The organism is Bradyrhizobium sp. (genome assembly GCF_035701725.1).
Taxonomy (GTDB): Bacteria; Pseudomonadota; Alphaproteobacteria; order Rhizobiales; family Xanthobacteraceae; genus Bradyrhizobium.
The window spans coordinates 1-48155 of record NZ_DASSRP010000413.1; the positions used below are offsets into that span (position 1 = coordinate 1).

Consider the following 48155-nt stretch of genomic DNA (forward strand, 5'->3'; position numbering starts at 1 on the left):
CGAGCCCGCCGTGCTCTCGATCACGCAGATTCACGCCGGCTCCGCCTATAACGTGATCCCTGGCGAGGCCAAGCTCGCCGGCACCGTGCGCGCCTTCTCCGACGACGTGCGGCGACTGATCCGCGAGCGGATGCGCAGCCTCTGCGCCGGCATCGCGGCCGCGTTCGATGTCGAGATCACGGTCGACATCCGCGACATTTTCAGCGTGCTGGTCAACCAGGAAGAGCACAGCAAGGTGGTGGCGGACGTCGCCCGCACGGTGGTCGAACCCGCCAAGGTCGTGACGCGCTCGCGGCCGAAGATGGGAAGCGAGGATTTCGCGGACATGTTGCAGGCGGTTCCCGGCGCCTATTTCTGGCTCGGCCATGACGGCTCGGTGCCGGTGCATAATCCCGGCTATACGCTCGACGACAAGATCCTGCCGATCGGTGCCAGCGTTTTTGCCCGCATCGTCGAAACGCGCCTCCCGGTTAACGGTTAGTTTTTGAAGGAGCGGCCATGAGCGAGGAAGAGGCTCCCGAAGCCGTAACGGCCCTGCACGACTTGAGCGCCGTCGACATGATCGCCGGCTTTCGCGCGCGGCAATTCACGCCGAGCGAGGTGCTCGAGGAGGTGCTGGCGCATGTCGCGCAGTGGGAACCTCATCTCAAGGCGCTCTATGCCTTCGATCCGGACGGCGCGCGCGAAGCGGCCAAGGCTTCGACCGAGCGCTGGCAAAAGGGTGAATCAAACAAACCCCTCGACGGCGTTCCCGTCACCATCAAGGACAATATCGCGACCAAAGGCACACCCGTCCCGCTCGGCACCGTCGCGACCAAACGCGTTCCAGCCGAGGCCGACGCCCCGCCGGCAGCGCGCCTGCGCGAAGCCGGCGCCATCATCTTTTCCAAGACCACGATGCCCGATTACGGCATGCTGTCCTCGGGTCTTTCCAGTTTCCACCCCCTCACCCGCAATCCATGGGATCTGAAGCAAAATCCGGGCGGATCGAGCGCGGGCGCCGGCGCCGCCGGTGCCGCAGGTTACGGCCCGCTGCATCTCGGTACAGATATCGGCGGCTCGGTGCGCCTGCCCGCCTGCTGGTGCGGCCTCGTCGGGCTGAAACCCAGTCTCGGACGCGTGCCGATCGACCCGCCCTATGTCGGCCGCGTCGCAGGTCCGATGACGCGCACGGTCGATGACGCCGCGCTGATGATGAGCGTGCTGGCAAAGCCCGACCGCCGCGACGGCATGAGCTTGCCGCCCAATGACATCCACTGGAAGACGCTCGACAAGCCCGCGCGCAAATTGCGCATCGGTCTTATGCTCGATCCCGGCACCGGCCAGGCGCTCGAAAGTGACGTGCGCGTCGTCGCGGTCAAGGCCGCGAAGGCTTTTGAGAGCACCGGCGCGCAAGTTCATGAGGTCAAGGGCATCCTGACGCGCCAGATGCTCGATGGTCTCGACAATTTCTGGCGCGCGCGGCTTTGGGACGACCTTTCCAGGCTGGACGCCTCCGAACGCGGCAAGATATTGCCTTACATCCTCAAATGGGCGGAAGCGGGTGCAAAGCTATCGGGGGTCGACGTCATCCGGGGGTTCAACACGACGATGGCGATGCGCGCGGCCGCTGCGACGCTGTTCGCCGACATCGATTATCTGATCTCGCCGGTGTCGCCTGTGGTGAAATTTGCCGCGGAACTGGCGTCGCCCTTGAACGATCCGGCGCGCCCGTTCGAACACATCGCCTATACCGTACCGTGGAACATGGCGGAAAATCCCGCCATCTCGATCAATGGCGGCTATGACGCAGCCGGCTTTCCGATCGGCGTGCAGATCGTCGGCCGCCGCTTCGATGATCTCGGCGTGCTCGCGATGGCCAAAGCCTTCGAGAGCCTGCGCGGCCCGCAGCGGCCGTGGCCGAGTGCGCCCAAGAATTAGCCGCTGTCATTCCGGGGCGCGTCGAAGACGCGAGCCCGCAATCCATCACTCCGAGCGTTCGTTGCGGCCGAACGGATTTCCGGGTCTGGCGCTTGCGCGCCATCCCGGAATGACGGCAATTATTTCCGCCGCTTCAACGCCTCGCGGATCAGCGGCAGACGGTCGTTGCCGAAATACATGTCGGTCTTGTCGAGAAAGATCGTCGGCGAGCCGAAGCCGCCGCGCGCCATCACCTCATCCGTATTGGCCTTCAGTTGATCCTTGATGGCCTGCTGAGCGATGCCGTCGAAAAATGCTTTGGCGTCGATGCCGCAACGCTGACAGACCTCGCTCAGCACCGCGTCCTGCGAGATGTCCTGGTCCTCGCCCCAGTAGATCTGGAACACGGTGCGGGCAAACGGCAACATGTCCTTGCCGAGCCACAGACAGCCGCGCATCGCCTTGACGCTGTTCACCGGAAATACTTTTGGCCGCATCAGGATGGTGAGGCCGGCGAGCCGCGCCCAGTCCGCCATGTCCTTCTTGTCGTAGGCGACCTTCGCCGGCACCGGATTGTCGCGCCTTGCGTAAACGCTCGGATTGACGGCGTTGAAGACGCCGCCGACCAGGATCGGCCGCCACGAGATTTCCTCGTCGAACTCGCGCGCCAAGGGCTGGATATTGTGAAAGGCGAGATAGGTCCACGGGCTCGAACAGTCGAAGAAGAACTCGATCATGGGGGGTCCTTTTGGTGTTCGTCATTCCGGGATGCGCCGAAAGGCGCAGACCCGGAATCCATTCACCAGCACGATCAGCGGCCAGATGGATTCCGGGTTCGCCGCTTCGCGCCGCCCCGGAATGACACTTACTTCTTGGCAGTCATCTCCCTGGCGCGCTGGCCGAACATGTTCTTGCGCGCCTCCTCATCGAACGGCTCTTTGACGAATTTGCCGATCGCAAGCCCCGCCTGCACCTGCGGCCGCCCCCGCACCATAGCGTACCAGCGTTTGACGTTGGGATAATCGTCGAGCGTGAAGCCTTGCGCCTTGTGGGTCATGGTCCAGGGAAAACAGGCGATGTCGGCGATGCTGTACTCATCACCCGCAACATAGGCGCCGGTCTTGCCGAGCTGCACATCCAGCACGTGATAAAGCCGCGCCGCCTCATCGCGGTAACGCTGGATCGCGTAAGGAATGTTCTCCGGCGCATAGAGCGCGAAATGTCCGTGCTGGCCGAGCATCGGCCCGAGCCCGCCCATCTGCCACATCACCCACTGGATCACCACCGAGCGCGCGCGCAATTCGCTGGGCAGCAAGCGCCTGGCCTTGTCGGCAAGATAGATCAGGATCGCGCCGGTCTCGAACACTGAAAACGGGCCCCCGCCGTCCGCCGGTTCGCGGTCGACGATTGCGGGAATCCGGTTGTTCGGTGAGATCGCCAGAAACTCCGGCTTGAACTGGTCGCCGGCGCGAATGTTGACCGGAAAGACGTTGTAGGGGATGCCGAGTTCTTCCAGCATGATCGAGATTTTCCAGCCGTTCGGCGTCGGCGCGTAATAGAGGTCGATCATGAGGAATTCCCAACATTCCTGATCCGGCCGCCACCCTGAGAGACGTCGATGGCCGGGTCAAGCCCGGCCATGACGACTTTCGTTGTCCTGTACCTCGGCGTCAGGACATGGCATTGAGAGGCGCAACAAATCCAATATGCCAGAGGATACGCTCAACATGCTGTTTCCAACCACGATCGCCGGCTCCCTGCCCAAGCCCGAGTGGCTGGCCGAGCCGAACAAGCTGTGGGCGCCGTGGAAGTCGCAAGGCGACGAACTCGCCCGAGCCAAGCGCGATGCAACGGTGCTTGCGATCAAGCTTCAGGAAGACGCCGGCATCGACATCGTGACCGAGGGCGAGCAGGCACGTCAGCATTTCGTGCACGGCTTTCTGGAAAAGGTCGAGGGCATCGATTTCGCCCACAAGGTCGAGATGGGAATCCGCAAGGACCGCTACAAGGCGATGGTGCCGCAAGTGGTGGCGCCGCTGCGGCTGAAGGGCCGCGTCCATGCCGACGAGGCCCGCATCGCCCGCGCCCATACCACACATCAGGTCAAGTTCACGATGCCGGGCCCGATGACCATCATCGACACCATCGCCGATCAATATTACGGCGACCGCGTCAAGATGGCGTTCGCCTTTGCCGAACTGCTCAACGAGGAAGCCAAGGCGTTGCAAGCCGACGGCATCGATCTGATCCAGTTCGATGAGCCGGCCTTCAACGTCTACATGGACGAGGTCAACGACTGGGGCATCAAGGCGCTGGAGCGCGCCGCCGACGGCCTGACCTGCGCCACCGCCGTGCACATCTGCTACGGCTATGGTATCAAGGCCAATACCGATTGGAAGGACACGCTCGGCAGCGAGTGGCGGCAATACGAGGATATCTTCCCGACGATTGCAAAGAGCCCGATCCAGCAGGTCGCGATCGAGTGCCGAAATTCGAAGGTACCGCTCGAGCTGCTCGGCCTTCTGAAGGGCAAGAAGGTCCAGGCCGGCGTGATCGACGTAGCGAGCGACACGGTCGAGACCGCAGAGGACGTCGTGAAAGTGATCGAGGCCGTCTCCAAGCATGTCGCCAAGAGCGACATCATCCCGACCACCAATTGCGGCATGGCGCCGATGCGGCGCGATATTGCCGAAGCCAAGCTGGTGGCGCTTGGCACCGGCGCCAAGCTGGCGCGGCAAAGGTTGGGATAATCAGACAACTGTCATTCCGGGGCGCACCGCGAGGTGCGAGCCCGGAATCCATCATGCCGCAGCCCGAGGGAAAAAATGGATTCCGGGTCTGCGCTTCGCGCATCCCGGAATGACGCTAGCCAACTAGTTTCTCGACACTCCGATGCAGCACCGGCCGATAGCCTGTCGCAAAGGCGCGGACGACCGACGGCGGCGTCAGCAGCTTTGCGTCGGCGATGCTTCCCTTCACGGCGCGATAGCCGGAGGGGGTCCATAACAGCGGCTTGCCGCTCGCAATCAGAAAACTCTCGTCACCCGCCTGCACCATGGTGCCGTCGGGCAGCTTGTCGATGGACTCCCGCAACCGATGCAGCTTCTTCCCGCTCGCGAACCGCTCGCGATGCAGCACCGCGTCGATCTCGGGCGCGAGCACTGCACCGGTCCGGTTGCCCTTCTCCCAGGCGGCACGAAAGCGGTTGGCGTCATCGCGGCGGCAATAGAAACAGGGCCGGTGCCCCGCCGCGAAGGCGGTCGCCTCATCGAGAAAGAACAGCTCGGTCCAGCTCCGGCGTTGCATCACCTTGCGGCGGCGGCCGCGGAATTCCAGCACACAGGTGAGCCAGGCGTCGGTCGACCAGCGCTTCTTCAAAAGCGTCCTGGTCGCCGGATCATGGATAATGCCGCGGTTGCCGACGAACATGCCGCGCGCCGGAATCGCGACGATGTCGCCGGTCGGCTTGACGCGGTTTTGCAAGGGCATTCGCTTGCTCGCCTTCGGCTCGCGCGAGCGAATGACGAATGGCGAGTAGCGAATGGTGCAGCGTTGCTCGCTGCTCCCTATTCGCCACTCGCTACCCGCTATTCGCTACTTTCACAACGCGCCGTCGCGGATCGGCGGCTGGAACGATAGCGCCGTATCCCACGGAAAGAAGATCCAGGTGTCCTGCGACACTTCGGTGATGAAGGTATCGACCAGCGGACGTCCCTTCGGCTTGGCGTAGACCGTGGCGAAATGCGCATCCGGCAGCATCTGGCGCACCAGCGCTGCGGTCTTGCCGGTATCGACGAGGTCGTCGACGATCAGAAGTCCCTTGCCGGTGCCGGAACCAAGTTTGGCCGTATCGGCGGAAACGTGCTTCAGCACCTTCAGCTCGCCTTGCGTCGTGTGGGAGTAGCTCGCGATACAGACCGTATCGATGACGCGCACGCCGAGCTCACGCGCCACGATCGCCGCCGGCACGAGGCCGCCGCGGGTGATCGCAATCACCGCATGAAACGGGCCGACCTCGTTGAGCCGCCACGTCAGCGCCCGGCAATCCCTGTGAAACTGATCCCATGACACCGGAAAGGCCTTGCCCGCCCGCTCCTGTGCACTCAGTTCCGGATGTTCCGCCATTCTTGTCTCCTTAGCCCCTCAAATCTCTTGCGCTTTAGCGGCTCACGTTCAGCCCGGCCAGCATTTCCTTCACCGCGCTCATCGCAGCCGCGAGCTTCTCCGGATCGCGCGAGCGCACCACCAGATTGGTGTTGGGCTTCTTGTCCTCGTCGGTGAAGGGATAGCTGCCGATGATGGTGTCCGGGTGGGCTTGTGCGATCGCGCGCAAGGGTCCGCCGATGTCGCCTTCGCGCGCATTGGCGCGAACACTCTCCGACAGCATCCGCACGCCCGATTTGAGCTTCGGCGCCACGATGTCCATCATCGCCTGCATGATCGTGGGCACCCCGGCCATCACGATCACATTGCCGATCTTGAAGCCAGGCGCGAGGATTGTCGCGCTCTGGATCAGTTCGGCGCCGTCCGGAATCCGCGCCATGCGCAGCCGCGCTTCATTCAGATCCGCCTCGCCCCAGCGCTCGCGAAACCGCGCCACGACTTCCGGATGATGATCGATACCGACCCCGAAGGCTTTCGCCACGCTGTCGGCGGTGATGTCGTCGTGGGTCGGCCCGATGCCGCCGGTGGTAAAGACGTAGGTGTAGCGATGCCGCAGCGCATCCAGCGCGGCGATGATCTCGGCCTCTTCGTCCGCGACGACACGCACTTCCTTGAGGTCGATGCCGATATTGGTGAGGTATTCGGCGATGAAACCGATGTTCTTGTCCTTGGTCCGGCCGGACAGGATCTCGTCGCCGATCACAAGAATTCCGGCGGTGACGATCTCACTCATAATCTCTCCTTCCAGCGCGCGTCTGGGCCGAAATCCCGTGCTTGGCCAACGCCTTGATCTCTGACGGAATTTTGCCACCGAAATGGGCAGTCGCCAGCCGTTTTTTCGTGCATATCCCAGCTATCCAAAGCAAATGGCCAGAACCAATGCATATCGCGCTGGCCCAAGCCTTGCTACCATCCTGTGAAGTCATGCACTGTAGCCTGACTGGTGGAGAGGCTTGGGGAGCGGTCCGCGATTCATGGCAGTTGCGTTCGACGAAATGAACGGCTTGGGCGAAGCCATTCGTCCCGCCTATCAGGAACTCTCCCGCTGGCTGAAAGAGACGCCGCCGGACGCTCTCGAATATCGCCGCCAAGAGGCCGAGCTGCTGTTTCGCCGGATCGGCATCACCTTTGCGGTCTATGGCGATGCGGAAGCCCAGGAACGCCTGATTCCCTTCGACGTCATCCCCAGGATCATGTCCGCCAAGGAATGGACCGTCCTTGAAAAGGGACTGAAGCAGCGCGTCAAGGCGCTCAACATGTTCCTGCGCGACGTCTATCACGGCCGCGACATCCTGCGCGCCAACATCGTCCCCGAAGACCTGATCTTCCAGAACCCGGTGTTCCGCCCGGAGATGAACGGCCAGGACGTGCCGCACGACATCTACGTCCACGTCGCCGGCATCGACATCATCCGCACCGACGCCGACAACTTCATCGTGCTGGAAGATAACGCGCGCACGCCGTCGGGCGTGTCCTACATGCTGGAAAACCGCGAAATCATGATGCGGCTGTTTCCGGACCTGTTCGCCCGCCACCGCATCGCGCCGGTCGAACGCTACCCGGATGAATTGCTGTCGGCATTGCGCTCGGTGGCGCCGTTCAGCGCTTCGGCCGAGCCGACGGTCGCCCTGATGACGCCCGGCGTGTACAATTCCGCCTATTACGAGCATTCCTTCCTCGCCGACAAGCTCGGCATCGAGCTGGTCGAAGGCCGCGACCTCATCGTCAAGGACGATGTGGTGTTCATGCGCACCACCGAAGGGCTCAAACGCGTCGACGTCATCTACCGCCGCCTCGACGACGACTTCCTCGATCCCCTCACCTTCCGCCCCGACTCAGCGCTCGGCGTGCCCGGCCTGATGTCGGCCTATGCCGCCGGCAACATCACGCTGGCGAACGCGGTCGGCACCGGCATCTCCGATGACAAGGCGATCTACTCCTACATGCCGGACATCGTGAAATTCTATCTCAGCGAAGAGCCGATCCTGAAGAACGTGCAGACCTGGCGCTGCCGCGAGCCGAAAGATCTCGCTTACGTGCTCGACAACCTGGATCAGCTCGTGGTCAAGGAAGTTCACGGCTCCGGCGGCTACGGCATGCTGATTGGACCTGCCGCGACCAAGGCGACGATCGAGGCGTTCCGCGACAAGCTCAAGCGCGAGCCGGAAGGTTTCATTGCGCAGCCGACGCTGGCGCTGTCGACCTGTCCGACCTGCACCGCGTCGGGTCTGGCGCCCCGTCACGTCGATCTGCGTCCTTTCGTGCTGACGGGCAGCCAGCGCACCACCATCGTGCCGGGCGGATTGACACGGGTGGCGCTGAAGGAAGGCTCGCTGGTGGTCAATTCGAGCCAGGGCGGCGGCACCAAGGATACGTGGATATTGGACGAATAGCCTATGCTGTCGCGTACTGCCGAAAATCTCTATTGGCTTGCCCGCTACGTCGAACGGGCCGAATACATTGCGCGCACGATCGACGCCACGCTGCGCGTCACCGCGCTGCCGGCTGCCTATATCGGCAAGACCAACGAGTGGGAATCGGCGCTGCTCACCGCCGGCGTCAGCCAGAACTTCTATACCGTCCACAAGGAAGCCAACGAACAGAACGTCGTCGACTACCTGTCGTTCGATGCCAACAACCCCTCCTCGATCAGGAACTGCATCGAGGCGGCCCGGCTCAATTCACGCTCGGTGCGCACCGCGCTGACCAGCGAAATGTGGGACACCATCAATTCGGCCTGGATCGAATTGCAGGAAGTCTGGGTCAAGGGCACCAAGACCCGCGAGGAACTGGCGCGCTTCCTGCGCTTCGTGCAGGAGACCTCGCTGCGTTTCGACGGCTCCGCCTACCGCACCATGCTGCGCAACGATGCCTACTGGTTCTCGCGGCTCGGCGTCCATCTGGAGCGCGCCGACAACACCGCGCGCATTCTCGACGTGAAATACCATGTGCTGCTGCCCGAGGAAGAACACGTCGGCGGCCCGCTCGACTACTATCAATGGACCTCGATCCTGCGCTCGGTGTCGGCGCTGACCGCCTATCACTGGGTCTATCGCGAGACGCTGAAACCCTGGCTGATCGCGGATCTCTTGATCCTCAACGACTCCCTGCCGCGATCGCTTGCGAGCTGTTACGGCAATCTGGTGCGCAATCTCGACCAGATCGGGGTCGCCTATGGCCGCCAGGGCGCCTCCCAGCGCCACGCGCGCGGCGTCCGCAATCGCCTGGAACACAGCAACATGGACGACATCTTCCAGCATGGTGTCCATGAATTCATTCAGGAATTCATCGCCGACAACTCAAGGCTTGGTGAAATCATCACCAAACAGTATTTGATCTGACGCTAGCGCTTCTCCCTCCCCCTGCAAGGGGGAGGGTCGGGTGGGGGTCCATGATCGCACCGGACGCCCCCCTCCCGATGCTCCGCATCGACCTCCCCCTTTCAGGGGGAGGCGAAAGAGAGACCTCCAACTGCTGATCGATCACTCATGCGCCTGCGCATCGCCCATTCCACGACCTATCGCTACGAACCGCCGGCGACCGGCATCACGCAAATCCTGCGGATGACGCCCGGCAGCCATGACGGTCAATATGTCGCCGAGTGGCAGATCGACGTTTCCACCGACTCGCGCCTGCACATGCGTCAGGACGCCTTCGGCAACACCATCCACGTGCTGACCGAGGCCGCGCTCTCCGATCTCACCATCACGGTGGAAGGTCTGGTCGAAACCCATGACACCGGCGGCGTGCTGCGCGGGACCGACGAACGCTTTCCGCCCAGCCTGTTCCTGCGCGCCACGCCGCTGACGGAGGTCAATCCGGCGATGGAGGCCTTTTCGCGCGAACTGCGATCGGAGTCGGAAAAGGACGTACTCGGTTTCCTGCACGCGCTGATGCTGCAGATCAACGACCACATGACGTTCGATGAAGACCCGACCAATAGCGGCACGTCGGCCGCCGAAGCCTTCGGCCTCAAGCGCGGCGTCTGCCAGGACTATGCGCACATCTTCATCGCCTGCGCGCGCTCGGTCGGCGTGCCCGCGCGCTTCGTCTCCGGGCACTTTCTCCGCTCCGACGGTCTGGTCCATCAGCCGGCCGGACATGCCTGGGCCGAGGCCTTCGTGCCCAATCTCGGCTGGGTCGCCTTCGATCCGGCCAATGCGATTTGCACCACCGATGCCCACGTCCGCGTCGCGATCGGGCTCGATTATCTCGGCGCGGCGCCGGTGCGCGGCACCCGCTACGGCGGCGGCACCGAGACGCTGACGGTCGCCGTCAAAGTCGATCAGGCTGGCCGGCACGGCCAGTGGCAATGGCAGTCATAACAAGAAGCAAGCATCCGGGGGGAACAATGAAGCTCGTATTTGCTGGAGCATTGGTGGTGATGGGCCTGGCGGCGGCCGCTGCGTTCGCGCAGTCGGCACCTCCCGCGGCCGCGCCGGCAGACGCGGCAGCTCTTCCGGGCTGGGCCTATCCGGCCAATCCGGCGCTGCCCGAATTCGACGCCAAGGAAGAAAAGACGCTTCCCGGCAGCAGCCGGAAATATACCCAAGCTCAGGTCGAGAACGATTTCGCGCCGCCGGACTGGTTTCCCGAAGATCACCCGCCGATGCCATCGGTCGTCGCAAACGGGCGCACGCCGGCCGTGAAGGCGTGCTCCAAATGCCACGTCACCACCGGCGGCGGTCACCCGGAATCCTCCGACCTCGCCGGCCTGCCCGAAGCCTACATCGTCAGGCAGATGGCCGACTTCAAGGATGGGCACCGCAAGGGCGCGCGCGCGGGCTCGATGTTCCCGATCGCCAAAGCGGTGAGCGACGAAGAAGTGCGCGAGGCCGCAAAGTACTATGCCGCCCTGCCCCGCCTCGCCTGGAACAAGGTGGTCGAAACCGACACCGTGCCGAAGACAGAACTGCGCGTCGGCGGCATGCGGTTCGCCATCGACGGCACCGAGCCGATCGGCAATCGCATCATCGAATTGCCGCAGGCGCCCGAGCGCGCCCACCTGCGCGACTCCCGTTTCGGCTTCGTCGCCAACGTGCCCGTCGGCAGCCTGAAGCGCGGCGAAGCGCTGGTGAAAGGCAGTGCCGGCCAGACGCAACCCTGTGCCACCTGCCACGGTCCCGACCTCAAGGGCCTTGGCGAGGTGCCGCACCTCACCGGCCGTTCGCCGATGTACGTGTTTCGCCAGCTCAACGACATCAAGATCGGCAGTCGCGCCGGCGCCAATGCCGAACTGATGCGCCCCGTGGTCGCCAATCTCAGCGAAAGCGACATGCTGGCGATATCGGCCTATCTGGCGAGCCTGTCACCATAGGCCTCGCGCGCGGTCCCTCAGCCGCCCCCCTCCCCCGACGAACGAACCATGCGGCCGGCGTTGCGCGGCAGGTGCCGCGTGGTACAACGTATGCCAAGGGCTGGGGTGGTAAAACAAAAAGGGGGCAAGGATGACTACGGTCAACGGGGTATCGTCGGCACAATCGGTGACGGCGACGCGGTGGGTTCAGCTCGTGCTCGGACTGATCGCGATGATGTCGATCTCGAGCCCGCAATATGGCTGGACGTTCTTCACCAAGTCCCTGCAAGAAAGTCTCGGCGTTCAGCTTTCGACGCTTCAAGTCACCTTCACGATCCTGATCGTGTTGCAGACCTTCCTGTCGCCGCTGCAGGGCTTTTTGATCGACAAGTTCGGCGCGCGGCTTCTGATCGCGAGCGGATGCCTGCTCTCGGGCCTGGGCTGGATCGCCGCCAGCTACGCAACAAGCATTGTCGGTCTTTATCTCACCTACGGACTGTTCTGCGGCATCGGCACCGGCATCGTCTATGTCGGCGTCGTCGGCCTGATGGTTCGCTGGTTTCCCGATCGACGCGGCTTTGCCACCGGCGTTGTCGCGGCGGGTTACGGCTTTGGTGCGCTTTTGACCAACAACTCCATCTACAACATGATCGCCGAGCGCGGCTATCAGCATACGCTGGTGGTGTTCGGCATCATTCTGGGTCTGGTCGGCGCAGCGGCCGCGCTTGCGCTCCGTCTGCCGACCACAGATGACGTGCTGCCGCAGCCGACGGTGGAAGTGTCGCGCGTCGGCACGCCGCCGGATCAGATGCTGCGGACCCCCGTGTTCTGGCTGATGTTCGTCATGATGACGATGATGTCGACCGGCGGTTTGATGATCATTTCGCAATTTTCGGCGTTCTCGCGCGATTTCGGCGTTGCCGCAGTTACCGTGTTCGGAATGGCCGCGCTGCCGCTCGCGGCCAACATCGATCGTATCACCAACGGGCTGACCCGCCCGTTCTTCGGCTGGGTCTCGGATCGGATCGGCCGCGAGAACACCATGGCGATCGCCTTCCTGCTGGAAGCCGCATCCGTCACGCTGATGGTGTTGTTCCGCGACAACGCGCTGGTCTTCGTGCTGCTCTCCGGCGTCGTGTTCTTCGGCTGGGGCGAAATCTTCTCGCTGTTTCCCTCAACCCTGACCGACACGTTCGGCGCAAAGCATGCCACCACGAATTATGGCCTGCTCTACATCGCGCAAGGCATCGGCTCGATCCTCGGGGGCCCGCTGGCGGCGCTATTGCGGGAACAGACCGGAAGCTGGCTGCCGGTGTTCGCCATCATCATCGCGCTGGACGCATTGACCGGCATCCTGGCGCTCGCCGTGCTCAAACCAATGCGGCACGCTTACGCCGCCAGATAAAGTGCGCCGCTCGGGCGCAGTCTGTTCGCTTGCTTACGAGAAATGTGAACGGTGCCTGCCCCGCTCGGGCGGGCATCAATATTCACAACCGCGATAGTCCGAAGCCTCGCAGGCCTCCATCACCGCACGGGCTCTTGCAAGCTCCGTCGCGCTCATGGATTGCGACATCGCGCGCAAATCCGCGTTCGCCCGCCGATCGCCGCGCGCGGCGGCGCGGGTGAACCAGACAAAGGCGCGCGCGGGGCTGCGCCTGACGCCCTGGCCACGCCGATACATCTGGCCAAGCAGGCGCTGCGCCTCCGCATTGCCTTCCCTCGCCATGGCGCGGAACACCTGGAGCGCCGGAACATAATCGCCGCGGTTATAGGCGGCCATGCCGTCTTCCCAGGGACCGGCGAGCGCTGCGCCCGCGGCCCAGATCTGCGCGGCGAAAATCATGCCGACGATTGCCTTTTGCCGTCCCATGGCCGCCCCCGTTTGACGCCCATCGTGGTCGAGACCTGGCCTGTTTGCAATTGAAGCATGGTCGCAGCCCAAGACCCGCAACCGCTTCGATTGGGGTTGGACGCGTGCGCGAAATTGGATAGTTTCGCGCCGCGATACGTTCAGGAAGTGCGAGGCGAAATGACCTATTGCTGCGGAATTTTGGTACGGGACGGGCTGGTCATGATCGCCGACACCCGCACCAATGCCGGGCTCGACAACGTCTCGACCTTCCGCAAGCTGCATGTCTTTGCAAAGCCCGGCGAACGCATCATGGCGGTCGCCAGCGCCGGCAACCTTGCGATCAGCCAGTCGGTGCTGTCCACCCTGACCGAGGGGATGGAAGACCCCGAGACCGGCGAAGTCGAGACGCTGCTGAACGCGCCAACCATGTTCCAGGCCGCACAGCGGATCGGAAAGGCGATCCGTGCGGTGCACGCCACCGAGGGCACCGCGCTGAAATCGGAAGACATCAGTTTCGACGTCTCGTTCCTGTTCGGCGGCCAGATCAAGGGCTCGCGGATGCGCTTGTTCATGGTTTACCCGGCCGGCAACTTCATCGAATGCACCACCGATACGCCTTACCTGCAGATCGGCGAGCACAAATACGGCAAGCCGGTGCTCGACCGCGCGATGCATTACGACGTCGAGCTCTACGAAGCGCTGAAGACCGGCCTGATCTCGATGGATTCGACCATGCGCTCCAATCTCGGCGTCGGGCTTCCGATCGACGTGCTGGTGGTGCGCACAGACGCCTGCGAGGCCGACCTCAATCACCGCATCGAAGCCGGCGAGCCCTATTTCCACGACTTGCGTTCGCGCTGGTCGGCCGCGTTACGCGCCGCGCACCAGAATATTCCGCGGCCACCATACAAGACCGAGACTCCAAAACCCTAAGACAACGAACACCAAAGGCAGGAAACAATGACCGAGCCCAAGAGCGACAACAAGAACAAGATCGCCATCGTCACCGGCGCCGGAACCGGCGTCGGCCGCGCGGCCTCGCTGGCGCTGATGCAGTCGGGTTTCACCGTCGCGCTCGCCGGGCGGCGCAAGGAGAAGCTGGAGGAAACGGCGAGCCTCGGCCCCGCCGGCAAGGCGCTCGTCGTTCCCGCCGACATGACCGATGCCGGCTCGATCGCTGCGCTGTTTGCCAAGGTGGTGGAAAGCTATGGCCGGCTCGATTTGCTGTTCAACAATGCCGGCATGGGCACGCCGGCCATGCCGTTTGAGGATTTGACGCTCCAGCAGTGGCAGGCGGTGGTCGATACCAACCTCACCGCAGCCTTCCTTTGCACCCAGCACGCCTTCCGCATCATGAAGGACCAGACGCCGCGCGGCGGCCGCATCATCAACAACGGCTCGATTTCGGCACATGCGCCGCGGCCGTTCTCCGCCGCCTACACCTCGACCAAGCATGCGATCACCGGGCTCACCAAGGCGAGCAATCTCGACGGTCGTGCCTACGATATCGCGGTCGGCCAGATCGACATCGGCAATGCGGCGACCCCGATGACCGACCGCATGGTCGACGGCGTGTTGCAGCCGGACGGCCGCAAGATGCCGGAGCCCCGCATGGACTCCAAGGCCGTCGGCGACGCAGTCGCCTACATGGCCGGCCTGCCGCTGGACGCTAACGTTCTGTTCATGACGGTGATGGCCAGCAAGATGCCGTTCGTCGGCCGGGGCTGAGCCGGCCGCGCGGCGCGCCCTTTAAGGCGTCGAAAGCCCCGGTTTCGGCAGAAAACCGCCGAAACGCCGGGCAAAACCGCTTCACGGGACAAACGGTTTGCAAACCAATTGACCGCTAGGGTGGCGGCGCGACGGCACGTGCGTTCCTGGTCACGCGCCCTCGGCCAGCACCAGCGATACGAAGCACCATGTCCGACCTCACCTTGACCGCAGGACGCGCCCGGCAAAAGGCACAGGACGGCACGTATCCGCTCATCCTGATTTCGTCGCTGTTCCTGGCCGCGGCGATCATTCTCGCTCTGCCCGCGATCAAGGACGGCGTGTTCGATGCCCTGTCCACCGACGACGCCTTCCGGCTGGTCGAGGTTCGCGACCTGATCGGCGGCCAAAGCTGGTTCGACCTGTCGCAGTACCGGATGAATCCGCCGGGCACCTTGATGCACTGGTCGCGCCTGATTGACGCGCCGCTGGCTGCGTTCATCCTTCTGTTGAAGCCGATCTTGGGAATGCACGGCGCCGAAGCCGCCACGCTCTACCTTTGGCCGACGTTGCTGCTTGCGCTCGCGCTCGTGCTGGTCGCGGCGATCGCAAGGCAAATGAGCAACAGCAGGAGCCCGGTGATCGCAGCGGTGGCGCTGGCCGTGGTCTGCGTGCCGGCGCTCGGCCATTTCCGCGCCGGCGCGATCGATCACCACAACGCCCAGATCGATCTGGTGCTCGCACTGGTCCTGATGGCGGTGCAGATCGAGCGGAGCGCCGCGAAGGCTGCACTGGGCGGCCTCTTTGCCGCGCTGTCGCTTGCGATCGGCGTCGAAATGCTGCCTGCTATAGCCGCGGTCGGACTTGCGGTGTTCGGTCTCTTCGTGTGGCGCGGCGCGGTTGTTGCGCGGCAGGTCGGCGCCTTCGGTGCGGCACTTGCGGCATCATCGCTGCTGCTCGCGCCCGCATTGCTTCCGCCGGCCGCACTAACCGCGCCGGTATGCGATGCCTTTGGCGGCCCGGTGCTGCTGCTGACTGCGGGCGGCGGTGCCTGCCTCCTGCTCATGATCGCAATCGATCGCTATTTTCAAACCCTGTCGATGCGGCTCGTCAGCGGCGCGGCACTCGGCATCGTTTTCGCCGGAGCTTTCGTCGCGTTGTTTCCAGGATGCGTGGCGCCGCCTTACGCGCATCTCGATCCACTCGTCATCAGCTTGTGGATCGGCAATGTTGCAGAAGCGATGCCGTTCGGCAGGATCCTGCAGCTTTTTCCGGAAAAGACTGCCGCCGTTTACGGCTTTTCGCTGCTGTCCCTTGGCTTTGCCGTGGCGACGCTGATCCGCTCGGCGCCCGCGGAAAGATTTCGCTGGATCGTCGGCATCGCGGCGTTGACGGCGCTGATCTTAACGAGCTTCTGGGAGGTACGCGCCGCCGCCGGCGCATCGATGGTGGCGACGCCGCTGCTCGTCGCCAGCCTTGCAGTCCTGTGGCCGCGACTGGCTTCCGGACCGAGCCTGCTTGTCTTGTCGGCGCTTCTGTCGCCACTGAGCCTTGCGGCCGTCGGGCTTTCGATCAAGCCGTTGACCGATACGATGTTCAAGCCGGACATCATCGGCGACATCTCCTCATGTCACTCGCTGGCGGACGTCGCTTCCCTGAGGCGGTTGCCGAAGGGCCGCGTGATGGCGCCGGTCGATCTTGGACCGGCGATCCTCGCGCAAACCAATCACGACGTCTTCGCCGGTCCCTATCACCGCGACAATGACGGCATCGCCGCGCTGATCAGGCTGATGATGGCGTCTCCAGCGGCCGCGGAGCAGATCCTGAAGAATCGTGGCGCCGACTACGTCCTCACCTGCCCGGCGTCTCCGGACACCAATATCATCAAGCTCGCGCCCGACGGGCTGGAGGCCCGTCTCGCCCGCGGCGAAACGCCGGACTTTCTGGAGCGGGTCCAGCTCGATCCCGCCGACAAGATCGCGGTGTGGCGGGTGAGAAAGTAAGGCCTACTCCAGCCGCTCGACCCCGCGCAGCGACGGAAACAGCTTCATCCAAACCAGCGCAATCGCGACTGTGGCGACGCCGCCGATCACGGCGGAGGCGACCGTGCCGAACAGCGCGGCCGCGACGCCGCTCTCGAACTGGCCGAGATAGTTCGAAGCATTGATGAACAGGAAATTCACCGCGCCGACGCGGCCACGCATCTCGTTCGGCGTCGACAATTGCACCAGCGAGAAACATATCACGACGCTGATGGTGTCGGCGGCGCCAAGAACGGCGAGCGCGAGCACCGACAGCCACATCCAGTGCGACAGAGCAAACACGATCGTTGCGATGCCGAACACGATCACCGCCTGAAACATCCTCAATCCGACGCGGCGGTTGATGGCGCTTCGCGCCAGGATCGCGGTCATCAGCAGCGCGCCGACCGCCGGCGCCGCGCGCAGGATGCCGAGGCCGAACGGCCCGGCGTCGAGGATATCGCGCGCATAGATCGGCAGCAGCGCGGTCACGCCGCCGAACAGCACCGCGAACAGATCGAGCGAGATGGTGCCGAGGATGGCGGGATTGTTGCGGATGAAGCGGACGCCGGCAAAGACGTCGTCGGCCGTGGCCGCGTCCTTGTCCGCTTCCGGTTCGCTGGCGCGGATGCCACCCGTCAGTAGCGCGGACAAAAGCCAGAACATCAGCATGATGCCATAGGGCAGACCGGACGCGACGGCGTAGGCGATCCCGCCCAGCGCCGGCCCGGTGATGGTCGCGAGCTGAGCGGCGGCACTCGAGAGCGCGGTCGCGCGTTGCAGCGAACCTCGCGGCGCGATCAGCGGCAGCAGCGCCGCAATGGTCGGGCTTTCGAACGCTCCCGCCATCCCGAGCACAAAGGTCGCGACGAAGATATGGATCTCGGTCAGCCAGCCTCCGTAGGAGCCGTAAGCCAGGAACAGCGCGGTCGCGGCTTCCGCGAGCTGGCAAAGCTGCACCACGCGCTTGCGCTCGAAGCGGTCGGCGGCGTGGCCGGCCACGAACACGAGCAGCGCCGTGGGGAGAAACTGCACCAGCCCGACCATGCCGAGATCGAAGGCGCTGCCGGTCAGGTCGTAGATCTGCCAGCCGATCGCGACGGCGCCGATCTGACTGGCAAACCGCGTCAGGCTTCGCGACAACAGGAAGAAGAGAAATGAGGGTTGCTTGAGTAGCGTTCCGGCACTGACCGGCAGAGGCGAAGGCATAGTAGCGATCGGTGGCCGATGGCACCGGCAAAGTCAACGCCACCAAGGGAATGGCTCTTGCATGGCATTGCGCCACAAACTGCAAGGCTGCCATACTCGGTCCCGGGTCGCTCGCTCCCTTCATCCTGAGGAGCCGCGCAAGCGGCGTCTCGAAGGATGAGGCCGCTATCGGGCCTCATGGTTCGAGACGCCGCACTCGCGCCTCCTCACCAGGAGGTTTGGAGTGTCGAAGGGGAGCTGTTCGAAAGATGCTGCAACTGCAATCGGTGTTCGGTGTCGTCGTCCTGCTGGCGCTCGCCTGGGCGCTTGGCGAGAACCGCCGCGCCGTCTCGCTGCGGCAGGCCGCGATGGGCCTCGCCGTCACCGTTGCGACCGCGATTGTGCTGACCAAGCTGCCGGCCGTGGCGCATCTGTTCGGTGCGATCAATGATGCGGTCGGCGCGATCGCGGCGGCCTCGCGAGCGGGCACGTCATTCGTGTTCGGCTATCTGGGCGGTGGCGCGCTGCCGTTCGAGCTGAAATCGCCCGGCGCCGAATTCATCCTGGCGTTTCAGGCGCTGCCGATCGTGCTTGTCATGAGCGTGCTGACCACGCTGCTGTTCTATTGGCGCATCCTGCCGCCGGTCGTGCGCGGCATGGCTTTCGTGCTCGAACGGACGCTTGGGATCGGCGGCGCGGTCGGGCTCTCCACGGCGGCAAACATCTTTCTCGGCATGGTGGAGGCGCCGCTGTTCATCCGCCCGTATCTGGCCGCGCTCACGCGCAGCGAACTTTTCCTGGTGATGACCGGCGGCATGGCCGGGATCGCCGGCACCGTCCTCGTGCTCTACGCCACGCTGCTTGCTCCGCTCATTCCGGATGCGGGTGCGCATTTCGTGATCGCTTCGGTGCTGGGCGCGCCCGCCGCCATCCTCGTCAGCCTGATCATGGTGCCTGAGACGATCGCGGTGAAAACCGGCGGCAAGGCCGGCGATCCGCGGCTCGCTGACGATCCCGACCTACACGCCGCCTCCACCATGGATGCGATCGTCAAGGGCACCACGTCCGGCCTCGAACTCTTGCTCAACATCGTCGCCATGCTGATCGTGCTGGTGGCGCTGGTCCATCTCGGCAATGCGATGCTCGGCCTGTTGCCGGAGATCGGCGGCGCGATCACGCTGCAACGGCTGCTCGGCTATGTCATGGCACCGGTATGCTGGCTGATGGGATTGCCGTGGCCGCAAGCGGTCTCCGCCGGCAGCCTGATGGGCACCAAAACGGTGCTCAACGAACTGATCGCCTATGTGGATTTTTCGAAACTGCCGCCGGACACGCTCGATCCACGCTCGCGCCTGATCATGCTCTATGCGATGTGCGGCTTTGCCAACTTCGGCAGCCTCGGCATCATGGTCGGCGGCCTCGGCGTCATGGCGCCGGAGCGGCGGGCCGAAATCAATTCGCTCGGCCTGAAATCGATCGTCTCGGGCACGCTGACCACCTGCCTGATGGGCGCGATTGTCGGCGTGCTGACATGATACGCTGGACTTCACCGGTTTGCCTTGGCTAGGTTGCCGGGGTGCTCCGATGGCGGAAAAAAGCGCGTGGCAGAGCCTGTCGACGACGTGCCCAACTTCAGCCCGTTCTGGCAGGACTTGCTCTCCGGTCAGCATCCGATGCTGCGGCGGGGCCGTCAGATGTTCCGCCTGCTGTCGCCGACCGCGACCGAGCGCTGCCGCCTCTGCTATGCCGGTTTCGACGGCTTTACGGCGCCGGCGCTGCGCCTGATCGGACGCGGACCATGGCGGCGCAATCCGCATATGTGCGAAAAGTGCGAAGCCGTGTTCGCTGAGCACCGCGGCGGGACCGAACTCGAGATCGCCCTGCTCTATGCCGACGTGCGTGGCTCGACCCAGCTTGCCGCCGGCATGAGGCCGGCGGAGTTCGCCGCACTGATGCAGCGCTTCTTCCGCACGGCAACGGTCGTGTTCAACCGGAGTGACGCAGTCGTCGACAAAATGGTCGGCGATGAGGTCATTGCCCTCTATCTGCCCGGCCTCGCCGGCTCAGATTATCGAAAACGCGCCATCAAGGCCGGGCTCGATCTGCTGCGAGCGACCGGTCACGCCGATCCGCATGGGCCCTGGCTTCCGATCGGCATCGGCGTGCATGCGGGCAAGGCATTCGTTGGCTCGATCGGCATCGAGGGCGGCAATTACCAGTTCACGGCCTTGGGCGACGCCATGAATTTCGGCGCCCGGCTGGTGGCCTCAGCGAAAGGCGGCGAGATGATCGTCAGCCAGGCGGCCTGGCAGCCTCTGCCGGAACTCGCGAGCAGCGAACAGCGGCGCTTTGCGCTCAAGGGCTATCCGGATCCGGTCGATGCCCATGTCGTGCGGCTCGCCCCATCAACCGGATGACGCTTAGGGCGCGCGCGCTGCCAATAGCCGCGGCGCGATCTTGCCGGCGACATAGGCCGAGCCCTCGGCCGTCAGATGCGCGTGGTCCCAGGCCAGTGGCACGCCGCCCTCCAGCGTGAGCGGACATTGCCGCGCCGGACAGACCGCATCGACGACCGAAACATAGGAGAAGCCGTCACGATCCGGCAGCGCCGTCTTCATCCGCGCATCGAAAGTAAAAATGCCAGGCAGCACGAAATCATCGGGGCGCGCCTCTGCTCCGCGCAATTGCGTGCGCAACAGCATCGATGGAAGTCTCGCCTTGAATTGCACGGCCGGCCCCAACAGCACGACCGAAATGCCCTTCTCGTTGAGCGCGGCAATGGTTTTCGCGAGGTCGGCGATCATGCCATCGAAGCGCGAACCGCGGCCGTATTCCAGCCAGTCTCCGGCCATGATGACGAGGTCCGGCTTATGGTCGCCGACGAAGCCCGCGATCTGCGTGGCGAAATCGCGGCACGAGGGATTGCCTTGCGCCGCGGCGTTCAAGGTCGGCATGCAAGCGGCTTGCGTCGCCTGCAAGAGATTTAGCCCGCGTAATGCAGCCACCGCGTTCAGGCCGGAATAATAGTGAGCGCCGAAGCTGTCGCCCCACAGCATCCAGTTTGGCTTGTCTGGTGCCAACGACAGGCAAGACGTGGCGATGACGCCGCTTGGCGGCCGGAAGCACGTGCCCAGGCGGTACAACGACGAAATGTCATACGCATCGTAGGCTTCAAGCGCGCGAGCGGCGCTATCGGCGTTCGACGGGTTGCGGCTTGCGAAAAAGCCGGACGCACTCACGAGTATCAGCACCACGCTCGCCGCGAAAGCCAAGACGAATGCCGAACGCCGGCTCGGCGCGAGCGTCCGATCGCGGAACGGCTGCTCGACATAGCGCCACGACAGATACGAGATCAACGTCGTCAGCGCGAACAGCAACCACTTGTCGGTTGCATCCAGCACCAGGCTGCTTTTCGAAAACCGCGCAAAGGTAAACAGCGGCCAATGCCAGAGATAAAGCGAATAGGAGATGCGTCCGAAGAAGCGGATGATCTCCAGCGGCGAAAAAGGCCCGCGCTGCTGCGAGGTCACGCCGATGCCGCTCCAGATGAACAGTGCCGCGCCGATACAGGGCGCAAGCGCATTGACGCCGGGAAAACCGGGCCCCTGGCGCAACCCGAAGATCGGGACCGCCAGCAGGACCAGCGCCGCAGCGCGCGCGATTGTTTGCGCCAGCGGCTGCCGCAACAGCGGAACGGCGGGGCTCGCGACGAGTCCGCCGACCAGGAACTCCCAGGCTCGTGGCGGGCTCAGGAAAAATGCGGCCGCAGACGCGCCCGATTGCATCAGTCCGACCGACAGCGCAAAGGAGGCGAGCGACAGCACCGAAAGCAGGATCGGCAAAGCGAAGCGGCGATCTCCCGCGAAGCGTACCAGGGCCCACAGCACCAGCGGCAGCGCCAGATAAAACTGCTCTTCGACCGCAAGCGACCAGGTGTGCAGCAACGGCTTTTCGACCGCGGCATGGTCGAAATAGCCGGTCCGGAGCCAGAAGAAGATATTCGAGGTGAAGGTGACGACGGACGCCATCGAGCGGAAGAATTCCGCGCGCTCGGACGTCAGCAGATAATGGAAGGACGGGATCGCGGTCAGCGCCACCATGGCGTAGAGCGCCGGCAGCAGCCGCCGCACCCGCCGTTCGTAGAACCGCGCGAAGGAAAACGTGCCGGTCTTCAGTTCGGACTGGATGATGCCGGTGATGAGATAACCGGAGATCACGAAGAAAATATCGACGCCGACAAAGCCGCCATAGACCGGCGCCTCAAAGTGAAACGCCACCACCGACAGCACGGCTATGGCGCGCAGCCAGTCGATGTCCTCGCGATAGGAGAAGGTCATTGCGTTTCCGTCATGCCCGGGCTTGACCCGGGCATCCACGTCTTGGCGACTTTTTGACAGGGAAGACGTGGATGGCCGGGACGTAGCCCGGCCATGACGAGCCTTGATTCATCACACCGTCAGCTCGACCGTCTTGAAGTCGGCCGGCAGGATCACTTCCAACAGTTCGACATCGTCGGAATAATCCATGATCAGGTGCTTGATGCGCGGCGGCTGGGTCCAGGAGCTCCCCTCGCGGAACGTCGTCTCGCCAACGCCCTCCATATAGGTCTTCACCCAGCCCTTGAGCACATAGACCATCTGGAAATCGACGTCGTGGAAGTGCAGCTTCGAAACCACATCGGGATCGCACGGCCCCATCAGGCGGATGACATGCGCCCGCGCCACGCCAGAGCTGGCTTCCGCCACGCCGAGATCACGGTACTTCGCGTAGGTGCGCAGGCCGTCGGCCTTGAAGTCTTCGTCGCGATGATGGCTGATGGCGACGCGCTGCTTGGGCCGCGCGCGCTTCGGCGCCGGCGCCGCCCTGCCCTTGCTGGCGAGCTTGCGGCGCGCCGTCGACTTCGCCGCAGTCTTGCGCGGTGAGGATTTTTTTCGCGCCGATGTTTTCGCAGCGCTTGATTTGGCGGCCGCGCGCGAAGCCGGCTTCTTCGATTTCTTTTTGGCCATCCCTGCTCTCCCTGTTCGTTCGAACAAGGCTAGCACAGACGCGTCATGCCGTCATCGCGGGCGATAGCGACGCGATCCAGTCGCCTGAAGGGCTGGATTGCTTCGTCGTTTCACTCCTCGCAATGACGTGGGGAGAGAGATTCAATGCAACCGGAACACGCCGTCGACGGCGCGAAGCTCGGCGGGCTTGATCAGCTTGGAGTGCGCGATGCGGACGGAATAAAGCGGTCCCTCGAGCTTTTCCTGCCAGAACTGCAGGAAATCCGTCAGCGCGGGAAACTTGGGGAACAGATCGTAATTCTGCCAGACATAGGTCTGGAGCAGTGAAGGATGATCCGGCAACCGATAGAGAATTTCCGCCGTCGTCAGCCCGTAACCCAGCACCTGTTTCCGGAAGTCTTCGGAAACACCAACCCGCGAGACCATGCGAACCCTCCGTATTGCGAGAGTGCAGCTGGAGCCGCGCCTGGCGAGTCGAGATGCACTCACATGAGAGAAATGTGACGCACGCGAACAACCCATCACAAGCCTAAATGTTTAACGATGTGTTGAAAAAGTCTGCATTAGCAGCCACTTAGAGGAGCTGCTAATAGCGCGCCGGCCGGTCCGGGACGACGGCGTAGCGTTAACGATGCGCGCGAAAACTGGCAGGCACCCTGTTGGAGTGCCAAATTTTCTGCTATCGCCTCTTGTCTCTCCCAAAACTCTGGATTATGTCACTTTCGCCCGCTGGCACTCGTCGGCGGCGACTGCCAATTCTGCAAAATTCGCGAACATCTTCAGAAACTTAGGAGGACTGCATGAAATTCCGTCCGCTTCACGACCGCGTCGTGGTCAAGCGCGTCGACGCCGAAGAGAAGACCGCTGGCGGCATCATCATTCCCGACACGGCCAAGGAAAAGCCCTCCCAGGGCGAAGTGATCGCGGTTGGCCCCGGCGGCCGCGACGAGTCCGGCAAGCTGATCCCGATCGACATCAAGGTCGGTGACCGCGTCCTGTTCGGCAAGTGGTCGGGGACCGAGGTCAAGATCGATGGCGAAGATCTCCTGATCATGAAGGAGAGCGACATCATGGGCGTTCTGACCGACGTCGCCACCAAGAAGAAGGCCGCTTAATCGAAGCCGTTTCCTCATCCTGAGGGCCGGCGAAGCCGGCGTCTCGAAGGATGAGGCCAATGAACCCTCTCCTCCTTCGAGACGTCGGCGCAAATGCAACGCGTTTGTCGCCTTCTACTCCTCGAGGCACGAGGACCTGAAATCAACTGAGGAAAACCAAATGTCAGCCAAAGAAGTGAAATTCGGCGTCGACGCCCGCGACCGCATGCTGCGCGGTGTCGACATCCTCGCCAACGCGGTCAAGGTGACGCTCGGCCCGAAGGGCCGCAACGTCGTGCTCGACAAGTCGTTCGGCGCCCCCCGCATCACCAAGGACGGCGTCACCGTCGCCAAGGAAATCGAGCTTGACGACAAGTTCGAGAACATGGGCGCCCAGATGGTGCGCGAAGTCGCCTCCAAGTCGGCCGATGCCGCCGGCGATGGCACCACCACCGCGACCGTGCTCGCGGCTGCGATCGTGCGCGAAGGCGCCAAGTCGGTTGCCGCCGGCATGAACCCGATGGATCTGAAGCGTGGTATCGACCTTGCGGTCGAAGCCGTCGTTGCGGACCTCGAGAAGAACTCCAAGAAGGTCACCTCGAACGAGGAGATCGCCCAGGTCGGCACCATTTCGGCCAACGGCGACGCCGAGATCGGCAAGTTCCTCTCCGACGCCATGAAGAAGGTCGGCAATGAGGGCGTGATCACGGTCGAGGAAGCCAAGTCGCTCGAAACCGAACTCGATGTCGTCGAAGGCATGCAGTTCGACCGCGGCTACATCTCGCCCTACTTCGTCACCAACGCCGACAAGATGCGCGTTGAGATGGACGATGCCTACATCCTGATCAACGAGAAGAAGCTGTCCTCGCTCAACGAGCTGCTGCCGCTGCTCGAGGCCGTGGTGCAGACCGGCAAGCCGCTGGTCATCGTTGCGGAAGACGTCGAAGGCGAGGCTTTGGCCACGCTTGTGGTGAACCGTCTCCGCGGTGGTCTGAAGGTCGCGGCCGTCAAGGCTCCGGGCTTCGGCGATCGCCGCAAGGCCATGCTGCAGGACATCGCGATCCTGACCGGCGGCCAGGCGATCTCGGAAGATCTCGGCATCAAGCTCGAGAACGTCACCCTCAACATGCTTGGCCGCGCCAAGAAGGTGATGATCGACAAGGAAAACACCACGATCGTCAACGGCGCCGGCAAGAAGGCCGACATCGAGGCGCGCGTGGCGCAGATCAAGGCGCAGATCGAGGAAACCACCTCGGACTACGACCGTGAGAAGCTCCAGGAGCGTCTGGCCAAGCTCGCCGGCGGCGTCGCGGTGATCCGCGTCGGCGGCGCGACCGAGGTCGAGGTGAAGGAGCGCAAGGATCGCGTGGATGACGCGATGCATGCGACCCGCGCGGCTGTTGAAGAAGGCATCGTTCCGGGCGGCGGCGTCGCGCTGCTCCGTGCTTCCGAGCAGCTCAAGGGCATCCGCACCAAGAACGACGACCAGAAGACCGGCGTCGAGATCGTGCGCAAGGCGCTGTCGGCGCCGGCTCGCCAGATCGCGATCAACGCGGGCGAAGACGGCTCCGTCATCGTCGGCAAGATCCTCGAGAAGGATCAGTACTCCTATGGCTTCGACAGCCAGACCGGCGAGTACGGCAACCTGGTCAGCAAGGGCATCATCGACCCGACCAAGGTGGTTCGCACCGCGATCCAGAACGCTGCCTCCGTGGCCGCGCTCCTGATCACGACCGAAGCCATGGTCGCCGAACTGCCGAAGAAGGCTGCCCCTGGTCCCGCAATGCCTCCGGGCGGCGGCATGGGCGGCATGGACTTCTAACGCAACGCGTTAGCAGTCGCCGCCCCTGAATCCAAGAATGCTCAAACCGGGCAAGCCCGGTTTGAGTGGCGGCATGGACTTCTAAGCGACGAAGTCGTCCCGGACGCGATGCAGCACGCAGTGGTGCATCGCTGATCCGGGATCTCGCTCCACAGCTAAGAAATGCAAAACCCCGGCAGCGATGCCGGGGTTTTTGTTTTGGGGTTCGCACTTAACGCCGTCATTGCGAGCGACGCGAAGCAATCCAGCTGTCGTGGGGGCCTAGTGCTGGACCGCTTCGTCGCATTCGCTCCTCGCGATGAGGACGATTAATGCCTGACCATCAGGTCAGGTGACGCACGAGACGGCTTGAACCGAAACGACCTCTCATACGACCAATTTCCAGATGCGATGGTCCATTCTTGTTCTGCAGCTGCTCGCCGCCATTGCCAGCCTGGTCAACATCATTGGATTCCGGCTGGACAACTTGCTCCGCAACGGCCCGATCGATCTCGATCGGTTGACCCTCGCGGCGCTCGCCGCTGTTGTCCTGCTGACGGTAGAAGTCCTGATCATTTGCCGACGAGGCGCGGTGCTGAGGCCGCCGCGCGCGGCAATTACAGTTCTGTTGGTTGCGCTGACGGCGGTTTCGGGGTTTGTGCCTAGACAGGTCGACGCTTACGCCCGCGCCGCCGAACAAGAGGCGCGCGAGGCGGAGCGGCAACAGCGCTATCAAGCGTTCACACGCGAGCTGCTCGAGCAAACCGATGAAGTTGAGAAACGGGCCACCCAGGCAGACGCCTTCGATTCCGATCAGGCGTGGGCGTTTCTGGACGCCCTGAGCAGCACCACCTATTGGGACGATGGGGCTGGTCCGCTCAGCGTTCAGGCGCTGGAGCTGTTGCGTAAGGCGCTGGCATTGAAGCTCATCGACGTCAACGGAGAGGTGCGGGGTCACCGCGTCAAAGAGCCGGTTGCCCGGCCGCTGTTCCTGCAATTCTATAAGGAGCGGATCGAGCCGCTGCGCTACTCGCTCACGAGGCAGGATTGGGAGATCATGCGTCTGCTCGCCTCCGCAGACGCGGATCTGAGCTTGCCCGATGCGGCACCACTGGTGGCCGATTTGGCGAAAACCGCGGTCCCGGGTCCGCCGCGGTTCGTGACGTTGAAATAGGACTGCGGGCGTGCGCGTTCGGGTGGCTGCTGGGTCCTGATCACGCAGCGGCCGGGGGCGCCGGGCTGCCGAGAAGCCGGCAGGAGGCTTCCGAGTCATCGGCCACGCCGCGGCATGGCCGACAATCTTTATATTCCCGCGGGAACCCCTGAGCGGGCCTTCCGACTTCTCCCCGCGAGACCGTTGCCCGCCGTTATGAATGACGGCGCATGTAGCGGATACCCGCCGTTCGCGTTGTTCATCAATGCTCGGCGCCTCGCTCGGTGAGCGCCTTGCGAAAATATGGCTTCCGGCCTCGCTCCGCGCCGGAATGACGCGCGGCTATCTCACGCCTTGCGCCGCCTTGTTTTTCGCGTTCGGCTTGATGTCGTTTTTCATCTGGATGCAGGTGACGAGATCGAGATAGCTCGTAGTGCCGAGCGAACGGCCCTCGCTCTGACAGCGGCTGCGGATCGAGGCCTCGGTCGAGCTCCACAGCGAGTTGAGTCGCTCTCTGGCGGCTTCTTCGTCATGCACGCACTCGTCGACGCTCTGCCCCATGGTGGAACGCAGCATCTTGGCGTCAGCGTCCCTGTGCTTGCAGAGCGTCTTGACATTCAGCTCGGGCATGCGGGCCGAAGCGGGCGCGGCGGCCAGCATCAGCAGCGCGGCAACGATCAGCGATGCGTATTTCATCCGCGTTCCCTAATCAGCCCGAACGAAGAACCTGCTGTGCAGGTTGCGGTTCCCACGCTTCGTCGCGCGAGCGATGGCGGCCAGCGGATCGGCCGGCTTCACCTGATGTCCTCAGGTCTCCTGGCGGGACCGATGGAATGCGGTTTGTTGAGGAAATATTCGCGGTTACCGGTGGCGGCTTCCGCATACTGGTCGATCGCAACGATGATCGCCTGAACATGCCGGTAGCACCAGCCTTCGCGCGTCGCCTTTTGGCGAACATCGTTCAGCGCCTTGAGGAACGGCGATAGCTCCGGCTCATCAGTGAAGTACCGCGTGCGCTGGCCTGTCATCGCCGGCTCTCCATCGCTTTGCGCATCTCTCGGGGCCGCTCGCGCTTGAGGCGGTCGCGCTCGGCGCACAGTGCATCGATCTTGTCGAGCATCCGCTGCAACAGCGCCTCGGCCGCCGCCGTCGCAATGCCGGCGCGTTGAAGCTGAAGGATCTCCCTACGCTGTCTTCCGACCTGAACGCGCATCACCTCGATTTCGGAACGAATGTGCTCCAGTCCCATGGTCCCTCTCAACCAATGCAGTCCGTATTTCCCTCACTGCCGCCAAGGTCGGCTGGCCCGCTTTCTCCAGGGTGCGAAGCCGGTTCCATAACCTGATGATTTCTCGTTCTTTCTCGGCGTCCATGGCGGCATCCCGATGACGAGGATCATAAGAACAAATCAGGAACGAAAAGTCCAGCTAAACGTTGGGATGAAAATCGATGGAGGTGGAAAATGGCCGACAACACCGAGAAAGATCCGACGGATTGGGTTTCCGGGGACGATCCGATGACGGGCGCACAGCAATCGTATCTCAGGACGCTTGCGGAACAGGCGCATCAGCCCGATCCGACCGACAAGGGCCTGACCAAAGCGCAGGCCTCGAAGCTGATCGACGATCTGCGCGCCGCTACGGGGCTCGATCAGGGAACGCCACCCCGCTCCGACCGTTGATCGATTAATCGAGCGGGCTCGTTTGATTCAATCGAAGCCTATCCTGGGAGGCCGCCATGTACGCGCTGTTTCGCGGCAAGACCCAACTGGCCAGGACCTATCCGACCGAGCAGGAAGTCTGGCAGGCCGCTTTAAGGGAAGGCCTGATCGACGATGTGCCCGTCGCCGACGAAGCCGGCGGCCAGGTGCTGCCCGCGGGCTTTCATATCCAACAGGTCGAAGAGAATTACGAACCGCAAGCCGATTGGAAGCTGCCGCGCGACATCAGCTGATCGTCAGGCTTCACCTGCTTTCCACGCACAGTCTTTAATGCACGATCTTGCTTCAGTGCACGATCCGGCCGATCCGATTGGTGCGAACGTGCGGCGGCGTGCCGTCGTCTTCAGTGCGCGAGAAGAAGATCACGCTGACGCGGCCGATCAGATTTTCCAACGGGACATAGCCCACCGCTGACAGCACGCGGCTATCGGTCGAGTTGTCCCTGTTGTCGCCGAGCATGAAGAAATGCCCGGCCGGCACGGTGTAGATGTCGGTGCTGTCGAGGGGGCCATTGTCCAGGCAATCGAGCGTCTCGTAACTGACGCCGTTCGATAGCGTCTCGCGCCAGCGCTTGACGTGGCCCCGGCCCTCGCTGCCGCAGGCATCCTGCTCGGCCTCCTCGTCGGCAAGACGCTCACGCTTGACCGCCACCTCATTGATGAAGAGTTCGCCCTGCTTCATCTGAATGCGATCGCCGGGCAGCCCGACGACACGCTTCACATAGTCGACCTCGTCCTTTGGAACGCGAAACACCACGACATCGCCCCGCGCAGGTTCGGAGGCGAAAATCCGTCCCGCCGGCAGCCGCGCTCCGAATGGCAGCGAAAAGCGGCTATAGCCATAGGCGAATTTCGAGACAAAGAGGTAGTCGCCGACGAGAAGCGTCGGCCGCATCGAGGAAGCCGGAATATTGAACGGCTGGTAGAGAAAGCTGCGAATGAAGAGCGCAAGCACAATCCCGAGCAGCGTATTCAGGATATACGTCAGGATGGTGCGGAAGAAACCGAAGCCCAGCACCCGCCCCAGCATCAAGAGAAAAACGACGAGCGACCACAGCGAAAAGGCCGCGACCAGGAGCGGCACGCTGTCGAGCGTCCTGCCACGCCCGAAGGCCGCGCCGACGGCGAGAATGACGAGAAAGCCGAGGATGGTCGGCAGCGTGCTCCAGGCAAACACGGTGCGCATGTGAAGCGCGCTGGCCTGCCCGCCGAGCAGGCGGCCGATCCAGCTCAGCATGAAGCCTGCGAGATAGAGCCAGACGATGCCGATCAGCGCGCCGAACACCAGAATGCTCAGCATAAGCTGCCAGTTCAGAAGATAGCTTGCACCGTAGATGACGGAACTTTGGTTGAAGAGGCTGGTGAACGTGCCGAGTACGGCGAGCGGCCAGACGAAATAGGCCGGCCTTGTCGCGACGAGGCGTTCGACGGTCCGGCGCGGACTGAACCACACCGTCAGCCACGGCGACCGCTCGCTCTTCTCTTCGGCCAACTTTACCCCCTGCCCCTTACCCCACTATGCCCGATTCGAAAGTGCCGCCCATATCCCGCCGAAAAGCTGGGCTGGCCTGACGAATTTCCGGGGATCGCCTGGAACCAAAGCCCGGCGCTTGGATTTTAACAGCGAGACCGCTGCCCGCCGTTATAAATGACGGCGCATGTAGCGGATAGCCAAAGGTCGTGACGACCCGCTGTTCAACAAGCGCTCGCACGGATAGCCAAAGGCAGCGGTCTCGATCTTGCCGTATTGATCAAGGGTTTCGCCATGGATAACCCCACGATCGACCACACCCGCGCAATCTGCGAGGAAATCGGCGAGCGGCTGCGGATTCTCCTGCAATCATCGCAGCCCGAGGACGAAGCTGGCCTCGACGACAAGCTCCATCGGCTTTCCGAGCCCGAGACAGAACCGACGGCAGCCAATTAGATTGGCCGCCGTAGGCCTATAATCCCTCGACACTCACCAACCGCGCGGAGCTGCAGACATCGCGGACTGCCTTGAGGCCGCGATAGACGTCGCCGTGGTAGAAGGATTCCCACGCCTCGACCGAGGGAAATTCCAACAGCACGATCCGGCGCGGCGACCAATCGCCTTCAGCATTGCGCGTAAAATCCGATTTCACAAGCGCGATCAACGCTGATTCTACTGTCCACCTCTTCGTGCAAAAATATTTCGCTCTGCCCGTCGGGCAAATCATGTCTACAAGCCCGCGCTATCCCGCACCCACGAGAGGGGCGCTTCGCCATCGTCACGATGCGTTGGGCGCGGGATGCGATGGACGCCCGCACGCCGAAAGGCGAACGGCATGCGGCGGACGGCGAAGTCGTGTGGGCCTGATATCCCGACGCTGATATCCGGTGCAACGCGCGAGCGTTCACTCACGGAGACAACAAGCCCGGTCTCCGGGGCGAGCACGAAGTAACCCGTAACACCATCGCGCGGGGAATGCCGGAATGTTCGGCGTACCTGTGGTGACTAACTCGTACGCTTTTTATTTGCGTGCGAGGCTACGGGTGCATCGTGCACCCGGCATTCCCTGCGCCCTCTTCTGTTTCAGGGAGGGCTTTGCTCAAGGACCCGGGCGCGGTCGCGCCGTGGGAAGGTGAACGCGTGCGCATACGCCAGCGTTGTCGTCCCTGCGTTCGCAGGGACGACAACGAAGTGGCTGTTTGAAATTCGAATAGGAATCGAGAGGGCAAGCGCCGCGCGCCTACTCCACCCGCGCGACGACCGCGAGCTTGCGGATGCCGCCACTGCGGTAAGCGTTCAGGAAGGCGTTGTAGTCGCGGAACGAAACGCAGCCGTTGGAATCGCCGTTCGGACCCAGCATGTAGGTGTGTGCGAGCAAACCTTCGCGGCCGAAGATCGCATCCTCGCCGCCGATCGGGGTCAGGCGCAGCGCGGCCACGCCGTGGAACAGCGCCTCGCGCGGCTTCAGCGTATAGATGTGCGGCGGCGTCACGCCGCGCATGCGGATGCGCGAGGAGTGCGGATCGTCGAGATTGGAGCCGAGACCCGAATGCGCTTCGAGCTTGGTGCCATCGGGCAGATACACGGTGTGCGCGGTGATGTCATAGACGGCGGTGTCGCGATCGTAAGGCGGCGAGCCGCCGAGCATCGGATTCTGTTCGCGCGGGGTGACGCTGCCGGTCACGCTGCCGGCGTCGGCGGAAGCGTAGGCCAGCACCGGATTGCGCGAGCCTTCCTTGCCCCACAATTTCTCTGTGATCGAATGGTGTTCGCCGCCAAGCGACAGGATCGCATTCTTCGCGCGCCGCGCCATGTCGCCGAACTTCGAGAGGCCCTTCGGCGCCTCGTCGGGCTGTGTCGCCGGCGACGCCGAAGCGAGCTGTATCTTCGCCGATGCTTCCTTCGCGGCATCCTTGGACGGGAGTTTCGGCGTCTCTTTCGCCGCTTCCTTGGTCTTGGGCGCTTCGGCGAGCTTGAGCGGTTCGGGCTTTGGCGCCACCGCGATCCTGACCGGCTCGTCGGGCACCGGCGCCGGCGCAACGCCTTGCGGCGAAGCCGCGGCGAAACGCTCCAGGAAGGAAAGCGTCGGCTCGGCGGCCGGGGTTTCCGGTTCGGTGACGATCGGCGGTTCGGGACGAACGATGGGACGGACCGCGATGCTCGCAAAACGCCGTGCGACCGGCGCATCGTAATTGGCGCTGCCGAGTTCGGGGTACGGGCTGGCCGCAAAAATGTTGGCGTAAACCGTCCAGCCGCAGCCGACGACAAGGCCGATCACTGCTGTCGCAATGAACAGACTCTGCGCGGTCATTTTGCGGGCTGGTCGTTTAAAAGTGGGTGCCGCGAATTCGTAACACGCAACTACACTGGTACTCATTCGCCTTGCATCCGGACTGTTACCACCTCGTCTCCCCATAACCGCCGTTCGAGACGGTGCATGGCGTCGGCACCTTCGAACGGCGGCCAGTGCGATCGTCCGCCGAACTCATTGGCAGCGTCTCGCAGAGGCGCGGGACGGCATTAAGGCAAGTTTTAGTTAAATGGGGATTAAGTGCGCGGCAGTTGTGGGGCAGTCCCGAAATGGTACGGATTTGCGGCGAGAAAGCCCGTAAATGGCCGTGGTTCTTCGCGATTCCGGCGACCTTGATTTCGCCACATTCGAGCAGCCGTAGGGACTAGTCCTTTATTGCAATTCAGGCGGCGGAGAATTGTCGAGCACGGGGCGCTTGGCCTGTTCGACGAGATCAAGCGCGTAGGTCTCGATCACCAACGGCCCGCGCATTCGCTTGAACTCGCCGACACGCTCGATCTTGCCGAAGGTGTCGGACACGTAAGGCTGAGGCGAAGCGCGGACTTCGTCGACCCACAACAGCTTGCCCGACAACTTTGCCGGATCGGGCTCAGGCATGTTGACCCAGCGGATGCGCTGCGTCGGCTGCACCACGCAGGTGTCTTTGGGAAGATAGAACGCAAGCCAGCTCGCGGTGCCATAATCAGGCGCCAGCACGCACGATGCGCCGACGCGCGCACGCGTCGCTTCGATGTCGGCCGCGAGCGCTGGCCAGCCGACGCCGATGCTGCGCACGGTGGCGTCACGGCGATAGCCGGTGAGCAGGCCGGTATTGGCCTGCACCAGCAGCGCCGCGAACATCAGAATGCCGACCGGCGAGGCCCAGCGCAGACAGAAGGTCGCGAGGCGTCTGGTGGCGGCCTCCCAGCGCATCACGTCGGCGGCCACCGCCGCGGCGATCGCAAAAGCCGGATACACCGGCGCAAACCAGTTGGCCTCGACGCGGGCGTGCAGCGAGTGCCAGGCGAAGTAAATGACGATGACCCAGAACATCGCGCCGATCAGCACACGCGAGGCCAGCGCCCCGCCCTCACGCCGCGTCAACGCATAGAGCCCCATCACGCCAAGGGTAAAGACGAGCGGGGTCGCAAATGCAATTTGCGTCGGGATCAACTCGGCGATGAAGCCCGGCGTGAAGTGATCGATCTGCGAACGGCCGAGCTGTTTGATGAACGAAACCCAGTGGTGATCCGCGTTCCAGACGATAACCGGAGAAAACACCGCGAGCGCGGCAAGCCCACCGAGATAAAGCCATGGCGAGAGAAGCCATCGCCGCAGCTTCGGAACGCTGACCAGCCAGATCAGGATCACGGGGCCGAAAAACAGCGCGGTGTATTTGGAAAGCAGCGCCAGACCAACCGCGACGCCAACCGCCAGCCACCACACGCCGCGGCCGCTTTCGAGAACCTTGGCAAGGGCGAGCAGCACAAAACTCGAGGCCACCAGCAGCGGCGAATCCGGCGTGACGATCAGCGTGCCAACCGCGGCCATCAGCGTGACGTTGAGAAGAATGGCGCTGGTAGCGGCCACGCGCTTGCCGCCGAACAGAATGTCTGCGGCGCGATACACCGCATAGCTCATCGGCAGCGCGAGCAGGATCGATATCAGGCGAATGCCAAGCTCGTTGTCGCCGGCGATCATGATACCGAGCCGGATGATCAGCGCCACTGCCGGCGGATGATCGTAATAGCCGCCCGCGAGGTTTTTGGCCCAGAGCCAGTAATAGGCTTCGTCGAATGTGATCGGCGTGAACGCGGCGCCGACCAGCCGCAGCAACACCAGCGCGGCCACGGTCAGCGCGGTATTGCGTGCCAGCCGGGCATCAGGTGCGGTCATGCAGACGTCAACGCCTGCGCCAGACGAACAGTCCGGACATCGCGTAGTTCCAGACCACGCCCATCAGCGCGCCGGCCGCACCTGCCAACCACCAGATCGGCTGCTGGTCGTAGACCGAGAACGCCACGCCGACATTGGCGAGCAGGCCGACGCTGCAGACGAGATAGAACAGGACGAGGCCGCGCAGGATGGCAAATCCCTTCAGCCGCTGGTCGCGGTAGGTCAGGAAGTTGTTGAGAATGAAATTGCTGGTCATGGCGCAGATCGCGCCGAAAGCCTGCGCTTCCGCAAACGGCAGCCTGAAACCTTTCAGCGCCGTGTAGAGCGCCGCAAAATGCACGATGAGCCCGAGCGAGCCGACCATCGCAAACAGCAGGAATCGCAGCGATACGATATCGCGCGTGAGCTTTGCGAGCACGAGCCCCAGGAAATCGAGCGCGACCATGGAATCGAGCTTGCTCTCGCCATGCAGCCGCGAGCCGAACGTGTAGGGAATTTCCTTGGCGCGAAGCGTGCCGTGGGCGGTCGCCACGACGTCGAGCAGGATCTTGAAGCCCTGCGTGGAGAGTTGCGGCGCCAGTTCTTCGAAGCGCTCGCGGCGGATCATGAAGAAGCCGCTCATGGGATCGGCGATATCGACTCGCAGCAACCTTTTCGCCACTTCGGTGGCAAGCGCACTCGCACCGGCCCGCTGGCGGTTGAAGCTGTCGGCGCTGCCGCCTTCGATATAACGGCTGCCGACCACGAGATCGAACGTCCCGCTTTGCAGCAGCGCGAGCATCTTCGGCAATTGCGTTTCGTCGTGTTGCAGGTCGGCGTCAATGACGGCCGCGCACGGCGCGCTCGAGGCCAGAATACCCTCGATGCAGGCCCCGGAAAGGCCGCGCCGTCCGATCCGCCGGATACAGCGCACCCGGCCGTCTTCGCGCGACAGCGCGCGCAGCACCTGCCAGGTGCCGTCGGGCGAATTGTCATCGACAAAGATGGCTTCGAACGGGATGCCGACAAGCGTCTTTTCCAGCCGCCGGAACAGCGTGACGACATTGTCCCGTTCGTTGAAGGTCGGGATCACCACGGAAAGTTGAGGCAATCCAAGCGCTTGGGCCGGGCTCCCGGCCGCGATTTGCAAAGCGTCGTTCATGACGCCAGCGTATATCCGATCAATCGAGCCGATGCCAAGGAAACGGTCGGGGATGGCCGTTTCCGGACCAAACCATCCCCAAAAATGCCAACGACCACGAACAGATGGCGCGCTTACATCCGGCGCAGCCGAGCTATTTCGTGGTCGTCCCGACGACGGAGCCAGGGGAAAGCGTCAACGTCGTCGTTATCAGCCATATAGGAACCGCCTCGGCATTCCGCAAGGGCGTCCGCGCGGAAACGGCAGGACGGTGGCAACATGGTGAACGCGAGGGCCCTCGCAAGCTGGTCAATACGGGCCGGTTTGACTACGTTCAAACTTCAATCCCCGCACCTTCGAGAGCGAGACGACCCGGTGAGCAAAGCCCCCGCCTCCAAAACCTCTTCGGCCAAATCCGGCCGCATCTTCATCGGCATCGGCGGCTGGACCTTCGAGCCCTGGCGCGGGGTGTTCTATCCCGAGAAGCTCGCGCAGGCGAAGGAACTGCAATATGCGGCTTCAAAGCTCACCTCGATCGAGATCAACGGAACCTATTACGGTTCGCAAAAGCCGGAGAGCTTTCGCAAATGGGCACGCGAGGTGCCAGACGGGTTTGTGTTCTCGCTCAAGGGGCCGCGCTTTGCCACCAACCGCCGCGTGCTGGCGGAGGCCGGCGATTCCGTAAAGCGATTTTACGATTCCGGAGTGCTCGAGCTCGGCGATCGCCTCGGGCCTGTGCTTTGGCAATTCGCGCCGACCAAGAAATTCGACGAGGCGGACTTCGGCAAATTCCTCGAGCTCCTGCCGCGCGAACTCGAGGGAAAGCGCCTGCGCCATGTCGTCGAGGTCCGCCACGACAGTTTTTGCACGCCGGCTTTCGTGGCACTGATCCGAAAGTTCGAAACTCCCGTTGTTTTCGCGGAACACGGCAAGTATCCGGCGATCGCCGATGTCGCGAGCGACTTCGTCTATGCGCGCCTGCAAAAGGGCAACGACGAGATCAAGACCTGCTACCCACCCAAGCAGCTCGACGCCTGGGCCAAGCGCCTTCAATTATGGGCCGAGGGCGGCGAACCCGACGATCTGCCGCGCGTTGACGACACGAAACTTAAGAAGACGCCGCGCGATGTGTTTGCCTATGTGATCCACGAAGGCAAGATCCGCGCGCCGCAGGGGGCGATGGAACTGATCGCACGCGTGAGCTAGCCATATGGCCCGGCGCAAAAAGCTCTTCACCATCGGCTACGAGCAAACGCCAGCCAAAGCCGTCCTCGACGAACTCGAACACGCCGGCGTAAAGCTGTTGGTCGACGTGCGGGCCGTGGCATCCTCGCGCCGGCCTGGCTTTTCGAAAAGCCAGCTTGCCGCCGGCCTCGATGAGCGCGGCATTGCCTACCTGCATCTGCGCGGGCTTGGCACGCCGAAAGAAGGCCGCCTCGCCGCGCGATCCGGCCAATATGACACCTTGCATAAGATCTACGCGAAGCACCTCAAGACCGCGCAAGCCAAAGAGGAACTCGACGAACTTTCCTCGCTCGTAAAAAAATCAGGCCCGGTCTGCATCCTCTGCTATGAGCGAGACCACCAGCATTGCCACCGGCGGTGGATTGCCGAGATCATCGAAGAGCGCGACGATGTGAAGATCGAAAATCTGGCCGCCCCGCAGGCCTAACGCCTTCTGCATCAATCCAGCGTACGCCGGAAACGCAACACTGCGATCGTCATCGCCAGCAGCATCAACAGCAGCAGCGCAATCGAGTCATACCGCAGATTTTGCAACGCCGCGCCCTTCAGCATGATCGCGCGGACAATCCGCAGGTAATGCGTCAGCGGCAGGGCTTCGCCGACATATTGCGCCCAGACCGGCATGCCGAGAAACGGAAACATGAAGCCGGACAGAAGAATGCTCGGCAGGAAGAACATGATCGACATCTGCATCGCCTGGAGCTGGTTTTGCGCCACCGTGGAGAAGGTATAGCCGATCGCAAGATTGGTCGTGATGAACAGGGTCGAGAGCAGCGCCAGCATGACCAGATTGCCGCGCACCGGCACGCCAAACAGAAATACGCCGATATTGATGATGAGGAACGCCTGGACGAAGCCGACCAGCACATACGGAACGATCTTCCCCAGCATGACCTCGACCGGTGTGATCGGCATCGACAACAGGCTTTCCATGGTGCCACGCTCGACCTCGCGCGTCACCGAAAGCGCGGTGAAGATCAGCATGGTCATGGTCAGGATGGTGCCGACAAGGCCCGGCACGATGTTCAATCGCGATGAGGCCGCCGGATTGTAGCGCGCATGCGCCCTGATCTCGAACGGCATCGCCGGCGGATCGCCGGTGAACAGATCATGCGAAAGCGCGGTCTGAACCAGGACGCCGAGCGATGACAGCGCCGAACTCGCCGCCACCGGATCGGTGGCATCGGCTGCGACCAATAGCGCCGGATAATCGCCGCGCCGTACCGCACGCTCGAAGCCACGCGGAATTTCCACACCGAACAGCACCTTGCCCGACGTCAAGAGTTCATCGAACTCTGCAACGTCGTGCACTTCGCGGACAAAATGAAAGTACGCGGTATTTTCCAGCGCCTTAAGGATCGAACGGCCGAGATCGCTGTCTTCCTGCAAAAGCACTGCAGTCGGCAGGTTGTGCGGCGTTGTGTTGATGGCATAGCCGAACAACAATAGCTGCACCACCGGGATCATTACGATCATCGCAAAGGAGACGCGGTCGCGCCGCAACTGAATGAACTCCTTGACCATCATCGCATAGCAGCGCCGCCAGAAGCCAAAACGGGCCTCCGGTACGTCCGCAGAATCCGGTGCGTCGGTCGCGCTCATTGGAAATTGTCCCTTGATCGCGTCATCAGCTCAATGAACACGTCTTCCAACGACGGCTCGCTGGCTTGCCAGTGCAGGTCCTTGCGCTCGCGCCAAGGGGCGATGCTGCGCTCGAGGGCCGCGCGATCCCGGCCCGACACATGCAGGCTGGCGCCGAATGGTGCGATCATGTCGATACCCGGCTTGTCGGCAAGCTGGTCCTGGACGGCGTGAAGGTCTTCACCGGTCACCGTGTAGGTCGACAGCGCCGACTTCGCGATCACGTCCTCGACCGTGCCATGGGTCAGCAGATGGCCGTAGGCGATATAGGCGATCTCGTGGCAACGTTCCGCTTCATCCATGTAGTGGGTCGAAACCAGCACCGTGAGGCCTTCAGCGGCGAGCGCGTGAATCTCGTTCCAGAAATCGCGTCTCGCCTTGGGATCGACGCCGGCCGTCGGCTCGTCCAGCAGCAGAAGCTGCGGGCTCGGCAACGTGCAGGCGCCGAGCGCCAGACGCTGCTTCCAGCCGCCCGACAATTCACCGGCGAGCTGCTGCTCCCGGCCGCTGAGCCCGAGCCGCCGGATCATGTCACCGGCGGCGTCCCGCGGATTTCGCATGCCGTAGAGCCGCGCCACAAATTCGAGATTTTCCCGGACTGACAGATCCTGGTACAGCGAAAAGCGCTGCGTCATATAGCCGACGCGGCGCTTGATCTTGTCTGCTTCACGCCGGATGTCGTAACCGAGACACGTGCCCTCACCGCTGTCGGGCGTGAGCAGCCCACAGAGCATGCGGATGGTCGTGGTCTTGCCGCTGCCGTTAGGTCCGAGGAAGCCGTAGATCTCACCTCGCTTCACCTGCATGCTGAGATCATGCACCACCTCACGCCCTTCGAACGATTTCGAAAGGCCGCGCACGTCGATCGCGATATCAGGAGACGCGCTCATTGCGGTCATCGCTGGTCTGCGACCGGCGTCTTCGGGCGCAGGAAGACGCTGATCGGTTGACCTACCCTCAGGGCGTCAGGGCGCGAGGGCCTTGCCTGCACGAGATAGACCAATTTGTTGCGCTCATCGAGGCTGTAGATGACCGGCGGGGTATACTCCGCCGTCGTGGAGAGAAAGTAGATTCTCGCAGTGAGGTCGGCCGAGCAATTGTCGCAGGTGACACGCACCTCGTCCCCGATCGCAAGCTTGGGCAAGTCGACTTCCGACACATAGAAGCGAACCTTCATATTGCCTGGCGGCATGATCGACAGCACCGGCCGCTGAGCTCCGACCGTCTCGCCAACGCGGAAATAAACCTGCTGTACAGTGCCGCCGATTGGGGCATAGCCGATGCGTCGCGCGAGCCGTGTCTCTGACGTCGCGACCTGGGCCTCGGCGACGCGGAGTGCCGAGACGGCTGCATCCAATGTCGCTTGCGTGCCTGATCCCGTCTTAGCCAGCGATTGGGCGCGATCATAACTCTGCCGGGCGTTGACAAGCGTCGCCTTGCTTTGGTTGAGATTCGCCTGCTGCAGATCATCATCGACCGAAAATAGCTGATCCCCGGGCTTGACCTCATCGCCCTCGCGCACATTGAGCTTGGTGACGCGTCCGGATTCGTCCGGACTGACGAAGATCATGTCGGCCTCCACCCAGCCCTGAAAGCCGGGATCGCGCGGCGGGCTGCATCCCGCCAACAAAGACAGCAGCGCGGCTGCAGGCAGCATTCGATACGCGGCGTGGACTGCACTCATGCCGCCCTCCGTTCACCAAAGATCAAATCCAGATGCACGCGAAGCATCGCGGTCGCATCGAGCGGCGCGTGACGGGCGAACAGGCCCTGCCAGATCACGGCAACCATTGCCGGGGCAATCACGATCTGCGGAAAATCCTTTAAGCCGGATTCGTGAATCTCGCCCCGGGCAATGCCGAGTTCGATCAGGGCACGCATGCCCGCCATGCCCCGCGAGACGACTTCGCGATAATAGAAATCGGCGATCGCGGGAAAGCGCGGCCCCTCCGCGATAACCAGCCGCACGATGGCGCCGCGCCGGGTCATCGTGACCTCCCGAACGAAAGTGTCGGCAAAGTTTTCGAGCAGCGCACGGACCGAGCCCGTTGCAGGCGGCGGCGCTGCAAGCCTGGACGCCAGCGGCACGATCGCGTTGCGTACCAGTTCCTCGAACAGCGCCTGCTTGTCCTTGAAATGCAGATAGATCGTTCCCTTGGCGACACCTGCACGCTTGGCGACGTCATCAAGGCGGGTCGCGGCATAACCTTCCGCGATGAAGGTATCGAATGCGGCCTCGATGATGGCGGCACGACGATCGGCGGCGCGTTCGGCGCGGCTGGGAGTGCGCGCGGGGCTTGAACCGGCCGGCGCCGCGGCCGACCGAACGCCTCTTCCGCCGGGACCTTGTGTGCCCCGGGCTTTGTCCAGACCCCGCCTTTCGACAGTCTTTTTCGGCATCTTGCTCATTAGTTCAATATGACTGACCGGTCAGTCATTGTCAATCCCCTTCAAAACTGGGGAAGCGCCAGTGATGGTCGACTGTGTCTGGTTTCCGGCCCTGCCGCCCTGATTCAAATCAATCTGCAGCCGCACCGCGGCCCACCGAGCGATGGCTGGCCGGGACCCAGGACCGCGACGCTGAACTCAGCTGTGGAATTTCAGACCATCGACGATCTTGTCGATCACCTTGCGCTCGGCCCGCATCGCGATGCCAACCAGGTTGAGATCGGCGCGCGTCACCGCCCGCACCGCCTCGCGGTTGGCCGCATCATGCGTCGTCTTGAACATGTCCTCGGTGTAGACCGCAGGCCGGACGTTGCGCGCCAATGCCCGCTCGAGTGCGCGCGACATCGCCGGCCGATCCGGCGCGCCATAAATCAGGATCGGCTGACCAATCAAGGACAGGTAGGGTGTCCCCGAGCCGTCGGCGTAGGGCTCGCCGATACATTCCGGAAACGCCGCGGCAATGCCGGAGGCCAGAAACGCGGCGACGTTGAGCTTTTGCCATGTTTCCAGATCGGTTCGAATCACGACCGCGATCTTGGTGTCGAATTGCATGGATAGCTCCAAGGGGACGGGACTTCGAAAACTTCGGCGAGGGATCCGAAATTCCGAACCCATTAGAGCAAGATTTTCACGGCGATGCTATGCAACATCCCGTGCGCATCATCCCTTGGCGTCGCAGGCCCAAGCGCGGATCACGCACTCCTTGCCGCCATACTTGTAGCATTCGCGTGTTGCTTCATTGAGCGAACTCGAAATATGCGGCTTGACCGCGTAGCCGTGCGCACCGCAGGGGTTGGCCATATCGACCGAAAGCGCCGCACAGGAGCGTTTCATGGTGATCGTCTTGCAGTCGCCTTTGCATTGTTTGCGCGCGGCGGCCAGTGCCGCGCTTTCGGCCGGATAGTCGTAGGCCTGCCCGTAAGCCCCGCATTTACCGATCGCAAAAGCGCCCGCGGCACGGCTTTCCGTGATCAGTCGCGAGGCACAGACGACGAGCGTAAAGGTGAGAACGAACAGCGCGCGGCGCCGCGCAACGGCGGTCGAAACGATCAAGAACCCCTCCCCCGGAATTAGCGGCGGCAACTTAAGAGGGAGGGCGTTTCAACTTGGTGAACGGAAATCGATGATCGAGAAAATTGTCGACGGCGATGCAGGCTCAGGCAGTGCGTGCCGCCTCCAGCGCCTGGGGCGTATCAATATCCAGAAACGCGCTGTCGCCCTCGACCGGGACTTCCGCGACCGCTTCATTATGCCTGGCAATCAGGTGGCGGGCGCCAATATCGCCGTCAAGCGTCATCAGTTCATTGAAGAAACGGCGCGACCACAGCACGGGATTGCCGCGCCGGCCCTCGCTGACGGGAACTGCGATCAAATTGCCGCGATCCGGCGCGAACGCCTCGATCAAATGATCGATCAGAACCGAAGAGATCATCGGCATATCGCCGAGGCAGATCACCGCGCCATCGGCTTCTTTCGGCACCGCCGAGACGCCGGCCTTGACCGAACTTGCCAGGCCCTGGGCGAAATCCGGATTGCGGACGAATTTGACGTTCAGCCCGGCGAGCGCGTTCTCGACCAGTTCGGCCTGATGGCCGGTGACCACGATCACCTCCTTGGCTTTTGACGCGAGCGCCTGTTCGGTGACGATACGGACCAGCTTCTTGCCCTCAAGTTCGGCGAGCAGCTTGTTCGGACCTCCCATGCGGGTCGAGCGGCCAGCGGCAAGAACGATGGCGCAGACATGACGGTTGTCATCGGCCTGGAGGCTTGCGCGAGGCTGCGGCCGGGTCACGATTTCCATCAACAGGCCGCCGACGCCCATCCCCATCAGTTCGGCGCGCGTGACCTTCAGGCCCGCCAGCAGGCGCATCAGCACCCAATCAAAACCGTTCTCCACCGGCGAGCGCGCGCAGCCGGGCGCGCCCAGCACCGGAATGTCGCCGGCCTTGCCGATGAGCAGAAGGTTGCCGGGATCGACGGGCATGCCGAAATGCTCGACCGCGCCGCCAATGCCGGAAAGCGCCGCCGGGATCACATCACGCCGGTCAGCGATCGCAGAGGCACCGAACACGATCACCATTTCGGCGCCGAGGCCGAGCAATTCCTTCATCGCGGCCTTCAGGGTGTTCTCCTCGTGCGGCACGCGGCGCTCGGCCATGATGGTCGCGCCGGCGGGTGCGAGCCGTTCGGCCGTGACCCTCAGCGTCTTGTCGATGACCTTTGGCGAAAGCCCCGGCAACAGCGTCGAGATCACGCCGACGCGCTTGATGACGTAGGGAGCAATCCGCAGCGCACCGCCTTTGGCGGCCTCGACCGCGGCGTCACGCAACCTTGCTTCGACCCCGAACGGGATCAATTTCACGGTTGCGATCATTTCGCCTTCGACCACTGGCTTGAACGCCGACAGCGTGGCGAAGGTGATGGCTTCGTCGATGCCGTTGATGCGGTCGACCGCCGCGCGGTCCACCACCAGCACGCCCGCTTTCGCCGCGAACAGATTGGCGCGGCCGGTAAAGGCACGCTCGACATGAACGCCCTCGCCGGCCACCGCGCGCGCGATGCTGGCGGCAGCGACGTCCTCGGAGACATCGCCCTGTTCGAGCCGCACGACCACGACTTCCTTGACGCCGGCTTTCTCCAGCGCCGCCACTTCCGCCGGGCCGATCGTGGTGCCTTTCTTGAGCACTAGCGAACCCTGACGCAAGGTGTGGACGGTAACGCCGCCGATCGCTTCCGCCGGACTGGCAGGGCCGAATTTCATGCGGCGGCTTCTTTTTCTTTTGGCATCCGCAGGCTCGCGGTGATCTCGGCCATGATCGACACGGCGATTTCGGATGGGGAGACCGCCCCGATCGCAAGCCCGATCGGCGCGTGAATGCGCGCGATGTCCGCATCGGTGGCGCCTTGGGCCTTTAGCCGCTCTGCGCGCTTGGCATGCGTCTTTCGCGAACCGAGAGCGCCGATATAGAAGCAGTCGCGCGCGAAAGCATGGAGCAGCGCCGGATCGTCGATCTTCGGATCGTGCGTCAGCGCAACGAAGGCGGTGTAGTGATCGATGTTGAGCGGCGGCAACGCCACATCGGGCCATTCGGCAATCAGCGGCACGTCGGGGAAACGCTCGGGGCTCGCAAACGCGGTGCGCGGATCGACCACCGTGACGTCATAGCCCAGCGAGCGCGCCAACGGCACCAGTGCCTGGCTGATGTGGACGGCGCCGACGATCACCATCCGCGCGGTCGGCGCGTAAACGTTGAGGAACAGCTTTTTGCCGCCGACTTCGACTGTGGCGCTCTTGCCCATGCGCAGTTGCTTGGCGAGTTCGGCATGCAAGGGATCGCTGGCGAAATCTGAAGCCTTGACCAGGCGCTGCTCGCCATTCGCAGTGTCGGTGACAACGATCGCTGGCCGCCGCGCGGCGCGCTCGGCGTTTAATTCCTTCAGCGTAGCGAGCTTCACGATCAGCCAACTTTCTCAACAAAAACCCTGATTGTACCACCGCAGGAAAGACCGACATTCCAGGCGGTCTCGTCCGCAACGCCGAATTCGAGCATCTTGGGCTTGCCGCTTTCGATCACATCCAGCGCCTCGGTCACGACGGCGCCTTCGACGCAGCCGCCGGAAACCGAACCCAGGAACGTGCCATCGTCATTGATGACGAGGTTGGAGCCGGCCGGACGCGGCGCCGAACCCCAGGTCTCGACCACGGTGGCCAGCGCCACGCCGTGTCCGGCCTTCTGCCAGTCTTCAGCGGCTTTCAGGATATCTTCGTCGCGATCGAGCATGGTCACCTCGCCGATTATTCTTGTTCAGGCCACAGATCGTATCAAGCTGCGGTGATGCGGCTGTGGCATCGCCGATAATGCCTCGATCAAGCCTTCGATAGACTTCAAATTATGCACCGGGCGGAATTCGTCAACGTGCGGCAGCATCATTTTGATGCCCTGCGCCTTCGGTTCAAAGCCGCCATACCGCAACAGCGGGTTTAACCATATCAGGCGGCGGCAGGATCGGTGCAGGCGGTCCATTTCGAAGGCAAGCCGCGCATCCGCCTCGCGCTCCAGTCCGTCGGAAATCAACAATACGATGGCGCCTTGCCCGAGCACGCGGCGACCCCACAGCTTGTTGAAGCTGTGCAGCGAGGTCGCTATCCGCGTGCCCCCGGCCCAGTCCTCCACCGCCGAGGAACAGCTCGCCAGCGCCTCGTCCGGATCGCGAGCCCGCAACGAGCGCGTCACATTGGTCAGGCGAGTACCGAACAGGAACACCGATACGCGCTTGCGCGCGTCGGTAATCGCATGCAGGAAATGCAGGAACAGGCGGGTATATTCGCTCATCGAGCCCGAGATATCGAGCAGTGCGACGATCGGCGCCGGCTTCTCGATGCGCCCGAGTTTGTGGATGTCGATGATGTCTCCGCCGGTGCGGAGCGATCCGCGCAGGGTCCGACGCATGTCGAGCCTGAGCCCGCGCGCATCCGGCCGGTAGCGGCGGGTGCGCAATTCCGCCTGAGGCAACCTCATGTTGGCGATCGCCCGCGTGACTTCCGCGATCTCGGCCGCAGTCATCTGCGCGAAATCCTTCTTTTGCAGGATTTCCTTGTCGGACACCGAAAGCCGCAGCTCTTCGGCCTGCGCCTGCGGCGTCTCGGTCATTTGCGTTTGCGAGAATGCCTCCTGCACGCGGCGCGCCGCCGCCGGTGGCTTCTTCTTCGCGTGATCGGGCAGCGGCACGGAATCCAGCATGTGCTTCCATTCATCCGCAGCACGGAAGAACAGATCGAAAGCCTGGGCGAAAATCAGCGCGTGCTCGTGGCGCTTGACGAAGATCGCCTCGAGCGCCGTGAAGACTTCGCTGCGACTTCCGATGTTGATCAGCTGCAAAGCGTCCAGGGCATCGATCACGGCACCAGGGCCGACCGGCATGCCGGCAACGCGCAATGCGCGGGCAAATCCGATGACGTTGTCGGCCATCCGCCCAGTCGGTGGATTCAGGTGATCGATGATGGCCATGTACCCTGATCTTTCCGTCATTCCCGGGCGCGAGTGAGGCCGGAATGACAAGCGTTGTGGCCCACGCGATCAGTCCTCGCTGGTCGCCTCTTTCAAGACCTTTTGCAGCGTCTCGCCCTGCATTCGTTCGATGTCATCCTGATATTTCAGCAGCGCACCCAGACTGTCGCCGACTACCTCGGGCGTCAGCGTGCGCGCATCGAGCTCGGTGAGCGCGGTTGCCCAATCGAGCGTCTCGGCGACACCGGGAGACTTGTAGAAGTCCTGATCACGCAACGCCTGCACGAACCGCACGACCTGCTGCGACAGCTTCGCCGAGATGCCGGGCACGCGCGACTTGACGATCGCAAGCTCGCGTTCGGCGCTCGGATAATCGACCCAATGATAGAGACAGCGGCGCTTCAACGCGTCGTGGATTTCCCGGGTGCGGTTGGAGGTAATGATCACGATCGGCGGCTGCGGCGCCTTAACGGTGCCGAATTCGGGGATCGTGATCTGAAAGTCGGAGAGGATTTCCAAAAGGTAGGCCTCGAACGCCTCGTCCGCGCGGTCGAGTTCGTCGATCAAGAGCACCGGCGCACCCGCAACGTCCGGCTCGAGCGCCTGCAACAGGGGCCGCTTGATCAGAAAGTGCTCGGCGAAGATATCGCCCGAAAGCTGTTCGCGATCGGTATCGCCGGCAGCTTCTGCAAGGCGGATCGCGATCATCTGCGCGGCGCTGTTCCACTCGTAGACGGCGGACGCCGCGTCCAGACCCTCATAGCATTGCAAACGGATCAGCTTGCGCCCGAGACCGGCCGACAGAACCTTCGCGATCTCGGTCTTGCCGACGCCGGCCTCACCTTCGAGAAATAGCGGCCGGCCCATGCGCAGCGAAAGGTAGGCAACGGTTGCAAGCGAGCGCTCGGCCAGATAGCCGCGCGCAGCCAACAACTCCAGCATGGCATCGACGGACTTGGGTAACGCCGATCCGGTCATGGAGGAGCCAGCCTTGCTGCAGCGAGAGTGAGCGATCTCAGGACTTTGCGGTTGCCGCCTCGACCGCGCGCCGCGCCATCACCGCGATCAGATGCGCGCGATATTCGGCGCTGCCATGAAGATCGCTGTTGAGCCCGTCGTGCGGCACGGTCAGGCCGTCGAGCGCCTTCGCCGAGAACCGCTTCTTCAGCGCCTCCTCGAAAGCGGTCAGGCGGAACACGCCGTCCGAGCCCGCACCCGTCACCGCAACCCGGACGTCCGACGGACGGCGGGCGACGAACACACCGACCAACGCGTAGCGCGAGGCCTGGTTTCGGAATTTGACGTAAGCCGCTTTCTTCGGCAGCGGGAACATGACCTTGGTGATGATCTCGTCACTTTCGAGCGCGGTCGAGAACATCCCTTGAAAAAATTCTTCCGCCTTGAGACGGCGCTTGTTGGTGACAATGGTCGCGCCAAGCGCCAGAACGGCCGCCGGATAATCCGCGGTCGGATCGTTGTTGGCGAGCGAGCCGCCGATGGTGCCGCGGTGACGCACCGCGGGATCGCCGATCATGCCGGCGAGCTCGGCCAGCGAGGGTATCGCCTCACCGACGACGGCCGAGTTGGCCACGGCGTAGTGGGTGGCGGTGGCGCCGATCACCAGCGAACGGCCCTTCATCTCGATGCCGTCGAGCCCCTCGATATGGGAGAGATCGACCAGATGCGGCGGGCTGGCGAGCCGCTGCTTCATGACAGGCAGCAGCGTGTGCCCGCCCGCGATCACCTTGGCGTCCTCATTCTTGACAAGCAGGTTTGCCGCCTGTCGCACGGTGCCCGGACGATGATATTTGAATTCGTACATCGGTATTCCTTCGGCCGTAGCTGCTAACGTTTACGCGAGATCGGATTTGGCCATCGCCTTGGCGCCGGCCGCAATCGACTGCACGATATTCTGATAGCCGGTGCAGCGGCAAAGATTGCCTTCGAGTTCTTCGCGAATCGTATGGTCGGAGAGATCGTGGCCCTTGCGGTGAACGATATCGATGGCGGTCATGATCATGCCCGGCGTGCAGAAGCCGCATTGCAGGCCATGATGCTCGCGGAAGGCCTCCTGCATCGGATGCAGCGGACCGCCATCGGCGGCGAGACCCTCGATGGTCCTGACTTCGTGGCCA

Annotated in this window: 52 protein-coding genes; 21 read left to right on the top strand and 31 right to left on the bottom strand. The window is 63.1% G+C overall.

The annotated features are described in order from the left end of the window. Both VFL62_RS25000 and VFL62_RS25005 read left to right on the top strand, forming a co-directional pair. The coding region (locus VFL62_RS25000; RefSeq protein ID WP_325175069.1) for a M20/M25/M40 family metallo-hydrolase at nucleotides 1-481 on the top strand (481 nt) is incomplete at its 5' end. Between the two features lie 17 nt (nucleotides 482-498). Beyond that, the gene (locus tag VFL62_RS25005; protein ID WP_325175070.1) at nucleotides 499-1920 is read left to right on the top strand and encodes an amidase; all 1422 of its coding nucleotides are present in this window, start codon (nucleotides 499-501) and stop codon (nucleotides 1918-1920) included. Between the two features lie 119 nt (nucleotides 1921-2039). Here the strand turns inward: VFL62_RS25005 and VFL62_RS25010 are convergent, their stop codons facing one another. Both VFL62_RS25010 and VFL62_RS25015 read right to left on the bottom strand, forming a co-directional pair. Continuing rightward, complete coding sequence (locus VFL62_RS25010; protein WP_325175071.1) at nucleotides 2040-2636, bottom strand: 2-hydroxychromene-2-carboxylate isomerase; 597 nt, start codon at nucleotides 2634-2636, stop codon at nucleotides 2040-2042. Nucleotides 2637-2764: 128 nt separating this feature from the next. Next, complete coding sequence (locus VFL62_RS25015) at nucleotides 2765-3469, bottom strand: glutathione binding-like protein (RefSeq protein WP_325175072.1); 705 nt, start codon at nucleotides 3467-3469, stop codon at nucleotides 2765-2767. Between the two features lie 157 nt (nucleotides 3470-3626). Here VFL62_RS25015 and VFL62_RS25020 point away from each other — a divergent pair, with 157 nt between their 5' ends. Beyond that, nucleotides 3627-4649 (top strand): methionine synthase, encoded by a 1023-nt coding sequence (locus VFL62_RS25020; protein WP_325175117.1) that lies wholly within the window; start codon nucleotides 3627-3629, stop codon nucleotides 4647-4649. Between the two features lie 115 nt (nucleotides 4650-4764). On the opposite strand, the gene VFL62_RS25025 is transcribed toward VFL62_RS25020, so the two are convergent. From VFL62_RS25025 to VFL62_RS25035, 3 genes are all read right to left on the bottom strand, one after another. Continuing rightward, nucleotides 4765-5388 carry a hypothetical protein gene (locus VFL62_RS25025; RefSeq protein WP_325175073.1) on the bottom strand — a complete coding sequence of 208 codons (624 nt, stop codon included), beginning with the start codon at nucleotides 5386-5388 and terminating at the stop codon, nucleotides 4765-4767. A gap of 111 nt (nucleotides 5389-5499) precedes the next feature. Beyond that, nucleotides 5500-6024 (bottom strand): xanthine phosphoribosyltransferase, encoded by a 525-nt coding sequence (gene gpt / locus VFL62_RS25030; protein ID WP_325175074.1) that lies wholly within the window; start codon nucleotides 6022-6024, stop codon nucleotides 5500-5502. A 34-nt stretch (nucleotides 6025-6058) separates the two neighbouring features. After that, a complete protein-coding gene (locus VFL62_RS25035) occupies nucleotides 6059-6796 on the bottom strand; it encodes a competence/damage-inducible protein A (protein ID WP_325175075.1) in 738 nt (245 codons plus the stop codon). Between the two features lie 241 nt (nucleotides 6797-7037). Here VFL62_RS25035 and VFL62_RS25040 point away from each other — a divergent pair, with 241 nt between their 5' ends. The 5 genes from VFL62_RS25040 (at nucleotide 7038) to oxlT (ending at nucleotide 12764) form a co-directional block, all read left to right on the top strand. Then, nucleotides 7038-8456, top strand: a complete 1419-nt coding sequence (locus VFL62_RS25040) for a circularly permuted type 2 ATP-grasp protein (RefSeq protein ID WP_325175076.1) — start codon at nucleotides 7038-7040, stop codon at nucleotides 8454-8456. A gap of 3 nt (nucleotides 8457-8459) precedes the next feature. Then, a complete protein-coding gene (locus tag VFL62_RS25045) occupies nucleotides 8460-9404 on the top strand; it encodes an alpha-E domain-containing protein (RefSeq protein ID WP_325175077.1) in 945 nt (314 codons plus the stop codon). 147 nt (nucleotides 9405-9551) lie between these two features. After that, nucleotides 9552-10388 carry a transglutaminase family protein gene (locus VFL62_RS25050; protein ID WP_325175078.1) on the top strand — a complete coding sequence of 279 codons (837 nt, stop codon included), beginning with the start codon at nucleotides 9552-9554 and terminating at the stop codon, nucleotides 10386-10388. Nucleotides 10389-10414: 26 nt separating this feature from the next. Then, nucleotides 10415-11380, top strand: coding sequence for a c-type cytochrome (locus tag VFL62_RS25055; RefSeq protein ID WP_325175079.1), 966 nt, complete (start codon nucleotides 10415-10417; stop codon nucleotides 11378-11380). A gap of 130 nt (nucleotides 11381-11510) precedes the next feature. Then, nucleotides 11511-12764: an oxalate/formate MFS antiporter gene (oxlT, locus tag VFL62_RS25060; protein ID WP_325175080.1), complete on the top strand. Its 1254-nt coding sequence runs from the start codon at nucleotides 11511-11513 to the stop codon at nucleotides 12762-12764. Between the two features lie 75 nt (nucleotides 12765-12839). On the opposite strand, the gene VFL62_RS25065 is transcribed toward oxlT, so the two are convergent. Beyond that, nucleotides 12840-13229, bottom strand: coding sequence for a hypothetical protein (locus VFL62_RS25065; RefSeq protein WP_325175081.1), 390 nt, complete (start codon nucleotides 13227-13229; stop codon nucleotides 12840-12842). 159 nt (nucleotides 13230-13388) lie between these two features. Between VFL62_RS25065 and VFL62_RS25070 the strand changes: the two genes are divergently transcribed. The 3 genes from VFL62_RS25070 (at nucleotide 13389) to VFL62_RS25080 (ending at nucleotide 16921) form a co-directional block, all read left to right on the top strand. Continuing rightward, nucleotides 13389-14144 carry a proteasome-type protease gene (locus tag VFL62_RS25070; protein ID WP_325175082.1) on the top strand — a complete coding sequence of 252 codons (756 nt, stop codon included), beginning with the start codon at nucleotides 13389-13391 and terminating at the stop codon, nucleotides 14142-14144. 27 nt (nucleotides 14145-14171) lie between these two features. After that, entirely contained in the window at nucleotides 14172-14939 is a 768-nt protein-coding gene (locus tag VFL62_RS25075; RefSeq protein ID WP_325175083.1) for an SDR family oxidoreductase, read from the top strand. Between the two features lie 188 nt (nucleotides 14940-15127). After that, on the top strand, nucleotides 15128-16921 hold the full coding sequence (locus VFL62_RS25080) for a hypothetical protein (protein ID WP_325175084.1): 1794 nt from the start codon (nucleotides 15128-15130) through the stop codon (nucleotides 16919-16921). Nucleotides 16922-16924: 3 nt separating this feature from the next. Here VFL62_RS25080 and VFL62_RS25085 read toward each other — a convergent pair whose 3' ends face one another. After that, nucleotides 16925-18148, bottom strand: a complete 1224-nt coding sequence (locus tag VFL62_RS25085) for an MFS transporter (RefSeq protein WP_325175085.1) — start codon at nucleotides 18146-18148, stop codon at nucleotides 16925-16927. A gap of 248 nt (nucleotides 18149-18396) precedes the next feature. Here VFL62_RS25085 and VFL62_RS25090 point away from each other — a divergent pair, with 248 nt between their 5' ends. Both VFL62_RS25090 and VFL62_RS25095 read left to right on the top strand, forming a co-directional pair. Then, nucleotides 18397-19662, top strand: coding sequence for a NupC/NupG family nucleoside CNT transporter (locus VFL62_RS25090; protein ID WP_325175086.1), 1266 nt, complete (start codon nucleotides 18397-18399; stop codon nucleotides 19660-19662). 66 nt (nucleotides 19663-19728) lie between these two features. Next, on the top strand, nucleotides 19729-20544 hold the full coding sequence (locus VFL62_RS25095; RefSeq protein ID WP_325175087.1) for an adenylate/guanylate cyclase domain-containing protein: 816 nt from the start codon (nucleotides 19729-19731) through the stop codon (nucleotides 20542-20544). A gap of 3 nt (nucleotides 20545-20547) precedes the next feature. On the opposite strand, the gene VFL62_RS25100 is transcribed toward VFL62_RS25095, so the two are convergent. From VFL62_RS25100 to VFL62_RS25110, 3 genes are all read right to left on the bottom strand, one after another. Beyond that, nucleotides 20548-22464 carry an acyltransferase family protein gene (locus VFL62_RS25100; RefSeq protein WP_325175088.1) on the bottom strand — a complete coding sequence of 639 codons (1917 nt, stop codon included), beginning with the start codon at nucleotides 22462-22464 and terminating at the stop codon, nucleotides 20548-20550. Nucleotides 22465-22575: 111 nt separating this feature from the next. Then, nucleotides 22576-23133 carry a cupin domain-containing protein gene (locus tag VFL62_RS25105; RefSeq protein ID WP_325175089.1) on the bottom strand — a complete coding sequence of 186 codons (558 nt, stop codon included), beginning with the start codon at nucleotides 23131-23133 and terminating at the stop codon, nucleotides 22576-22578. Between the two features lie 141 nt (nucleotides 23134-23274). Continuing rightward, on the bottom strand, nucleotides 23275-23559 hold the full coding sequence (locus tag VFL62_RS25110; RefSeq protein WP_325175090.1) for an usg protein: 285 nt from the start codon (nucleotides 23557-23559) through the stop codon (nucleotides 23275-23277). Nucleotides 23560-23933: 374 nt separating this feature from the next. Here VFL62_RS25110 and groES point away from each other — a divergent pair, with 374 nt between their 5' ends. The 3 genes from groES (at nucleotide 23934) to VFL62_RS25125 (ending at nucleotide 27202) form a co-directional block, all read left to right on the top strand. Next, nucleotides 23934-24248, top strand: a complete 315-nt coding sequence (gene groES / locus VFL62_RS25115) for a co-chaperone GroES (protein ID WP_325175091.1) — start codon at nucleotides 23934-23936, stop codon at nucleotides 24246-24248. A 160-nt stretch (nucleotides 24249-24408) separates the two neighbouring features. Further along, entirely contained in the window at nucleotides 24409-26049 is a 1641-nt protein-coding gene (gene groL / locus VFL62_RS25120) for a chaperonin GroEL (protein WP_325175092.1), read from the top strand. A gap of 385 nt (nucleotides 26050-26434) precedes the next feature. Beyond that, nucleotides 26435-27202: a hypothetical protein gene (locus VFL62_RS25125; RefSeq protein ID WP_325175093.1), complete on the top strand. Its 768-nt coding sequence runs from the start codon at nucleotides 26435-26437 to the stop codon at nucleotides 27200-27202. Nucleotides 27203-27523: 321 nt separating this feature from the next. Here VFL62_RS25125 and VFL62_RS25130 read toward each other — a convergent pair whose 3' ends face one another. From VFL62_RS25130 to VFL62_RS25140, 3 genes are all read right to left on the bottom strand, one after another. Further along, entirely contained in the window at nucleotides 27524-27877 is a 354-nt protein-coding gene (locus VFL62_RS25130; protein WP_325175094.1) for a hypothetical protein, read from the bottom strand. A 98-nt stretch (nucleotides 27878-27975) separates the two neighbouring features. Further along, nucleotides 27976-28209 carry a hypothetical protein gene (locus VFL62_RS25135; protein WP_325175095.1) on the bottom strand — a complete coding sequence of 78 codons (234 nt, stop codon included), beginning with the start codon at nucleotides 28207-28209 and terminating at the stop codon, nucleotides 27976-27978. Next, nucleotides 28206-28430 (bottom strand): hypothetical protein, encoded by a 225-nt coding sequence (locus tag VFL62_RS25140; protein ID WP_325175096.1) that lies wholly within the window; start codon nucleotides 28428-28430, stop codon nucleotides 28206-28208. Before VFL62_RS25140 ends, VFL62_RS25135 begins: the two co-directional genes overlap by 4 nt. Nucleotides 28431-28643: 213 nt before the next feature. Here VFL62_RS25140 and VFL62_RS25145 point away from each other — a divergent pair, with 213 nt between their 5' ends. Together VFL62_RS25145 and VFL62_RS25150 are read left to right on the top strand one after the other, a co-directional pair. Further along, entirely contained in the window at nucleotides 28644-28862 is a 219-nt protein-coding gene (locus VFL62_RS25145) for a DUF3072 domain-containing protein (RefSeq protein WP_325175097.1), read from the top strand. A gap of 56 nt (nucleotides 28863-28918) precedes the next feature. Next, nucleotides 28919-29134: a hypothetical protein gene (locus tag VFL62_RS25150; protein WP_325175098.1), complete on the top strand. Its 216-nt coding sequence runs from the start codon at nucleotides 28919-28921 to the stop codon at nucleotides 29132-29134. A gap of 52 nt (nucleotides 29135-29186) precedes the next feature. Here VFL62_RS25150 and lepB read toward each other — a convergent pair whose 3' ends face one another. Further along, nucleotides 29187-30353 carry a signal peptidase I gene (lepB, locus tag VFL62_RS25155; RefSeq protein ID WP_414644842.1) on the bottom strand — a complete coding sequence of 389 codons (1167 nt, stop codon included), beginning with the start codon at nucleotides 30351-30353 and terminating at the stop codon, nucleotides 29187-29189. A 312-nt stretch (nucleotides 30354-30665) separates the two neighbouring features. On the opposite strand from lepB, the gene VFL62_RS25160 reads away from it, so the two are divergent. After that, nucleotides 30666-30827 (top strand): hypothetical protein, encoded by a 162-nt coding sequence (locus VFL62_RS25160; protein ID WP_325175099.1) that lies wholly within the window; start codon nucleotides 30666-30668, stop codon nucleotides 30825-30827. A 16-nt stretch (nucleotides 30828-30843) separates the two neighbouring features. Here the strand turns inward: VFL62_RS25160 and VFL62_RS25165 are convergent, their stop codons facing one another. From VFL62_RS25165 to VFL62_RS25180, 4 genes are all read right to left on the bottom strand, one after another. Further along, on the bottom strand, nucleotides 30844-31035 hold the full coding sequence (locus VFL62_RS25165) for a DUF1330 domain-containing protein (RefSeq protein ID WP_325175100.1): 192 nt from the start codon (nucleotides 31033-31035) through the stop codon (nucleotides 30844-30846). A gap of 576 nt (nucleotides 31036-31611) precedes the next feature. Continuing rightward, nucleotides 31612-32682: a tlde1 domain-containing protein gene (locus tag VFL62_RS25170; protein ID WP_325175101.1), complete on the bottom strand. Its 1071-nt coding sequence runs from the start codon at nucleotides 32680-32682 to the stop codon at nucleotides 31612-31614. Nucleotides 32683-33054: 372 nt separating this feature from the next. Then, nucleotides 33055-34557 (bottom strand): glycosyltransferase family 39 protein, encoded by a 1503-nt coding sequence (locus VFL62_RS25175; protein WP_325175102.1) that lies wholly within the window; start codon nucleotides 34555-34557, stop codon nucleotides 33055-33057. Between the two features lie 7 nt (nucleotides 34558-34564). Next, the gene (locus VFL62_RS25180; protein ID WP_325175103.1) at nucleotides 34565-35698 is read right to left on the bottom strand and encodes a glycosyltransferase family 2 protein; all 1134 of its coding nucleotides are present in this window, start codon (nucleotides 35696-35698) and stop codon (nucleotides 34565-34567) included. A gap of 354 nt (nucleotides 35699-36052) precedes the next feature. Between VFL62_RS25180 and VFL62_RS25185 the strand changes: the two genes are divergently transcribed. Together VFL62_RS25185 and VFL62_RS25190 are read left to right on the top strand one after the other, a co-directional pair. Beyond that, complete coding sequence (locus tag VFL62_RS25185; protein WP_325175104.1) at nucleotides 36053-36883, top strand: DUF72 domain-containing protein; 831 nt, start codon at nucleotides 36053-36055, stop codon at nucleotides 36881-36883. Nucleotides 36884-36887: 4 nt separating this feature from the next. Next, nucleotides 36888-37349, top strand: a complete 462-nt coding sequence (locus VFL62_RS25190) for a DUF488 domain-containing protein (RefSeq protein WP_325175105.1) — start codon at nucleotides 36888-36890, stop codon at nucleotides 37347-37349. An 11-nt stretch (nucleotides 37350-37360) separates the two neighbouring features. Here the strand turns inward: VFL62_RS25190 and VFL62_RS25195 are convergent, their stop codons facing one another. From VFL62_RS25195 to VFL62_RS25255, 13 genes are all read right to left on the bottom strand, one after another. After that, nucleotides 37361-38524: an ABC transporter permease gene (locus tag VFL62_RS25195; protein ID WP_325175106.1), complete on the bottom strand. Its 1164-nt coding sequence runs from the start codon at nucleotides 38522-38524 to the stop codon at nucleotides 37361-37363. Further along, entirely contained in the window at nucleotides 38521-39453 is a 933-nt protein-coding gene (locus tag VFL62_RS25200; protein ID WP_325175107.1) for an ABC transporter ATP-binding protein, read from the bottom strand. The genes VFL62_RS25195 and VFL62_RS25200 overlap by 4 nt, the downstream gene beginning before the upstream one ends. A 5-nt stretch (nucleotides 39454-39458) precedes the next feature. Then, nucleotides 39459-40220 (bottom strand): efflux RND transporter periplasmic adaptor subunit, encoded by a 762-nt coding sequence (locus VFL62_RS25205; RefSeq protein ID WP_325175118.1) that lies wholly within the window; start codon nucleotides 40218-40220, stop codon nucleotides 39459-39461. Nucleotides 40221-40243: 23 nt separating this feature from the next. Next, nucleotides 40244-40963 (bottom strand): TetR/AcrR family transcriptional regulator, encoded by a 720-nt coding sequence (locus VFL62_RS25210; protein WP_325175108.1) that lies wholly within the window; start codon nucleotides 40961-40963, stop codon nucleotides 40244-40246. A 186-nt stretch (nucleotides 40964-41149) separates the two neighbouring features. Further along, nucleotides 41150-41563 carry a DUF2000 family protein gene (locus VFL62_RS25215; RefSeq protein ID WP_325175109.1) on the bottom strand — a complete coding sequence of 138 codons (414 nt, stop codon included), beginning with the start codon at nucleotides 41561-41563 and terminating at the stop codon, nucleotides 41150-41152. Nucleotides 41564-41671: 108 nt separating this feature from the next. Next, entirely contained in the window at nucleotides 41672-42061 is a 390-nt protein-coding gene (locus tag VFL62_RS25220) for a DUF4189 domain-containing protein (RefSeq protein ID WP_325175119.1), read from the bottom strand. A 106-nt stretch (nucleotides 42062-42167) separates the two neighbouring features. Further along, nucleotides 42168-43772, bottom strand: a complete 1605-nt coding sequence (locus VFL62_RS25225; RefSeq protein ID WP_325175110.1) for a molybdopterin-binding/glycosyltransferase family 2 protein — start codon at nucleotides 43770-43772, stop codon at nucleotides 42168-42170. Next, nucleotides 43769-44467: an XdhC family protein gene (locus tag VFL62_RS25230; protein WP_325175111.1), complete on the bottom strand. Its 699-nt coding sequence runs from the start codon at nucleotides 44465-44467 to the stop codon at nucleotides 43769-43771. Before VFL62_RS25230 ends, VFL62_RS25225 begins: the two co-directional genes overlap by 4 nt. A 2-nt stretch (nucleotides 44468-44469) precedes the next feature. Next, complete coding sequence (locus VFL62_RS25235) at nucleotides 44470-44793, bottom strand: XdhC family protein (protein WP_325175112.1); 324 nt, start codon at nucleotides 44791-44793, stop codon at nucleotides 44470-44472. 24 nt (nucleotides 44794-44817) lie between these two features. Continuing rightward, nucleotides 44818-46020 carry a VWA domain-containing protein gene (locus VFL62_RS25240; protein WP_325175113.1) on the bottom strand — a complete coding sequence of 401 codons (1203 nt, stop codon included), beginning with the start codon at nucleotides 46018-46020 and terminating at the stop codon, nucleotides 44818-44820. 69 nt (nucleotides 46021-46089) lie between these two features. Further along, nucleotides 46090-46998, bottom strand: a complete 909-nt coding sequence (locus tag VFL62_RS25245; protein ID WP_325175114.1) for a MoxR family ATPase — start codon at nucleotides 46996-46998, stop codon at nucleotides 46090-46092. Between the two features lie 37 nt (nucleotides 46999-47035). After that, nucleotides 47036-47842, bottom strand: coding sequence for a xanthine dehydrogenase family protein subunit M (locus VFL62_RS25250; protein WP_325175115.1), 807 nt, complete (start codon nucleotides 47840-47842; stop codon nucleotides 47036-47038). 30 nt (nucleotides 47843-47872) lie between these two features. After that, the coding region (locus VFL62_RS25255) for a (2Fe-2S)-binding protein (protein ID WP_325175116.1) at nucleotides 47873-48155 on the bottom strand (283 nt) is incomplete at its 5' end.

Coding starts and splice junctions, on each gene's coding strand:
- VFL62_RS25005 (WP_325175070.1), top strand. CDS start 499: ATGAGCGAGGAAGAGGCTCCCGAAGCCGTAACGGCCCTGCACGACTTG.
- VFL62_RS25010 (WP_325175071.1), bottom strand. CDS start 2,636: ATGATCGAGTTCTTCTTCGACTGTTCGAGCCCGTGGACCTATCTCGCC.
- VFL62_RS25015 (WP_325175072.1), bottom strand. CDS start 3,469: ATGATCGACCTCTATTACGCGCCGACGCCGAACGGCTGGAAAATCTCG.
- VFL62_RS25020 (WP_325175117.1), top strand. CDS start 3,627: ATGCTGTTTCCAACCACGATCGCCGGCTCCCTGCCCAAGCCCGAGTGG.
- VFL62_RS25025 (WP_325175073.1), bottom strand. CDS start 5,388: ATGCCCTTGCAAAACCGCGTCAAGCCGACCGGCGACATCGTCGCGATT.
- gpt (WP_325175074.1), bottom strand. CDS start 6,024: ATGGCGGAACATCCGGAACTGAGTGCACAGGAGCGGGCGGGCAAGGCC.
- VFL62_RS25035 (WP_325175075.1), bottom strand. CDS start 6,796: ATGAGTGAGATCGTCACCGCCGGAATTCTTGTGATCGGCGACGAGATC.
- VFL62_RS25040 (WP_325175076.1), top strand. CDS start 7,038: ATGGCAGTTGCGTTCGACGAAATGAACGGCTTGGGCGAAGCCATTCGT.
- VFL62_RS25045 (WP_325175077.1), top strand. CDS start 8,460: ATGCTGTCGCGTACTGCCGAAAATCTCTATTGGCTTGCCCGCTACGTC.
- VFL62_RS25050 (WP_325175078.1), top strand. CDS start 9,552: ATGCGCCTGCGCATCGCCCATTCCACGACCTATCGCTACGAACCGCCG.
- VFL62_RS25055 (WP_325175079.1), top strand. CDS start 10,415: ATGAAGCTCGTATTTGCTGGAGCATTGGTGGTGATGGGCCTGGCGGCG.
- oxlT (WP_325175080.1), top strand. CDS start 11,511: ATGACTACGGTCAACGGGGTATCGTCGGCACAATCGGTGACGGCGACG.
- VFL62_RS25065 (WP_325175081.1), bottom strand. CDS start 13,229: ATGGGACGGCAAAAGGCAATCGTCGGCATGATTTTCGCCGCGCAGATC.
- VFL62_RS25070 (WP_325175082.1), top strand. CDS start 13,389: ATGACCTATTGCTGCGGAATTTTGGTACGGGACGGGCTGGTCATGATC.
- VFL62_RS25075 (WP_325175083.1), top strand. CDS start 14,172: ATGACCGAGCCCAAGAGCGACAACAAGAACAAGATCGCCATCGTCACC.
- VFL62_RS25080 (WP_325175084.1), top strand. CDS start 15,128: ATGTCCGACCTCACCTTGACCGCAGGACGCGCCCGGCAAAAGGCACAG.
- VFL62_RS25085 (WP_325175085.1), bottom strand. CDS start 18,148: ATGCCTTCGCCTCTGCCGGTCAGTGCCGGAACGCTACTCAAGCAACCC.
- VFL62_RS25090 (WP_325175086.1), top strand. CDS start 18,397: ATGCTGCAACTGCAATCGGTGTTCGGTGTCGTCGTCCTGCTGGCGCTC.
- VFL62_RS25100 (WP_325175088.1), bottom strand. CDS start 22,464: ATGACCTTCTCCTATCGCGAGGACATCGACTGGCTGCGCGCCATAGCC.
- VFL62_RS25105 (WP_325175089.1), bottom strand. CDS start 23,133: ATGGCCAAAAAGAAATCGAAGAAGCCGGCTTCGCGCGCGGCCGCCAAA.
- VFL62_RS25110 (WP_325175090.1), bottom strand. CDS start 23,559: ATGGTCTCGCGGGTTGGTGTTTCCGAAGACTTCCGGAAACAGGTGCTG.
- groES (WP_325175091.1), top strand. CDS start 23,934: ATGAAATTCCGTCCGCTTCACGACCGCGTCGTGGTCAAGCGCGTCGAC.
- groL (WP_325175092.1), top strand. CDS start 24,409: ATGTCAGCCAAAGAAGTGAAATTCGGCGTCGACGCCCGCGACCGCATG.
- VFL62_RS25125 (WP_325175093.1), top strand. CDS start 26,435: ATGCGATGGTCCATTCTTGTTCTGCAGCTGCTCGCCGCCATTGCCAGC.
- VFL62_RS25130 (WP_325175094.1), bottom strand. CDS start 27,877: ATGAAATACGCATCGCTGATCGTTGCCGCGCTGCTGATGCTGGCCGCC.
- VFL62_RS25135 (WP_325175095.1), bottom strand. CDS start 28,209: ATGACAGGCCAGCGCACGCGGTACTTCACTGATGAGCCGGAGCTATCG.
- VFL62_RS25140 (WP_325175096.1), bottom strand. CDS start 28,430: ATGGGACTGGAGCACATTCGTTCCGAAATCGAGGTGATGCGCGTTCAG.
- VFL62_RS25145 (WP_325175097.1), top strand. CDS start 28,644: ATGGCCGACAACACCGAGAAAGATCCGACGGATTGGGTTTCCGGGGAC.
- VFL62_RS25150 (WP_325175098.1), top strand. CDS start 28,919: ATGTACGCGCTGTTTCGCGGCAAGACCCAACTGGCCAGGACCTATCCG.
- VFL62_RS25160 (WP_325175099.1), top strand. CDS start 30,666: ATGGATAACCCCACGATCGACCACACCCGCGCAATCTGCGAGGAAATC.
- VFL62_RS25170 (WP_325175101.1), bottom strand. CDS start 32,682: ATGACCGCGCAGAGTCTGTTCATTGCGACAGCAGTGATCGGCCTTGTC.
- VFL62_RS25175 (WP_325175102.1), bottom strand. CDS start 34,557: ATGACCGCACCTGATGCCCGGCTGGCACGCAATACCGCGCTGACCGTG.
- VFL62_RS25180 (WP_325175103.1), bottom strand. CDS start 35,698: ATGAACGACGCTTTGCAAATCGCGGCCGGGAGCCCGGCCCAAGCGCTT.
- VFL62_RS25190 (WP_325175105.1), top strand. CDS start 36,888: ATGGCCCGGCGCAAAAAGCTCTTCACCATCGGCTACGAGCAAACGCCA.
- VFL62_RS25195 (WP_325175106.1), bottom strand. CDS start 38,524: ATGAGCGCGACCGACGCACCGGATTCTGCGGACGTACCGGAGGCCCGT.
- VFL62_RS25200 (WP_325175107.1), bottom strand. CDS start 39,453: ATGAGCGCGTCTCCTGATATCGCGATCGACGTGCGCGGCCTTTCGAAA.
- VFL62_RS25205 (WP_325175118.1), bottom strand. CDS start 40,220: ATGCTGCCTGCAGCCGCGCTGCTGTCTTTGTTGGCGGGATGCAGCCCG.
- VFL62_RS25210 (WP_325175108.1), bottom strand. CDS start 40,963: ATGCCGAAAAAGACTGTCGAAAGGCGGGGTCTGGACAAAGCCCGGGGC.
- VFL62_RS25215 (WP_325175109.1), bottom strand. CDS start 41,563: ATGCAATTCGACACCAAGATCGCGGTCGTGATTCGAACCGATCTGGAA.
- VFL62_RS25225 (WP_325175110.1), bottom strand. CDS start 43,772: ATGAAATTCGGCCCTGCCAGTCCGGCGGAAGCGATCGGCGGCGTTACC.
- VFL62_RS25235 (WP_325175112.1), bottom strand. CDS start 44,793: ATGCTCGATCGCGACGAAGATATCCTGAAAGCCGCTGAAGACTGGCAG.
- VFL62_RS25240 (WP_325175113.1), bottom strand. CDS start 46,020: ATGGCCATCATCGATCACCTGAATCCACCGACTGGGCGGATGGCCGAC.
- VFL62_RS25245 (WP_325175114.1), bottom strand. CDS start 46,998: ATGACCGGATCGGCGTTACCCAAGTCCGTCGATGCCATGCTGGAGTTG.
- VFL62_RS25250 (WP_325175115.1), bottom strand. CDS start 47,842: ATGTACGAATTCAAATATCATCGTCCGGGCACCGTGCGACAGGCGGCA.